This is a genomic window from Vibrio kagoshimensis, from assembly GCF_050337535.1.
GTDB lineage: Bacteria > Pseudomonadota > Gammaproteobacteria > Enterobacterales > Vibrionaceae > Vibrio > Vibrio gallaecicus.
Genome location: NZ_JAKJSZ010000021.1, coordinates 1 through 57,671 on the forward strand (window position 1 = coordinate 1; position 57,671 = coordinate 57,671).

49 protein-coding genes and 1 tRNA gene (1 of these 50 running past the window's edge) are annotated in these 57,671 nt (G+C 41.4%); 13 read left to right on the forward strand and 37 right to left on the reverse strand.

Annotation, left to right across the window (positions count from 1 at the left end; all coding sequences use genetic code 11):
• The 4 genes from L4C37_RS18040 to fabB all read right to left on the reverse strand — a co-directional run.
• On the reverse strand, window positions 1-2,862 hold a 2,862-nt coding region (locus tag L4C37_RS18040), incomplete at its 3' end, for a FimV/HubP family polar landmark protein (RefSeq protein ID WP_429769366.1).
• Window positions 2,863-3,068: 206 nt separating this feature from the next.
• Window positions 3,069-4,082: an aspartate-semialdehyde dehydrogenase gene (locus L4C37_RS18045; RefSeq protein WP_429769367.1), complete on the reverse strand. Its 1,014-nt coding sequence runs from the start codon at window positions 4,080-4,082 to the stop codon at window positions 3,069-3,071.
• A 12-nt stretch (window positions 4,083-4,094) separates the two neighbouring features.
• Window positions 4,095-5,228 (reverse strand): 4-phosphoerythronate dehydrogenase, encoded by a 1,134-nt coding sequence (locus L4C37_RS18050; protein ID WP_429769368.1) that lies wholly within the window; start codon window positions 5,226-5,228, stop codon window positions 4,095-4,097.
• A gap of 424 nt (window positions 5,229-5,652) precedes the next feature.
• Window positions 5,653-6,864, reverse strand: coding sequence for a beta-ketoacyl-ACP synthase I (gene fabB, locus L4C37_RS18055; RefSeq protein ID WP_137374708.1), 1,212 nt, complete (start codon window positions 6,862-6,864; stop codon window positions 5,653-5,655).
• Between the two features lie 56 nt (window positions 6,865-6,920).
• On the opposite strand from fabB, the gene mnmC reads away from it, so the two are divergent.
• A complete protein-coding gene (gene mnmC / locus L4C37_RS18060) occupies window positions 6,921-9,050 on the forward strand; it encodes a bifunctional tRNA (5-methylaminomethyl-2-thiouridine)(34)-methyltransferase MnmC2/FAD-dependent 5-carboxymethylaminomethyl-2-thiouridine(34) oxidoreductase MnmC1 (RefSeq protein WP_429769369.1) in 2,130 nt (709 codons plus the stop codon).
• 216 nt (window positions 9,051-9,266) lie between these two features.
• Here mnmC and L4C37_RS18065 read toward each other — a convergent pair whose 3' ends face one another.
• From L4C37_RS18065 to L4C37_RS18075, 3 genes are all read right to left on the reverse strand, one after another.
• On the reverse strand, window positions 9,267-9,794 hold the full coding sequence (locus L4C37_RS18065) for an NADPH-dependent FMN reductase (RefSeq protein ID WP_372266019.1): 528 nt from the start codon (window positions 9,792-9,794) through the stop codon (window positions 9,267-9,269).
• Between the two features lie 169 nt (window positions 9,795-9,963).
• Window positions 9,964-10,227, reverse strand: a complete 264-nt coding sequence (locus tag L4C37_RS18070; RefSeq protein ID WP_137374711.1) for a YfcL family protein — start codon at window positions 10,225-10,227, stop codon at window positions 9,964-9,966.
• A 9-nt stretch (window positions 10,228-10,236) separates the two neighbouring features.
• The gene (locus L4C37_RS18075; RefSeq protein WP_429769370.1) at window positions 10,237-10,767 is read right to left on the reverse strand and encodes an elongation factor P hydroxylase; all 531 of its coding nucleotides are present in this window, start codon (window positions 10,765-10,767) and stop codon (window positions 10,237-10,239) included.
• A gap of 231 nt (window positions 10,768-10,998) precedes the next feature.
• Here L4C37_RS18075 and L4C37_RS18080 point away from each other — a divergent pair, with 231 nt between their 5' ends.
• Entirely contained in the window at window positions 10,999-11,622 is a 624-nt protein-coding gene (locus L4C37_RS18080; protein ID WP_137374713.1) for a trimeric intracellular cation channel family protein, read from the forward strand.
• A 103-nt stretch (window positions 11,623-11,725) separates the two neighbouring features.
• Here L4C37_RS18080 and aroC read toward each other — a convergent pair whose 3' ends face one another.
• From aroC to L4C37_RS18110, 6 genes are all read right to left on the reverse strand, one after another.
• A complete protein-coding gene (gene aroC / locus L4C37_RS18085; RefSeq protein ID WP_137374714.1) occupies window positions 11,726-12,811 on the reverse strand; it encodes a chorismate synthase in 1,086 nt (361 codons plus the stop codon).
• A gap of 220 nt (window positions 12,812-13,031) precedes the next feature.
• Window positions 13,032-15,251, reverse strand: a complete 2,220-nt coding sequence (locus L4C37_RS18090; RefSeq protein WP_137374715.1) for a hypothetical protein — start codon at window positions 15,249-15,251, stop codon at window positions 13,032-13,034.
• Between the two features lie 181 nt (window positions 15,252-15,432).
• Window positions 15,433-16,092 (reverse strand): ECF-type sigma factor, encoded by a 660-nt coding sequence (locus L4C37_RS18095; protein WP_429769371.1) that lies wholly within the window; start codon window positions 16,090-16,092, stop codon window positions 15,433-15,435.
• Window positions 16,089-17,561 (reverse strand): serine/threonine-protein kinase, encoded by a 1,473-nt coding sequence (locus L4C37_RS18100; RefSeq protein WP_429769372.1) that lies wholly within the window; start codon window positions 17,559-17,561, stop codon window positions 16,089-16,091. Before L4C37_RS18100 ends, L4C37_RS18095 begins: the two co-directional genes overlap by 4 nt.
• Window positions 17,562-17,772: 211 nt before the next feature.
• Window positions 17,773-19,539, reverse strand: coding sequence for a hypothetical protein (locus L4C37_RS18105; RefSeq protein ID WP_137374718.1), 1,767 nt, complete (start codon window positions 19,537-19,539; stop codon window positions 17,773-17,775).
• 323 nt (window positions 19,540-19,862) lie between these two features.
• Window positions 19,863-19,939: transfer RNA gene (locus L4C37_RS18110), tRNA-Arg, on the reverse strand.
• Between the two features lie 210 nt (window positions 19,940-20,149).
• Between L4C37_RS18110 and folD the strand changes: the two genes are divergently transcribed.
• Window positions 20,150-21,007 (forward strand): bifunctional methylenetetrahydrofolate dehydrogenase/methenyltetrahydrofolate cyclohydrolase FolD, encoded by an 858-nt coding sequence (gene folD / locus L4C37_RS18115; RefSeq protein ID WP_137374719.1) that lies wholly within the window; start codon window positions 20,150-20,152, stop codon window positions 21,005-21,007.
• A gap of 121 nt (window positions 21,008-21,128) precedes the next feature.
• Here the strand turns inward: folD and L4C37_RS18120 are convergent, their stop codons facing one another.
• Together L4C37_RS18120 and L4C37_RS18125 are read right to left on the reverse strand one after the other, a co-directional pair.
• A complete protein-coding gene (locus tag L4C37_RS18120; RefSeq protein ID WP_273296297.1) occupies window positions 21,129-22,127 on the reverse strand; it encodes a lytic murein transglycosylase in 999 nt (332 codons plus the stop codon).
• Window positions 22,128-22,151: 24 nt separating this feature from the next.
• Window positions 22,152-22,436, reverse strand: a complete 285-nt coding sequence (locus L4C37_RS18125) for a YcgL domain-containing protein (protein WP_137374720.1) — start codon at window positions 22,434-22,436, stop codon at window positions 22,152-22,154.
• A 220-nt stretch (window positions 22,437-22,656) separates the two neighbouring features.
• On the opposite strand from L4C37_RS18125, the gene minC reads away from it, so the two are divergent.
• The 3 genes from minC to minE are packed head-to-tail and all read left to right on the forward strand — an operon-like array spanning window position 22,657 to window position 24,423.
• Window positions 22,657-23,319 carry a septum site-determining protein MinC gene (gene minC / locus L4C37_RS18130; protein WP_273296295.1) on the forward strand — a complete coding sequence of 221 codons (663 nt, stop codon included), beginning with the start codon at window positions 22,657-22,659 and terminating at the stop codon, window positions 23,317-23,319.
• A 21-nt stretch (window positions 23,320-23,340) separates the two neighbouring features.
• A complete protein-coding gene (gene minD, locus L4C37_RS18135; RefSeq protein ID WP_137374722.1) occupies window positions 23,341-24,153 on the forward strand; it encodes a septum site-determining protein MinD in 813 nt (270 codons plus the stop codon).
• Between the two features lie 6 nt (window positions 24,154-24,159).
• Window positions 24,160-24,423, forward strand: coding sequence for a cell division topological specificity factor MinE (minE, locus tag L4C37_RS18140; RefSeq protein ID WP_137374723.1), 264 nt, complete (start codon window positions 24,160-24,162; stop codon window positions 24,421-24,423).
• A 108-nt stretch (window positions 24,424-24,531) separates the two neighbouring features.
• On the opposite strand, the gene rnd is transcribed toward minE, so the two are convergent.
• From rnd to L4C37_RS18180, 8 genes are all read right to left on the reverse strand, one after another.
• A complete protein-coding gene (gene rnd, locus L4C37_RS18145) occupies window positions 24,532-25,650 on the reverse strand; it encodes a ribonuclease D (protein ID WP_273294594.1) in 1,119 nt (372 codons plus the stop codon).
• Between the two features lie 99 nt (window positions 25,651-25,749).
• Complete coding sequence (fadD, locus tag L4C37_RS18150; RefSeq protein WP_137374725.1) at window positions 25,750-27,444, reverse strand: long-chain-fatty-acid--CoA ligase FadD; 1,695 nt, start codon at window positions 27,442-27,444, stop codon at window positions 25,750-25,752.
• A 108-nt stretch (window positions 27,445-27,552) separates the two neighbouring features.
• The gene (locus tag L4C37_RS18155) at window positions 27,553-28,404 is read right to left on the reverse strand and encodes an alpha/beta fold hydrolase (protein ID WP_429769373.1); all 852 of its coding nucleotides are present in this window, start codon (window positions 28,402-28,404) and stop codon (window positions 27,553-27,555) included.
• Between the two features lie 37 nt (window positions 28,405-28,441).
• Complete coding sequence (locus tag L4C37_RS18160; RefSeq protein ID WP_137374727.1) at window positions 28,442-29,002, reverse strand: Slp family lipoprotein; 561 nt, start codon at window positions 29,000-29,002, stop codon at window positions 28,442-28,444.
• A gap of 39 nt (window positions 29,003-29,041) precedes the next feature.
• The gene (locus tag L4C37_RS18165; RefSeq protein WP_137374728.1) at window positions 29,042-29,347 is read right to left on the reverse strand and encodes a chromosome partitioning protein ParA; all 306 of its coding nucleotides are present in this window, start codon (window positions 29,345-29,347) and stop codon (window positions 29,042-29,044) included.
• A 145-nt stretch (window positions 29,348-29,492) separates the two neighbouring features.
• Window positions 29,493-30,194: a tRNA (adenosine(37)-N6)-threonylcarbamoyltransferase complex dimerization subunit type 1 TsaB gene (gene tsaB, locus L4C37_RS18170; RefSeq protein WP_429769374.1), complete on the reverse strand. Its 702-nt coding sequence runs from the start codon at window positions 30,192-30,194 to the stop codon at window positions 29,493-29,495.
• A 58-nt stretch (window positions 30,195-30,252) separates the two neighbouring features.
• Window positions 30,253-32,181 carry a DNA repair helicase YoaA gene (gene yoaA, locus L4C37_RS18175; protein WP_273294600.1) on the reverse strand — a complete coding sequence of 643 codons (1,929 nt, stop codon included), beginning with the start codon at window positions 32,179-32,181 and terminating at the stop codon, window positions 30,253-30,255.
• A 119-nt stretch (window positions 32,182-32,300) separates the two neighbouring features.
• Complete coding sequence (locus tag L4C37_RS18180; RefSeq protein ID WP_137374731.1) at window positions 32,301-32,501, reverse strand: hypothetical protein; 201 nt, start codon at window positions 32,499-32,501, stop codon at window positions 32,301-32,303.
• A 216-nt stretch (window positions 32,502-32,717) separates the two neighbouring features.
• On the opposite strand from L4C37_RS18180, the gene purU reads away from it, so the two are divergent.
• A complete protein-coding gene (gene purU, locus L4C37_RS18185; RefSeq protein WP_429769375.1) occupies window positions 32,718-33,551 on the forward strand; it encodes a formyltetrahydrofolate deformylase in 834 nt (277 codons plus the stop codon).
• 156 nt (window positions 33,552-33,707) lie between these two features.
• On the opposite strand, the gene L4C37_RS18190 is transcribed toward purU, so the two are convergent.
• Complete coding sequence (locus L4C37_RS18190) at window positions 33,708-34,301, reverse strand: VOC family protein (protein ID WP_429769398.1); 594 nt, start codon at window positions 34,299-34,301, stop codon at window positions 33,708-33,710.
• Window positions 34,302-34,617: 316 nt separating this feature from the next.
• Between L4C37_RS18190 and argS the strand changes: the two genes are divergently transcribed.
• Entirely contained in the window at window positions 34,618-36,351 is a 1,734-nt protein-coding gene (gene argS / locus L4C37_RS18195; RefSeq protein WP_429769376.1) for an arginine--tRNA ligase, read from the forward strand.
• A gap of 105 nt (window positions 36,352-36,456) precedes the next feature.
• A complete protein-coding gene (locus L4C37_RS18200) occupies window positions 36,457-36,885 on the forward strand; it encodes an HIT family protein (protein ID WP_273294603.1) in 429 nt (142 codons plus the stop codon).
• A gap of 145 nt (window positions 36,886-37,030) precedes the next feature.
• On the opposite strand, the gene L4C37_RS18205 is transcribed toward L4C37_RS18200, so the two are convergent.
• The 3 genes from L4C37_RS18205 to L4C37_RS18215 are packed head-to-tail and all read right to left on the reverse strand — an operon-like array spanning window position 37,031 to window position 39,755.
• The gene (locus L4C37_RS18205) at window positions 37,031-37,261 is read right to left on the reverse strand and encodes a FeoC-like transcriptional regulator (RefSeq protein WP_137374735.1); all 231 of its coding nucleotides are present in this window, start codon (window positions 37,259-37,261) and stop codon (window positions 37,031-37,033) included.
• Complete coding sequence (feoB, locus tag L4C37_RS18210) at window positions 37,258-39,531, reverse strand: Fe(2+) transporter permease subunit FeoB (protein WP_429769377.1); 2,274 nt, start codon at window positions 39,529-39,531, stop codon at window positions 37,258-37,260. Before feoB ends, L4C37_RS18205 begins: the two co-directional genes overlap by 4 nt.
• Window positions 39,532-39,533: 2 nt before the next feature.
• Window positions 39,534-39,755: a FeoA family protein gene (locus L4C37_RS18215; protein ID WP_273294608.1), complete on the reverse strand. Its 222-nt coding sequence runs from the start codon at window positions 39,753-39,755 to the stop codon at window positions 39,534-39,536.
• Between the two features lie 276 nt (window positions 39,756-40,031).
• On the opposite strand from L4C37_RS18215, the gene L4C37_RS18220 reads away from it, so the two are divergent.
• Window positions 40,032-40,199, forward strand: coding sequence for a hypothetical protein (locus L4C37_RS18220; RefSeq protein WP_429769378.1), 168 nt, complete (start codon window positions 40,032-40,034; stop codon window positions 40,197-40,199).
• A gap of 153 nt (window positions 40,200-40,352) precedes the next feature.
• Here L4C37_RS18220 and L4C37_RS18225 read toward each other — a convergent pair whose 3' ends face one another.
• Both L4C37_RS18225 and znuA read right to left on the reverse strand, forming a co-directional pair.
• Window positions 40,353-43,700, reverse strand: coding sequence for an AraC family transcriptional regulator (locus tag L4C37_RS18225; RefSeq protein WP_429769399.1), 3,348 nt, complete (start codon window positions 43,698-43,700; stop codon window positions 40,353-40,355).
• A 227-nt stretch (window positions 43,701-43,927) separates the two neighbouring features.
• A complete protein-coding gene (znuA, locus tag L4C37_RS18230; RefSeq protein ID WP_429769379.1) occupies window positions 43,928-44,812 on the reverse strand; it encodes a zinc ABC transporter substrate-binding protein ZnuA in 885 nt (294 codons plus the stop codon).
• Between the two features lie 83 nt (window positions 44,813-44,895).
• Between znuA and znuC the strand changes: the two genes are divergently transcribed.
• Both znuC and znuB read left to right on the forward strand, forming a co-directional pair.
• Window positions 44,896-45,678 (forward strand): zinc ABC transporter ATP-binding protein ZnuC, encoded by a 783-nt coding sequence (gene znuC, locus L4C37_RS18235; protein ID WP_137374739.1) that lies wholly within the window; start codon window positions 44,896-44,898, stop codon window positions 45,676-45,678.
• A complete protein-coding gene (gene znuB / locus L4C37_RS18240; RefSeq protein WP_137374740.1) occupies window positions 45,678-46,463 on the forward strand; it encodes a zinc ABC transporter permease subunit ZnuB in 786 nt (261 codons plus the stop codon). Before znuC ends, znuB begins: the two co-directional genes overlap by 1 nt.
• A 103-nt stretch (window positions 46,464-46,566) precedes the next feature.
• Here znuB and sucD read toward each other — a convergent pair whose 3' ends face one another.
• The 8 genes from sucD to sdhC all read right to left on the reverse strand — a co-directional run bounded on the left by sucD (window position 46,567) and on the right by sdhC (window position 56,162).
• On the reverse strand, window positions 46,567-47,439 hold the full coding sequence (gene sucD / locus L4C37_RS18245; protein WP_137374741.1) for a succinate--CoA ligase subunit alpha: 873 nt from the start codon (window positions 47,437-47,439) through the stop codon (window positions 46,567-46,569).
• Complete coding sequence (gene sucC, locus L4C37_RS18250) at window positions 47,439-48,605, reverse strand: ADP-forming succinate--CoA ligase subunit beta (RefSeq protein ID WP_273294320.1); 1,167 nt, start codon at window positions 48,603-48,605, stop codon at window positions 47,439-47,441. Before sucC ends, sucD begins: the two co-directional genes overlap by 1 nt.
• A 185-nt stretch (window positions 48,606-48,790) precedes the next feature.
• Window positions 48,791-49,996, reverse strand: coding sequence for a 2-oxoglutarate dehydrogenase complex dihydrolipoyllysine-residue succinyltransferase (gene odhB, locus L4C37_RS18255; RefSeq protein WP_429769380.1), 1,206 nt, complete (start codon window positions 49,994-49,996; stop codon window positions 48,791-48,793).
• 21 nt (window positions 49,997-50,017) lie between these two features.
• A complete protein-coding gene (gene sucA / locus L4C37_RS18260) occupies window positions 50,018-52,837 on the reverse strand; it encodes a 2-oxoglutarate dehydrogenase E1 component (protein ID WP_137374744.1) in 2,820 nt (939 codons plus the stop codon).
• A 95-nt stretch (window positions 52,838-52,932) separates the two neighbouring features.
• A complete protein-coding gene (locus L4C37_RS18265; protein WP_137374745.1) occupies window positions 52,933-53,646 on the reverse strand; it encodes a succinate dehydrogenase iron-sulfur subunit in 714 nt (237 codons plus the stop codon).
• 15 nt (window positions 53,647-53,661) lie between these two features.
• Window positions 53,662-55,428, reverse strand: coding sequence for a succinate dehydrogenase flavoprotein subunit (gene sdhA, locus L4C37_RS18270; protein ID WP_137374746.1), 1,767 nt, complete (start codon window positions 55,426-55,428; stop codon window positions 53,662-53,664).
• The gene (gene sdhD, locus L4C37_RS18275) at window positions 55,429-55,776 is read right to left on the reverse strand and encodes a succinate dehydrogenase, hydrophobic membrane anchor protein (RefSeq protein WP_137374747.1); all 348 of its coding nucleotides are present in this window, start codon (window positions 55,774-55,776) and stop codon (window positions 55,429-55,431) included.
• Window positions 55,770-56,162 carry a succinate dehydrogenase cytochrome b556 subunit gene (sdhC, locus tag L4C37_RS18280; protein WP_137374748.1) on the reverse strand — a complete coding sequence of 131 codons (393 nt, stop codon included), beginning with the start codon at window positions 56,160-56,162 and terminating at the stop codon, window positions 55,770-55,772. The genes sdhD and sdhC overlap by 7 nt, the downstream gene beginning before the upstream one ends.
• A gap of 414 nt (window positions 56,163-56,576) precedes the next feature.
• Here sdhC and L4C37_RS18285 point away from each other — a divergent pair, with 414 nt between their 5' ends.
• Window positions 56,577-57,671, forward strand: the 5' portion of a protein-coding gene (locus L4C37_RS18285; RefSeq protein WP_137374749.1) for a citrate synthase. The gene runs 195 nt beyond the window's last position; the window shows 1,095 of its 1,290 coding nt (coding positions 1-1,095); it begins with the start codon at window positions 56,577-56,579; the stop codon falls past the right edge of the window.

Here is a 57,671-nt window from a genome sequence, read left to right on the forward strand (position 1 = left end):
TGGAGATTCTGGAGATTCTGGAGATTCTGGAGATTCTGGAGATTCTGGAGATTCTGGAGATTCTGGAGATTCTGGAGATTCTGGAGATTCTGGAGATTCTGGAGATTCTGGAGATTCTGGAGATTCTGGAGATTCTGGAGATTCTGGAGATTCTAAATCTGCCCCGTCCAAATCAAGGTCGTCAATAGAATTAATGTCATTAGTTAACGTTTCGCTAGACGGCTCAATAGTGTCGTCAAGCAGTGGATCAGCTTGAGGGGCAACCTCAAATAAATCATCGATAAACTCTTCACTATTGAACTCAATATCATCTTCCGAATCATCATCTAAAGATAGCTCTTCTGATTTTAGAGTATCAGCCTCTAGCTCTTCTGGAAGTTCAAGCTCAGCACTCGATGATTCAGGTTGCTCCGTTGGCTTAGACTCTTCCTCTAAGTCAATATCAAGAGGCTCTGAGTCTTCGATATCGCTGCCAATAAGATCATCAAATGGGTCCAAACTTCCCGCATCTTCTGATCCATCGTCGGTTAAATCATCACCAAGAAGTTCATCTAAAGTCTCATCACTATCTAGAGAGATACTTGGGATATCGTCATCTGAACTTTCCGATAAGAAATCATCTAGAAGATCAGTACTGTCATCTTCGAGATTAAAATCATCAGTCTCATCAGAGTTTTCAGATAGTAATTCTTCTAACGTATCAGTGCTGTCTTCATCAATTGAAACTTCATCAACGGACTCTTCATCTGATAAACCGGATAGTTCTTCTAATTCCGCTAATGGATCATATTCATCGTCTTCAGAGGTAACTTCAGGCTCATTAAGTACATCATCAAGTAAATCTGTAGAATCCGACAAATCAAGATCATTGCCATCAAGTAACTCGTCAAGCAGTTCTGTATTCTCTAAGCCATAATCTGCTGCCGTTTCAGCAGAGCTAATCGGTACATCTTCAGCTTCATCTAGTGAAGACTCTTCCAAAACTGGTTCATTGAATTGAGAAAGAATACTATCAATATCGTCATCGGATGCGAGATCGGTAGCTCCAAGATCAAACTCGTCAGCAGCTGGTTTTGCGGCATTCGTTTCTGCTTCTACTTGAGCAAAAATATCATCGATATCATCTTCAGCACTTACTGCTGGAGCATCTTGTTGTTCTGATATTAATGCATCGATGTCAAAGTCATCACTAGCTAAATCATTAGAAGCCAAATCATCAGAGTCTAGGCGCTCGCTAGCCGCACCTTCAGGTACAGTAGCATCGCTTTGCTGCTCTGCAAGTAATGCATCAATATCAAAATCGTCGCTTGCTGTATCTTCAACAGGTGTAGTGTCCGTTTGTTGGTCTGAAATTAGTGCATCGATGTCAAAATCATCATCGTCGTCATCACCAGCGCCAGAAAGCAGGTCATCAAGCATAGATTGATCAAGCGAGTCAGAGCCTAAATCTTCAACAGGTGCTTCTTCAGAAAGGAGAGCCTCAATATCATCCATAGACATTGCACTATCATCTGAAAGGTCAAAGTCGCCTTCACTATCTTCAAGAGGATCAACAGGGTTCTCATCCAGAGAGCGCTCCATCTCTTCCAATCCAAGAGCTTTATCTTCACCATTAACACTAATGCCAGTTGCACTATCAAGATCATCAAACCCAGCGTCTAAATCGCCGTCGTCACCAATACCAGCAAACGGGTCATCGCCATCTTCACCATCAAGGTTGAAATCTAGATCGTCGTCGCTAAGACCGGCAAAAACATCATCTTCTTCATTTGAAGGTTCATCACTGAATAGCGCTTCAGCATCATCATCGTCACCGAATAATTCATCACTCAGGTCAAGATCATCATCAAGACTCTCCATATCATCGCCAGCTGAGATAGGAGCCATTTCATCTTGAATTTGAGGTTGTTGCTCAGCCTTCTGTTCAGGCTGTTGATCATCTTCTTTACTCGACTTACGACCAAGAAGTAATACAACAATTAATCCAATTAAAGCACCTGGAATGATGGCTAAAGCTGCGACAATCCACCCATTAGATAAAAAGTCATCCATTGGGCTTGGAGCCATTTTTTGAGTTTCTGCAATTTTTTGACGTTCTTCAGACAATAGTTTTTCAACTTCATTGCGAATTCTGTCTTCATCACTTAATTCATCTTTTAGTCCATCAACCTCTAATTGCACATTTGAAAGCATTAATCGTAGTTGATGGTTTTTTTCTTCGAGTGCTAAAAGTTCACTTTCTGATACTTCTAGCTGCTGCTCCAGTACGTTCATTTTCTTTGAGCCAGTAGACTGACTACGCGAAGGTGCTGTTTGAACTTTTGGTGTTGCTGATGATGTAACTGCAGGTGCTGTCGGAGATGTGACAGACTTAACTGGAGGAACTGGAACCGTGATAGGTGCAGGACTAGTTGCCGGTGTATTTAATTTAGCAAGATGAGAATCCATAATTCTGACAGCTTGCTGAGTCGAACTTGAGCGAACTTGCTCTAGAGAAGGCACTCGTAAGTTACTGCTCGGGAGCAAGCTATGGATGTTCTGATTCTCAAAAGCCTGCGGGTTTAGTTGGTAAATAGCGAGCAGGGTTTGTTGAACTGAAACTGAGTTAGCAGGGCGTAATTTTGATGCAATTGACCATAACGTTTCACTGCCATTAGTTGGGCCGTAAAAGCGCGATGGTTCACTCGCTTGATTGGAAGCGGCTGTTTGTTGTGTTCTCTGCACTGGTTCTGAAAACGTAGGAGCTGATTGTATTTGACCATTAGGTCCAACCACTCGAATGGTATCTGCATGAACAACGGAAATCTGAGTAGCAATAATCAATGCTAAAGGCATTAACCACTGCTTAAAAAATTGACACATAAAAGGCTCAGCTAGTGCTAGGTTCAAATAAAATGATGATCTATTAAATATATCGGATAAACGTGGCAAAACTATAGGAATGAAAACAAAAAATGTGTCACAGCCGCAATATTCGCAGTAATTTCACACAATTTAATTCACGATTGTTCTTGTTGATTAAAAAAGCCCCACTTTAATGTGAGGCTTTAATCGATAAGGCTTTGTGCTTAGAAATAATCGCGAATAAGCACTTCAGCAATTTGTACTGCGTTTGTCGCTGCGCCTTTACGGACATTATCCGCTACAACCCACATGTTCAGACCGCTGTGATGACTAATGTCATTACGGATACGACCAACCATTACGTGGTCTTTACCACCAGCATCACGAACCTGAGTTGGGAAGTCTAGTGCTTGGAAAACTTCAACACCTTCAGTGTTCTCTAAAAGCTGAACAGCCTGTTCTGCACCAATTGGTGAGCGAGTCTCGATGTGTAAAGATTCTGCGTGACCGTAGAATACAGGAACACGAACACAAGTCGGGTTGACGGTAATTGAAGAGTCAGCGAAGATTTTTTGAGTCTCCCAAACCATCTTCATTTCTTCACGTGTGTAGCCGTTTTCTGTGAATTCATCAATTTGTGGAATACAGTTGAAAGCAATTTGCTGAGAAAATGTTTCAGGTTCAGCTGGAGTGCCGTTCAGTAGCTTAGCCGTTTGACCCGCAAGCTCATCAATACCAGTCTTACCTGCACCAGAAACTGATTGGTAGGTTGATACGTTAATACGCTCAAGACCTACTTCATCATGAATTGGTTTAAGTGCAACTACCATCTGAATCGTAGAACAGTTTGGGTTAGCAATGATGTTTCGATTTCGGAATTCAGCAATAGCTTCTGAGTTCACTTCTGGCACAACCAGAGGAACATCGTATTCATAACGGAAACGTGATGTGTTATCGATAACCACAACACCTTCGTCAGCTGCAATTGGTGCCCATTTTTCAGAAAGTTCGCTGCCTGCAGAGAAAAACGCAATATGTACTTGAGACCAATCGAAGTCTTCTACATTTTGCACTTGTATTGTTTTGCCGTTAAAACGGGAAGTTTTGCCTTCACTACGTTCACTTGCTAGTAAGTGCAGTTCACCGACAGGGAATTTACGCTCTCCAAGTACTTCAAGGATGGTTTCACCAACCGCACCAGTCGCACCCAAAATAGCAATATTAAATTCTTGGCTCATTGTTTCTCTCTTTTATAAATTTGGCTTAACCATAAAACCGAGTTTAGCTAATGGCGATAAGTTACACGCTTCATCACCTATCAGCTCGATCGCACTGTACTCTCTTCTATCCCAATATTCTTTACGCATCTTGTCAAAAGATCCTGGGGTAGAAATGTTACGACGGAACAATGCATCGTCTTTGCGCACATCATAGACTAACTGAGTTAAATTGTGCAGTGTTGCTTCATCCCATGCTCTATCTAATTTCATCTGCGGCACTGGCGCTACTGGCAATAAATCACTGGCAGAAGATCTTAAATCATTACCTAAGAACTCACAGTAACTATTAAAGATCATCGTCGTACCGCGAGCTTTGCCTTCTAAGCCATAACCTGCGACATGTGGAGTAGCAAAAGCCAGTAGTGGCAAAAGCTCCATATCGACTTCAGGTTCAAACTCAAATACGTCTAATACCGCGGTAAAACCATCAGCCTTTTGAAGGCGAGCTTTTAACGCTTGGTTATCCACTATTGGACCACGAGCCGCGTTAATCAGTATTTGATCTGCTCTCAACTTGTTTAAGACTTTTTCATCAATTAAGTGATGAGTTGGGTGATCACCCGTTTTTGTAATTGGGGTATGTAAGGTAATCACATCTGACTGTTCAAGGAGCGTCGATAATTCAGTAAATTTGCGCGTATCCCCTTCCTCTTGCTTAGGAGGATCGCTTAGCAGCACTTTAATGCCAATGCCTTCTAAACATTTTGCCAAGTAGCTACCCACTTGACCGCAACCAATGATGCCAACCGTTTTATCGAAAACTGAAAAACCTTGCTGTTGAGATAGCACCATCATTGAGCTGAAAGCATATTCGACCACACCAACTTTATTGCACCCTGGCGCAGCTGTGAAGAAAATACCACGCTCTTTCATTAACTCTTGATCAACATGGTCCATACCTGCGGTGGCAGTCCCTACAAATTTTAATTTGTTGGCTTTTGCTAGTAGAGCTTCGTTTACTTTAGTAACAGAACGGATCATAAGTGCGTCTACATCAACAAGGTCATCGGCTGTTAATGTGCGACCAGATTTAAGCGTTACTTCCCCTAACTGGCTAAATAACTGCTCAGCATAAGGCATGTTTTCATCAATTAAGATTTTCATCGAGGTAAGTTCTTTGAAGTAAGTGAAAATGGAAAGGTTATGCAGAAAAGCTATCACAGTATCGAAAGGTAATATACCTGCAATTGATTCATCATAGGCTAAAGCCAGTAAGAGCTTTTATTCAGAAAGCGAGTTCCAAATAAAGTCTCTAATCTATTCGTCGCCCTATTAGTACAAGTACTTAAATATAAAAGCTAGAACATGAAATAAACTGAGCATGTAGATATAAAAATGCCCGGCTGATAAACAACCGGGCAAATATCCAGAACAAAAGGATCCTGTCCCGCTCTCCGTGGGACAAAGTCTGCGTCTGTTCAGTCAGCCGTTAAAAACGAGCACTGACCAGCTCTGGAAACTGTGCTTAACCTTTTATTGAAACTAAAGGGTAAGTTATAAAACTAAAATTCAGTTATAAAGCTAAAGATTAAGCTTGGTACTTTTTAATAACTAATGTTGCGTTAGTACCACCAAAGCCAAAGCTGTTAGACATTACTGTAGTCAGCTCTTGGTCACGAGCTTCCGTTACGATGTCTAGGCCTGCGCCTGCTTCATCTAGGTTTGCAACGTTAATGCTTGGAGCAATAAAGCCGTTGTCTAGCATTAGTGTTGAGTAAATTGCTTCGTGTACACCAGCTGCGCCTAGAGCGTGACCTGTCATCGCTTTAGTTGCTGAGATTGCAGGGCTGTTACCGCCAAAGACTTCTTGGATTGCGCCAAGTTCTTTAACATCGCCAACTGGAGTTGAAGTACCGTGAGTGTTCACGTAGTCAACGCCATCAACGTTTTGCATTGCCATCTTCATACAACGAACTGCGCCTTCACCAGAAGGAGCAACCATGTCGTAGCCATCTGAAGTCGCGCCGTAACCTACGATCTCGCCATAGATTTTTGCACCACGAGCAACTGCGTGCTCAAGCTCTTCGATAACTAGCATGCCGCCGCCGCCAGAGATTACGAAACCGTCACGGTCTGCATCATAGGTACGAGAAGCTAATTCTGGAGTGTCGTTGTATTTAGTAGAAAGTGCACCCATTGCGTCGAACATCATAGTCAAAGACCAATCCAGTTCTTCACCGCCACCAGCAAATACTACGTCTTGCTTACCAAGTTGGATAAGCTCCATTGCGTGACCAATACAGTGTGCAGATGTTGCACATGCAGAACTCATAGAGTAGTTCACACCACGGATTTTGAAAGGAGTTGCTAAACAAGCCGAAACCGTCGAAGCCATTGTACGTGGAACCATGTAAGGACCAACACGCTTAACGCCTTTCTCGCGAATGATGTCTACTGCATTAACTTGGTTTAAAGAAGAAGCACCGCCTGAACCCGCAACGATACCCGTGCGGTCATTAGATACTTGGTCTTCAGTTAAACCTGAATCTGCAATTGCTTGTTCCATTGAAAGATATGCGAATGCCGCTGCATCACCCATAAAGCGCATTTTTTTGCGATCGATATGGTCAGCAGGGTTCATTTTTAGGTTACCCCAAACTTGAGAGCGAAGACCGTTTTCCTTAAACTGCTCTGAAGCTGTGATACCAGATTTACCCTCTTTTAAAGATGCTAAAACTTCTTCGACGTTGTTACCGATACTTGAAACAATACCCATACCGGTGATTACGACTCGTTTCATGTGACATTCCTATAATTCAAAATTCAACTAGATGATAACTAAGAAGCATAACAAAAGTGGTCAGCTTTCCTAGAAATTCGTACAATCCCCTCCAACATATCGCTTCAAATCACAAAATGACAGGTTTTATGACTTCAATTACTAATGCAGAGCTGGAATGGAACGAAGCTGGTACCCCAGTTTCAGACCAATTTGACGACGTTTACTTCTCTAATGTAAATGGATTAGAAGAAACTCGCTATGTCTTCTTAAAACAAAACCACCTACCAGAGCGTTGGATTGAACATCAACAACGCCGTTTTGTGATTGCCGAAACAGGCTTTGGTACAGGCTTAAACTTCCTAGCCGTTTGGCACTGGTTCGAAGCCTTTCTTAAAGATAACCCTGAAGCTATTACTAAAGAATTACACTTTGTCAGTTTCGAAAAATACCCGCTTAATAAAGCAGATTTAATTAAAGCACATCAAGCTTGGCCCGAACTTGCAAAATATGCAGAGCAATTACAGGCTCACTACCCAATCGCGCTTCCTGAATGTCACCGAATAGTGCTTGCTGATGGAGCAATTACGCTCGACTTATGGTTTGGCGATATTAAAGATTGTATGCCAAACGTGCCTACCCCGTGTGAAGGTTTAGTTGATGCTTGGTTCTTAGACGGTTTTGCGCCAAGCAAGAATCCAGAAATGTGGAATCAGAACCTATTCAACGGCATGGCAAAACTGGCTAAACAAGATTGCACATGCGCGACATTCACCGCTGCTGGTTTTGTTCGAAGAGGACTGATTGAAGCTGGCTTTGATATGAAAAAAGTCAAAGGCTTTGGTACTAAACGTGAAATGATTGCTGGCGCACTAAGAGACAAAACGCCTTATACCAATATCAAACCTTGGTTTGCACTATCTAAGCCCGCATCCACTGATGACATTGCTATTGTAGGCGGCGGCATTGCGAGTGCATCTCTAGCTAAAACGATTTCACGCCGAGGAAAAAGTATCACCTTGTACTGCGAACATCAGCAAGCCGCAGGAAATGCCTCAGGTAATAATCAAGGTGCTATTTATCCATTACTAAGTGAAGCAAAAGCCAATGTTTCTCGAGTATTTGGGCCGGGGCTTTTGTTTGCTCGTCAATTTATCAACCAAGCAGCGGAAAGCATTCAATTTGACCATGATTGGTGCGGCGTCAATATTTTAATGTGGGATGAAAGCTCTAAGAAAAAGCTCAATCGCATGTTGGAAGGTAACTTCCATACAGACCTGATTCAACGCCTAACACCCGAGCAAGCAAATGAAAAGATCGGTTTACCTGTTGATAAAGAAAGTGTCTACTTCCCTCTTGGAGGCTGGTTAAGCCCATTACAACTCACACAAGGTTTGATCAAGAAATTAGACGCTGGAGACAATTTTCATGTTCATTATGAGCACGAAGTAAAAAACCTTGAATGGCAACCAGCAACGCAACAGTGGCAGCTTACAATTTCAACACCAAATGGAATTAAAACCACGACCCATTCACAAGTTGTGATTGCTAATGGGCACAAGTTCACTCAGTTTGAGCAGTCACAGCGTATACCTTTAACTCCAGTTAAAGGGCAAGTCAGCCATATCCCAACCACAGACAATTTAAGTAAGCTCAACACTGTGCTTTGTTTTGATGGTTATTTAACCCCACAAAATACGAATAATGGTCATCACTGCATCGGGGCTAACTATGATAAAAGCAATATAGACCAAGCATTTGATGTGGAAGTGCAAAAGCATAATGGCGAAAGGCTAGCGGGCAGCTTGCCCGAACAAGCTTGGGCTAACGATATCGATACTAGCGCGAATTTATCAAGACAAGGGATTCGTAGTGTTAGCCGTGATCACTTGCCGTTTGTTGGGAACATTGGTGATTTTGAGAAAATTACTGATGAGTATAAAAACTTGCATACGACAAAAGAATCAGAGGCAACTCCTGTTGCAAGCTATCCTAACCTCTATAGCTTTATTGGCTTAGGCTCCCGCGGCTTAAGCTCGGCGCCTTTACTAGCTGAAGTGTTAGCATCTCAAATTTGTGGGGACCCTTTACCCTTACCTGCTGATGTGCTCGAAGCCATTCATCCAAGTAGAATGTGGGTAAGAAGATTACGTAAAGGCAAGGAACTCACTGCTGGCTGGGTTGCAGACAAAAATGCAAATTCATAGCTGATACCTATATAAGTGCAACTAAGATCATTTAAAACATACACATATATAACCAAGCAAGCAGATGAGTAACTAAATAACTAAGCCTATCTTTGTAGGTAAAACAATCAAAAAAAGCCTGACCAATAGAATTGTAGTCAGGCTTTTTTATAATCTTTTTTTCTAGCTTTCAATTTTTAACAGAAAGCTTAAAAAGTGATAAGCGACTTACAGCTGTTACTCAGCTAACTTAGCAACAGCATCTTTAAGCTGTGCAGAAATGTCATCATTGCTTACTGAGCCAGTTGCAAAATCAAAGTTGTCGTAGAAACTTGGAACAGAAAGTGATGCTTTCACATTGCCACCAAAGTAAGGAGCTGAACCAACTGCTGCGCCAAGTACTGTTTGAGCGCCGCCAGGACCAGGTGAAGTTGCTAGGTAAACAGCTGGTTTTTCGCCAAATACAGAACGCTCAATACGTGTTGCCCAATCAAACAAGTTTTTGTATGCCGCTGGGTAGTGACCGTTGTGCTCCGCAAACGAAATAACAAATGCATCAGCTTCTGCTAAATCACGCAAGAAAGCTTGAGCACCTTCTGCTTGACCAATTTCTTTTTCAGTATCTTCACTGAACATCGGAACGTTGTAATCTTTGATATCTAGAACTTTAACTTCAGCACCTTCAATCAAGTTTGCTGTGTAAGTTGCCAAAGCTTTGTTGATAGAAGTAGAGCTTGTGCTTGCACCAAATGCGATAACTTTCATGATAGATCCTTGTATATTTAATCTGATTGGATGAGATTTCATATTCTCGTTAAGTGCGTTTAGAATAACTTACTCAACAAATGGAACAATCGGAATAATTGTACAGACTCATTCAAAAAATTCGAATGAGTCTAAAAATCACAAAATATACAAAGTGCAGAAGAGAGGGTTAAGCGAGGTTTTGTAATTCAACCCATAGATCATTCACGATAGTACGATCTGCAGGTGTTAGTTCTGAACGTGCTTCATCTAAGCTTTTTTCAATGCGCACTTTTACTTCTGCAACATCTTCAATGCCGTCGTCTTCACAAGTCGCAACCGAAAGAGAGATATGACCACGCAGATAGCCACCAGCAAATAATTCGTCATCAGATGCTGTTTCAATTCTTGCATCAATCAATTCCAGTAACTTTTCTTCAAACTCTATAATCATGGTCTTCTCTTATTTCACTATAAATTGGCTAGTACATAAGTTGGGGGTGTTGTAAAAGCTAACTAAAGCTTCTGAAAGCATTTTCACTCTTGGCGGTAAGCCACTTTCTAAAATACCCATCACTTCTTTATGTACTTTATGCATAAAAGCCAAACGATCTGGCTCAAAATCGCCGTGTAGATTGTCACAGCTTACCGTAAAAGGAAAGCCTGCGCTCATTGCTAAAATCCACTCATACGCTTGCGGGCGAATTTCAACCTTTTCAAACTCAGATTGAACAGCTTCAGTCCGCCCATCTGGCTCATACCAATAACCAAAATCTTCAAGCAAGCGACGTTCTGCACCTGCAACGCACCAATGCGCAATTTCATGTAATGCTGATGCGTAAAAGCCTCGAGCAAAGACTATTCGATGGTGAGATACCATCTTATCGGCAGGTAGGTAAATAGGCTCGTCTTTGCCTAGCTCTAACTTAGTATTAAAACTTTCAAAGAAAGTGTTATTGAAGATAGCAATAATGTCAGAATATTGATGATTCATAGTGTTCAATAAATGATGAATAACGGCTGCATTTTGCGGTTTTTTATTTATAAGGTAAAGCCTTATAGCTCGTATTGTTATAGCGATTACTATAGCTAATCTGAAAGCCCTGTTTAAAGTACAAATATTCATTCGTCATCAACCCATTTTGCCACTAAACTCTCGCTTCATTTTTATATCCTAGAGCTTATATTTCACCAATTTATAGGCTCAACTTATAGAGTTACAACAATGCTATTAAGTGTTTTATATATCATTGGCATCACGGCTGAAGCAATGACTGGCGCACTCAGCGCTGGAAAACAAAAAATGGATTGGTTTGGCGTTATGCTTGTGGCAAGTGCGACCGCAATTGGTGGTGGTACAGTACGAGATATTCTTCTTGGGCATTACCCTCTTGGTTGGGTGGAAAACCCTGAGTTTTTGGCGATTACTTGCGTAGCCGGTGTCATCACTACCGGTCTTGCTAAGTGGGTAATAAAGCTTAAAGGGCTGTTCATTCGTCTTGATGCGCTTGGTCTGATTGTTTTCAGCATCATTGGTACTAAGGTCGCGATTTCTATGGGTCTGCACCCTGGGATATGCATGGTTTCAGCATTGGTTACGGGCGTATTTGGTGGTTTATTACGTGATTTAATCTGCAGACAAACGCCACTCGTTTTACATGAAGAGCTCTATGCCTCTATCGCACTTATCGCATCAGGTTTATACCTAGGTTTGCTTGAACTTGGTATTAACGATGTGACAGCGACAATCGTTACTTTGGTCGTTGGATATTTGCTACGTATGGCTGCGGTTAGATTCAAATGGCGTTTACCTTCTTTCCAGCTAGACCCAGAAAGCTCTGTCCATTAAATACCATATTCCCAACTACGCAGAATATAAAAAGGGTTGCTTCATTACGAAGCAACCCTTTTTTTGTCTCTCTTAATTCGGTATTGAATGAAGATAAACTGAATTAGATTTTTGGTGTTTCTGTTGTTACACCAAAGTTTTGACCACGGTGACGCAATAAGTGATCAAGCAATACAATTGCCAGCATCGCTTCTGCAATCGGCACAGCACGAATGCCAACACATGGGTCATGACGACCTTTAGTAATTAACTGCGTTGCTTCGCCATCTTTAGTAATGGTATCACCTGGAACGGTAATGCTTGATGTTGGTTTAAGCGCAATGCTTGCCACAATATCTTGTCCAGTAGAAATACCACCTAAAATTCCACCAGCATGATTACTTGAGAAACCTTCAGGAGTCAGTGGGTCACGATGCTCACTACCCTTTTGGTTTACTACATCAAAACCATCACCAATTTCGACACCTTTCACCGCGTTGATGCTCATTAACGCATGAGCAATATCCGCATCTAAACGATCAAAGATTGGTTCACCTAAGCCTACAGGGACTTTGGTCGCAACCACTTGGATTTTAGCGCCGATCGAGTTGCCTTCTTTGAGAAGGTCACGGATAAGCTGATCAAATTCAGGGACTTTATCTGCATCAGGGCAGAAGAACGCGTTGTTCTCAATCTCGTTCCAATCCACTTTCTCAATCGAGATATCACCCATTTGAGAAAGATAAGCTTGGATTTCAACGCCAAATTCTTGCTTCAAATACTTCTTAGCAATAGCACCAGCGGCAACACGCATGGCGGTTTCACGGGCAGAAGAACGGCCACCACCACGGTAGTCACGCACACCATATTTTTGATGATAGGTGTAATCAGCATGACCTGGGCGGAATTTATCTTTTATTTCAGAATAGTCTTTAGAGCGCTGGTCAGTATTTTCAATTAACAGACCAATAGAAGTGCCTGTTGTTTGCCCTTCAAATACACCTGATAAGAATTTCACCTCATCAGCTTCGCGACGAGCAGTGGTATAACGAGAAGTGCCTGGGCGACGACGATCCAAATCCTTCTGAAGATCCTCTTCCGTAATTTTTAATCCTGGTGGGCATCCATCTACGATACATCCTAGTGCGATACCGTGACTTTCCCCGAATGTGGTCACGCGGAAATGTTGTCCGATACTGTTTCCTGCCATTACTTCCTCTAAATTAGCCATTATTCAAGAAATGGATAGAATCCTTCTATTTAACAGCTTTACTTGTCTATTCTTCGTAGATTCATAGTGGCTTTAATAACAAATGATGTAAACCCCAAAAAATACACAATTGACAGTTTATCGCCAAAATAAAAAAGGAAGCCCTTAGTTAGGCTTCCTTTCAATCTATAATCTACATATCAAGAATGATAAAAGTAAATTAGTAATTCTCACCTTTCCATGTCATGTTGAACTTAATTTCTTCTAGATATTCAAGTTCAGAAAACTGCATAACACCGATAAAACTATACACATTTCCAACTTTTAAATTTTCATTAATATCAAAGTCGATAGCCGCATAATTTACGCCATTTTCTTGATTATCGTAACACTCGAAGCCGCCGTCCCAGTCCCCACCTGAATATGAGTAGAAGCGCTCGCCTGACTCATCATAGCCACTTAAATAAAACTGACTGTAAAACTCTCTTAGGTCGTTACACGTAATGTCATGTCCTGGAGTATCAAAAAAGATATTCGCATCATACTGGCCTTGATCACCTGATTGAGGTAGCCCCATCGACATAGAAACATACCCCAGTTCATACTGACCATCCGCAGCTCCGGGTAGATACATCGGGAAATCATTGTCACCATCGTGAGTATCAGATTCAAGGTTGATACGAGCTTCAGCTAAAGACTTATTACTATACCAAGCAAGTCTTTGATGCTCTTCGTCTTCTTCAATAAATGACATCAACACCATTTTTGTGCCTGCGCCCATTGCATCGGCATCTTCAACAATTTTAAGGTGTATAATCTCTGATAGGATGCCGTCTTCTTCATCTTCCCAGCTCATTGTAAGTTCAACGATATTACCTTTGATAACATAAGAGCTCTCACTCTCTAAAGTATCCGCTTCACCACATGATTGCAGGTTATCTAAGCTGCGTTGATTAAAGTAAACTTTGCCATCACTCAAACGAATCGAATCACACCATACTCTGTCGACTTCATTAACACCGCTATCTGTACCATCATCTGAACCCCACTCAAGGAAATGCCAAGTTTGGTTTTCTAATGGGTGACCGTCTACAGGTGGAGTACCCGATTCATCGATAAGTGGGAAGCTTAAGGTGGTTGTAACCGATTCAAGATCGTTACCGTCATTGGCAATAACGGTTAGTGTTTCTTCACCGGCCGCTGCTGCTCTTGGTATAGCACCACTGAAAGTTACCTTACCTTCTGGGCTTACCAATGCATCAAAACCAGTGCGAGTCGCTGTTGAAAGCGTCGTTTCAACTTCATAGCTTAGTACATCGCCATCAGCATCTGTAAATAATGCGCTCACATCTAAACTTTGGCTCAGCGTTTCACCTTCGGTTATCGCCCAGCTATTCATTTCCGCTTGAAGTGCCGCTTTAACCGCTTCATCGACAACAGGTAATTGATTATCGCCTTCTACTAACACTTTCATTTCTAATGGGTATGAGCGTGCATTATGAGAATCGGTTGCGAAAATATGGTAAACGTACTCACCTTCAGTTCCAAACTCTCCACTGATAACTCCAGAATTACTATCAATCGAAAGATTATTATTACCTTCGTCACCGATGTAACTTAGGCTGAATGTCATTACATGATCTTCTGCATCTTCAAATTTTTCAGAAACATCAATCGGTACCCAAGAGTCTTCTGGATCTAGCTCGATGAGATCGATAGAACCTACAACTTTAGGTCGGGTGTTTGGGGTAACAATGATGTCACCACCGTTAGCTGGAATATCAACAATTGGAGAATAATCATCGAGTGTTTGGGTATCATCTTCGATGATTTTTTGCGTAGCTTCAGCAAGCACAGCAGCAAGCTTCAACTGATTATCAATTGATTCATCGGAATAATCGACGAGCACTTCGCCAATTAGGTTCAACGCTTCAGCTTGCTCTGACGAGTCAATAATATAATCACCAAAGATCAAGCTTTCAGATACCTCTAAACCTGAGCTCTCTGTTATCGATGCAACCACTTCCGCTTCTGCATCTTCAACCGTTAATGTTTCATCGTCCGCCATAAGCATTTTAACCATATTGGTCATTGGGTTAACAATAGGTCCCGACCCCATGCTCGCTAACGTGAAGTTATGTTGAACGAGACCACGATTACTATCAATTGTTTGACCTGCAACGGCGTCAACACACACTACAGCACCTTGATGCTCAACTGGAACGTTTACCTTCCCATCAATATCTGTTTGGCTACTCGCTCCTGTTAAAGCTGTATCACAAATACCATCTTGGGTCGTATCAACTGAAACATTCGCTTTAATCAAATACCCATCAATAGCGGTGATTGAAAACGTACTTGCGCCTCCGGAGCTGCTATCAGAACCACACCCCACAAGAACCATTGCAATTGACGTTGCCAGTAAACCTTTCTTTTTCATTGTTATTCCCTGTTAAGCCTAAGAAGAAAAAATAAGCATCGTCTGATGATTTATTTTTGTTTAGCTGTATTTTCAAGGAAGACGTGTACTTAGAACAAGACACAGGGAATAGTAAAAAACACGTAATATTTTTTATTAAGATTCTGTTTATTTTGGCGTTGATCACTTACAACTAACATCATCAGGCGCTCAAGCGAGTATGAAGCCAGCTCTTTGCAAATTTAATGTCTTTCTCTACCAAGCTAGAGCTGCATTCCAATAATTCACTAATCTCAGAGTGCTTAAGTCCAATATAATATTTTAGTTTGAGAACATTGGACTGCCGCGGGTATCTCTCGCTAAAAATAGTTAAAGACTGTTCCAGTATTGCTCTTTTTTCTAAAGGAAGTTGGTCAATAAATAAGGTGCTATCACACAAACAATTACCGGAAGTACTGTTACCGGCACTACTATTAGTCTCTTTTTTTCGCTTATTTGCTCTTAATGCCCAAGAACGATTGATCAAAATATGCTGCATCGCTTTGGCAGCCATTAAGTAAAACTCTCGTGACCGGCTCACTTGCAACCGATCTATCGATGATAACTTAAGGTAGCTTTCATGAATGAGCTCAGTAGTCGAACTGCCATCATCACATAGTTCATGTTGGGCTTCCTGGTGTATTTGCACACACCTAGAGCGCTTTGCTTTAGCTAACTTTTTCAGCCTAAAATAAGCAAATCGATACAATTTAGCTTCTGAAGATTTACAACCAACCTGCCACCCTTCAATTAATTGGGTCAGTTTATTTTCATCTTTTTGTACAACACTATGTTCCATGCTATTACTTCTTAAAATGTTCAAACTACAGAAAAATACCTACGAGTTGTACTTACCTCAAACTCAAGATCATACTCATGGCTTTGATGTTCTTTATTTAGAATTAAACTTTGAAAAGGGTGAAGTTTTTCTTCACTCAAATCCTCGTAATCAATATCGCTAATATTCACTTCAAAATATCGATTAGTCTCAAACGATTCTGTCATTCTAAAGTGAGGGTTAAAGTACGAATCCCAAAGTTGCTTATCACCAACTCCCTCCCTATGTTGTACATCCATATGAGAACTTTTTACTGGTTTATTTACATTCCTTTCTGCAAAGCGGTTATTCATTGGATAATTAAGAGCAGTAAGTTCATTCACAATCGAATCTAACTGGCTTTTTTTTGTTTGTAGGCTTTGGTAGGCGCTGATGTAAATCGACATGGCAGATATAAGACTCAGAGAGCAGGCTATTGCAACTGCCACTTTTACTGGGTGTCGTTGGATGATACTCAGCGCGACATGAGTTTTACTCTGTGTATGACAAGTAAGAGGGAAACGTGAGCGTACATTTTCGACATCTTTACGAAGTGCACCCACGGTTGAGTACCTTAAATGAATTTGATCATTCGAAGCATAATGAATAACCTCTTCAAGTTGTTTAGATCGCCCATTGCATGAAAACATCAAGTCTAAAATCTGCCCTAGAGCATAGACATCCGCCATTGTATTAATAGGCTTGCCCTTTATTTGCTCTGGACTCGCAAAATCAGAACTGGCAGCACGAACCACAAAATCGCTGGAGTTTTCCGCAAATAAGCCAGACAGAGCTTCATTCTGTTGGGTTAGGTTAAAATCTATTAACTTAGGCTTACCCTGAGCATCAATCAAGATGTTATCCGGCTTCAGATCTGCATGTAATATCTCAAAAGAATGTGCATGCTCTATCGCCAGACATATATCGCAAAACAACGTCAGTTTATCCATGTTCTTTAAGCTGGACTTATTGAGGTATTCAGATAAGGCAACGCCTTCAATATGCTCCATGACAATATAGACAGTGCCTTCATGTATCCCAGCATCATAAACTTTTGCAATAAATGGGTGGTTCAAGCTCGCCAACATTTGAGCTTCTCGAAAAAGTAATGAACTGCCGAATAGCTGAACAATTTCTTGCTTAAAAAACTTAATAGCAAAATTTTGTTCAAACACAGGGTCATTTCGAGAACAAAAATACACAACTCCAAATCCGCCTCGCCCTAACTCTTGTTCTACTCGATACCGATCAACCACTTCATTTTCGAAACATAGAGCTACGTTAGATGTTGATGATAAATGTTCATCAATAAGGGTCGTTAAAGGATAGCTAGGAGGGGAAGACAATAAAGCTTCTACACGAGAGACGAGTTCCGGCATTGTGCGGTCGATATCTGCAAGAATGGCATTTTGTTCATCCATATCACAGTCAATCAAACGATAAAACAATTCAGTGCTGCTTACATTCTTAGTCATTGAATTTAAATGGTTATGACGCAATTTATTTTATACATCAAGGAGTAACCATGATAAATAAAATAGAAACATTTGGACACACTAGGTATCAAATAGGCACATTTATAACATGGTTATATAGCCCAACTTTAACGGTTAAAGAATACCATGCAAGCAAATAAGCAACACTATGCACGCGCACTATTTCTGAATAGCATTTACGTCCGTATATCTACACCAACCCTTTGATTTTATGGCGGGGGAAAATATACGCGCAAGCGAGCTTTATCGATGTCCATCCGTGTTTCTGACTTCCACTGAATTTCACTCTTAGCCTGATCTTTTCGTCGCCACCAGCCCAAGACAGCGTATTCTGTATCAAAGATGGATTTTCTGGAAAAACTTCAACTTGAGGTATGGGAGCACCGTGTTCCAAAACTGCATATTTATTATCTACATAATAAACAATCACTACGAGCGCTTTGCCTAGCAGCGACTCCGTTCCTTTGATGAGTTGCTCTTGTTGGTCACTAAAAGCTTGAGCTAATTGCCTACCAATATTTTTTGAAATTGCCTCTAAAGCCCCTCGATGATCAACATCATCACTTGCAAATTTATCTCTTACGTCACCCAACACCGCATTAAGCTCATCTTGTGCTAATCCAAAATAAGTGGGACCGAGTATTTGCCCAATGCCTGGATTCTTACAGTTAATTTCATTAGAAGCTTTGGCTATCGCTTTGAGGGAAATAGGCTCAGACACATACTTATTATCGACTTTTAAAATTAATTCGATATCGGCAGTATCAAGACGGTTATCTAAGTAAGCGTCTGGGACAAGCTCTATCGAATCCATCGTATATTCACCATGCTTTCTTTTTAGAAATGCCATTAACCCATCTACCGCACCAACCGTGGTTTTGGTGATGCACTCACATTCGTTTTCAGTGATATTTGGGGAGTACTTTTTGAACATATCGACGAAGTTATTTTCATCAAGCTGCCGAACACTTGAGTTAACTTTCAGTATCTGTGAGTAAAAAATGGCTTCAGAACATTTACCAATCGCATTAGGGTTCGCTTGACTTCCTGCGGGCTTAAATCCCCCTGAAAGTGCTTCGTTAAACCGACTTAAAGCACGGAGGTTTCCTTTCACTATGGTTTGATCAGCTTTAGGCTTCGAATAACTCGTTGCCAGCTTTATCGAGGATACAGGGCTACTTTCGAACTTAAACCTAAGCAAGAGAGTGATATCGTCAGAAGTTATGCCCACGCTGTTCATTCCAACTTTAGAGATACTGACGTTTTTAGTCTCATGAACGTCCACTCGAAACTCATCAACACCTTTAAGTACATCACCGTCATAACGCGTAATCACGTTGAAGGAACTTGTCATAAATAAAGCATTGAAAGCCTGTTCAATAGCACCACTTGCTTGGTTATATTCTTTGATGAATAAGCCAAAACACTTTTCTCGAAGTTCATATAAAAACTTCGACCGAAACGCTTCGACTTCAGGAACAAACTTCGGACATACCTTTTTTAATTCATCTTTTAGCTCACGCTCTGTTGCATCTTTTTTAAAATTATCACTAAAAACGGCAGTCGTCTCAGACAAGAAATCTCGATAAGCACTTTCAAAGTAGGAATTGAATTCATCTTGCAAGTTAGGTGAATTAAAGTATTTTTCAATAAAACTTTTAGCCCCTAAGTTTTTGGGCTGTATCGTTTGTTTGTTCTTAATTTTGTACAAATTAACGCATACGGTTTCACCATCATTTTTACGTAATGTAAGATCAGGTGCTGTGTTTGAATTCTCCGCTTCAAACTTATTCGTCACTTCCACAATGTCACTATGCTTTTCTATGATAAAACGCGCGGTAGCAGAAGCTATTCCGTCAAATTCAGGTAACACTTTGCTATCTAAGTAGCTTCTTATTTGTGAGGTAACAGCCTGAACGTGGAGATCTCCACTTTTCCTTGGATTTGAACTTTGCATAAATGTTTTCACTGTGAAAATTCAGTTTGCGTTAATTTCTCCCCTACAGGTAGGAGTGAACGCATAAACTGAAACTAAGAAGTTTGAGGCTACTAATTTAAAGTAGCCAAATAGAATTTCATAGTAGTGGAATCAATAAATAGTCATCATGTCTTGTTTATATCGCTGATTAAAAAAGCATGCTGAGAGTGAGTGATTCACTCGTTTAAAGACATAAGAATCTAACTATGTGGGTATGTAAGAAAACAATTGAGTCAGATAAACATTATCGCCCAAACGCAAAAAACCCGACAACTCATTGAGTTATCGGGTTTCTTAAATAATGGCACGCCCTGAAGGATTCGAACCTTCGACCACCTCCTTAGAAGGGAGGTGCTCTATCCAGCTGAGCTAAGGGCGCGCTGCAGGAAAAGATTATACGAGATAGATTCTGTAAATCAACGGGTTTATGTAACATTCTGATCTAAGTGGGTAAAAAAAAGTCACTTACGTTATAAGTGAAGAAAAATAGACCAATGCAAACGTTTGCTTGATGGAAATCAAAAACGTTTTCTGAAATAATGCGCCAAAACATCAGCCACTAACTTGAATATCAATACTAAGGAAATTCATGACAGCTCAAAATATTGATGGAAAGCTAATTTCTCAAACCGTTCGCTCTGAAGTCGCAGCACGTGTTAAAGCTCGCACTGAGGCGGGTTTACGAGCTCCAGGATTAGCAGTTGTATTAGTGGGTGAAGACCCAGCATCTCAAGTTTATGTAGGAAGCAAGCGTAAAGCATGTGAAGAAGTCGGGTTTGTTTCAAAATCCTACGACCTAGATGCAACCGCAACTGAAGAAGAACTATTAAACTTAGTTGATCAGCTTAATGAAGATCCTGAGATTGATGGCATCTTAGTCCAACTACCTTTACCTGCTGGAATTGACAGCACTCATGTTTTAGAGCGCATTACTCCAGAAAAAGACGTAGATGGATTCCACCCATATAATGTGGGGCGCCTTGCTCAACGCATGCCAAAGCTTCGCTCTTGCACACCTAAAGGCATTATTACACTACTAGACAGATACAACATTGACTTACGTGGTAAACACGCCGTTGTTGTTGGTGCATCTAACATTGTTGGTCGCCCTATGACTTTAGAGCTTTTACTAGCGGGCTGTACTACAACAACTTGTCACCGCTTTACTAAAGATCTTGAAGGTCACGTTCGCCAAGCAGATGTGGTTGTGGTTGCGGTAGGTAAACCTAATTTCATCCCTGGCGCGTGGATTAAGAAAGGTGCAATCGTGGTCGATGTAGGTATTAACCGACTAGATTCGGGCAAGCTTGTCGGTGATGTTGAATACGATGTAGCAAAAGAGAACGCGAGCTTCATTACTCCGGTTCCTGGCGGTGTAGGTCCTATGACTGTTGCTAGCCTCATCGAAAATACGATGATCGCTTGTGAGCAGTTTCATTCAAAATAATCTGAGTTTATGCCCCCTAAATTAAGGGAAACATAAACTCATTCAAATTAAAAAGCCGCTGCGTTCATAACGCAGCGGCTTTTGTTTATTTTTCAAATGAGTAACCTTCCAGGTATCACTATCAGTTGAATTTAATTCTATCTGCTAAGTGACTCACCGCGAGTGCAAAGTAATACGAGCGATTCCACTTCATTAGTACGTTGTAGTTGTTATAAACCAAATACGAACGACCTGATTGATCATCGGGCATAATTAACCAAGCTTGAATGTCTTCATCCAGCTTAGGCAATGCACTGCCATCAAAACGCTTCACACCAAGTTCAGACCACTCTTGTAAAAACTTAGCTTTGTCTGCCGTTCTACCTTGCAGCTCAAGAGAAATATCAGAAGGAACAGAAACCTGTCGACCCCAAGTATATTGGTCATCCCAGCCTGACTGGCTTAGATAGTTAGCAGCAGAAGCAAACACATCTTCTTCAGTATTCCAGATGTCTTTTTTACCATCACCACTACCATCCGCAGCATAGGCTAGGAATGAGCTAGGCATAAATTGAGGTTGCCCCATTGCCCCAGCCCATGAACCTTTCATATCTTTAGGCTTGATATGACCTTCTTCAAGAATGGTTAATGCAGCCATTGCCTCTTTACTAAAAAAGGCTTCACGACGACCGTCATAAGCCATTGTCGTCAAAGCATCGATGACACTGTAGTTACCAGTAAACTTGCCGAAGTTACTTTCCACGCCCCATAGCGCAACAATAAACCTAGGTTGTACACCGTATTCCTTACCAATTCGATGAAGGGCTTCATAATGTTTTTTATACAAGGTTTGTGCTTGCTTCACCTTCCATGCTGGGACGGCTCTAGGAATGTATTCATCTAAGGTTAGCTTTTTTTCTGGCTGATTTTTATCGGCTTTGACGGCTCTTGGTTTGAAAGTGACACCATCAAACGCTTCTTCAAGAATAACTTCTGAAATACCGTGCTCACGACCTTGAGTTTTTAATTTCTCAACATACTGTTCAAAACTCAATTCATTAGCGAATGAGTTACTCGTCATCAGGCTACTCGCCAATAACAAGCCTGTTAAGCCAACTGTCGATTTACTTAATTTACTCAATGCTTCCTCCTTGAATTAATGTACTTAATCTTCATTATCCGCTTGTGCTTTACGCTCTTTATACAGTTCCAGCTCGTTCACTGGTGGCGGTGGCACTTGCAAAAAGAAGCCATCTTCAGCCATTGATACCTTCACTTTTTCAATATCAACTTGAGCCAAAGTTCTGCCTTCCATTTTGATGACCATAACAAAGCTAGGTTTACCAAACATTTGCATCAGTGCGTCAGGAACTTGTGAAAAATCATCCTTCTTAGGAATATAAAGGTATGTGCCTTCTTTCTTAGAGCTTTTATAAATAGAACACAGCATGACAAGCCTTTTTTATAGTTTATAACCACAAAACTCTAAGTTGAGAGTAATGTCGTTTATATAGATGAAATATTGGGAACAAAACGTTCATTTGACAACAAGATTACTTGCTGTGCTTGGTTTGGGAATATAACATGATAAACCTAGTTTCAGGCAATTCCCTTTATTGTAAAGATGAAAGAAATTGTAGCCATTCGTTATTGAGGTCCTGTAGTTTTCGATGTCTAGTAACCCAGATCTAAAAGGTAGCAGTTTTACTCTATCTGTATTGCATTTATCAGATGCCCAAGTCGAAAATGCGGTGGCTTTCCTCCAAGAGAAAGTAACGCAAGCACCTTCATTTTTTGAAGCGGCTCCGGTTGTGATCAATATCAGCCAAGTAGAAGGTGATATTGATTTTTCTCAACTGAAAAAAGGGATTTCTCTTGCAGGGATGATCCCTGTGGGTATTGCAGGCTGCAAGGATAAACGTATACAAAATTTAGCGAAGGAAGCCGGATTTGCGGTGATGACAGCAAGTAAGTCGCCTTCCCAAGCACCCGCAACAATAGCGCCTACTAAAGTTGTCAGAACCCCTATTCGTTCTGGGCAGCAGGTTTACGCTAAAGACTGTGATTTAGTGATCCTTAGCCATGTCAGCGCTGGAGCTGAAGTTATTGCTGATGGCAGCATCCATATTCATGGCACACTACGCGGCAGAGCTATCGCTGGTGCAAGTGGCCAAACGCAAGCCAAAGTCATTTGTAATGATTTACAAGCTGAGCTTGTTTCTATTGCTGGTAACTATTGGTTAAGCGACCAAATTGAAAGCGAATACTGGCAGAAGAAGATCATACTTAGTATGACTGATGATGTTCTGCACTTAGATGTACTCGCGATTTAGAAAGATAAAAAGGAAAAAACAATGGCACGCATTATTGTTGTAACGTCAGGTAAAGGTGGAGTTGGTAAAACGACATCAAGTGCGGCTATCGCCTCTGGCTTAGCGCTAAAAGGCAAAAAAACCGCCGTAATTGATTTCGATATCGGCTTACGTAATCTAGATTTAATCATGGGCTGTGAACGCCGAGTCGTCTATGACTTTGTTAACGTGATCAATGGTGAAGCAACACTAAACCAAGCAATGATCAAAGATAAGCGTACAGATAACCTATTTATTCTGCCCGCTTCTCAAACTCGCGATAAAGATGCCTTGACGAAAGATGGCGTAAAACGTGTATTTGCTGAATTAGATGAGATGGGCTTTGACTTCATCATCTGTGATTCACCAGCAGGTATCGAGCAAGGTGCTCTAATGGCACTTTACTTCGCAGACGAAGCCATTGTTACGACTAACCCAGAAGTTTCTTCAGTACGCGATTCAGACCGTATTCTAGGGATTTTAGACTCAAAATCACGACGTGCCGAAGATGGGCTAGAGCCAGTAAAACAGCACTTACTATTAACTCGTTACAACCCAGCACGTGTGACTCAAGGTGAAATGCTTAGCGTAGAAGATGTTGAAGATATTCTGCATATTTCACTATTAGGTGTTATCCCTGAGAGCCAAGCAGTCTTAAACGCTTCAAACAAAGGTGTACCCGTTATCTTTGATGACGCGACAGATGCAGGCATGGCATATAACGATACCGTAGAACGACTACTCGGTAACCAAGTTGATTTCCGTTTCTTAACGGAAGAGAAGAAGGGCATCTTCAAACGACTGTTCGGAGGCTAATATACGATGTCATTACTAGAGTTTTTTAGACCACAAAAGAAAACCACTGCAAATTTAGCAAAAGAGCGTTTACAAATTATTGTTGCTGAACGTCGCAGTCATGGTGATCCTTCACCTTCGTATTTACCACAGCTTAAAGAAGATATTCTTAAAGTGATTGCTAAGTATGTAGACGTTGATCCCTCAATGGTTGATCTTTCTTTCGAGCATAAAGATGATGACATTTCAGTACTCGAACTGAATGTAAAACTGCCAGACGACGAAAAGTAATCACTTACTTTCATCTTGCGTAATGCGAAAAAAAAGAGAGCCTCGGCTCTCTTTTTTATTTCTATCTAATCAGAAAAACAGTAATTAGTTTTCCCTCAGGCTATCAGGCTATTTAATTTTTTTGTCCAGATGAACACCAAGTAATTCTAAACGCCAGCCTTGCATAACATCTGGTAGCTTTTCAGGATTACGCTTGTGCTTCCAAACCCAGCTTAGCATTTGATTTAATTGCTTCTTAGACGCTAAAAACTCCGTTGCTAAACCACTCTTTTCAGACGCTAATTTAACTTCATCTTTCAATACTTTAAAGATTTGTTTGTAACCAGGGAAGTCCATCAAACGTTCCACAACCGCTGGGTACTCTTCTTCAGGCGTGTGCTCTGCAAGTTTCACAATAGAGCTTAGTTTTGCCCCGTGACGGCGAACCGAACGAATATCAAACCCTTCTTTTTCCATATCTTTCGGATTTTTAAGTGCAAACCGAGCCACAGCCCATAAGTCTTGCTCTTTAAATACGAAATTAAGCGCGAGATCTCGTTTGATCGCTTCTTTTAGTCGCCAAGTTGCTAATGGCTTAAGAATCGCCAGTTGATTTGGTTTAAGCTGCCATGCCCCTTTTATATCAAGGTATGCTTTTTCAGGCTCACTTGGACGAATACGCTTGGCTACTTGCAAAGCCGACTCTTGCTTGGCTGCATCCCACCAGCCCGCTTCTGTCACTTTATCTAACAGCTTGTTATACATCGGCAATAAGTAATGCACGTCTGCTGCTGCGTAATCTAGCTGCTTTTGGGAAAGTGGGCGCGCTAGCCAATCCGTTCGAGATTCACTTTTATCCAAATCAACACCGACAAACTCAGAAACTAATGCAGCAAAGCCAGTCGACAAACCATGCCCTAAGAAAGCCGCCATGATTTGTGTATCAACCATTGGCGTTGGTGTACAACCAAAAGCATTTTGGAACACTTCAAGGTCTTCACCACAGGCATGCAATACTTTCAATACCGAAGTGTCTTTCAATAAGTCGACAAACGGTGTCATTTCATCAAGTGCGACAGGGTCGATTAAAGATAATGTTTCACCATCAAATAACTGAATTAAACCTAACTGAGGATAATAGGTTCTTGTTCGCACGAATTCCGTATCGAGCATAACAACATCAGCTTCTCGTGCTTGAAGGCAGACTTGCTCAAGATCTTGCAATTGGGTAATGATTTGATAGTTCACAAAAACTCTCACTAGGTTTCAATAATTGTCGCATACAAAAATGCCGACATAACTGCCGGCATTCTAACACTTTTCACATGATTTTATTAGATTGTCTGCTTACGCACTTTCTAGCTCTGCTAACTTAGCTTCATTCTCTTCACGTAATACGCGGCGAAGAATTTTTCCTACGTTTGTTTTAGGTAACTCTTCTTTGAACTCAACAAGTTTAGGAACTTTATAGCCAGTTAAATGCTCACGACAATGGGTAATGATTTCATCTTTCGTTAGGCTAGGATCACGCTTCACTACGTAAATTTTAACAAGCTCACCAGACACATCATTATCCTGACCTATCGCAGCCACTTCTAACACTTTCCCATGAAGAGCAACCACATCTTCTACTTCATTCGGGTAAACATTAAAGCCTGAAACTAAAATCATATCTTTCTTACGGTCAACAATGTGTAATAAGCCTTCGTCATCAAACTTAACTATGTCACCTGTTGATAACCAACCTTCTTGATTGATCACTTCTTTTGTTGCTTCCGGTCGCTGCCAGTATCCTTGCATCACTTGAGGACCACGTACTTGCAATTCACCGACTTGATCATTCGATACTGGGTGACCTTCATCATCAATAATACGAACCTCTGTTGAAGGTACAGGCAAGCCAATAGCTCCCGTGTAATCTTTCAGATCGTATGGGTTTCCGGTTACTAGAGGTGCACATTCAGTTAAGCCATAGCCTTCCAGTAAATGAATACCTGTCGCTTTCTTCCACTGTTCCGCAACTGCACGTTGAACTGCCATACCGCCACCTACAGATAGGCGAAGGTTGCTAAAATCAAGTTCATGGAAGTCTTCATTATTGACCAGTGCATTAAACAGCGTATTTACACCTGTAATAGCGGTAAAGTCATGCTTTTGTAGTTCTTTTATGAACGCTGGAATATCTCTTGGGTTAGTAATCAATAAGTTTTGACCACCAATTTCAACGAATAATAGGCAGTTCACCGTAAGAGCAAACACGTGATAAAGCGGCAATGCCGTAACAACTAGCTCACGACCTTCTTCAAGTACAGGACCATAAGCCCCTTTCGCTTGAAGTACATTTGCAATCATATTTCTGTGAGTAAGAATCGCCCCTTTTGCTACACCCGTTGTACCACCAGTGTATTGAAGGAAAGCAATATCATCTCCCGACATAAACGGTTTAACATATTGAAGACGTCGACCTTTGTGCAGTGCTTTTCTAAAAGAGATTGCGCCTGGAAGATCATACTTTGGCACCATGCCTTTCACGTATTTGACAACGAAGTCGACAATCGTGCCTTTCGCACGAGGTAGCATCTGACCTAGGCTAGTCAATACTACGTGTTTAACTGGTGTGTTATCGACGACTTTTTCTAGCGTGCTAGCAAAATTAGAAACGATAACGATAGCTTTAGCGCCAGAATCATTCAGCTGGTGCTCTAATTCACGAGGGGTATACAGAGGGTTCACGTTAACCGCGATCATACCTGCACGTAATACACCAAATAAGGCAATTGGGTATTGAAGCAAGTTAGGCATCATCAACGCAACTCGATCACCTTTTTTAAGCTTCAAGTCATTTTGCAAGTAAGCGGCAAAAGCACGACTGCGCTCTTCTAGCTTACGGAATGTCATGACTGAACCCATATTCATAAATGCAGGTTGGTCTGCATATTTCTGAACAGATTGCTCAAACATTTCAACAAGAGATGCGTATTGATCTGGGTTGATCGTTTCTGGTACGTCACTTGGGTAGCGTGAAAGCCAAGGTTTATCCACGATGTTACTCCTCGTAATAAGCTGACGACCATAACCGCCGCTATTTTTATATGCGGAGTATTACAGCACAGCTTTAGTGCTTGAGCACTAAAAGGCTCAAACACTTGTTTAAATTTTGTTAACTACACCAAAGATTAGTTCAGATACGGCTATAGGGTTCTCTAAATGGCAATGATGACCGCCGGGGATTCTCTCTATTCTTAGGTCACTATCGGCTAACTTGTAGCGATTGTGTTGTAAATGACGAAAACCGTCATTGCCTAATATAATTAGTTGCGGGCAAACAATAGATGCCATGATCGCATCCGAATGTTCTTGAGACATTCGGTAGAGAGAGTCACACTTTAAATTTGGGTCATATCGCCACTGCCATATACCTTCACAATTAACGATTCCTCTTACAACAATAGGAGCAATGAGTTCAGGTTTAATATGGTTAGTGATTGATCTTAGCTTTATTGCGTCCTCAATACTTGCCAAAGGACGTGAAGGTTTTCTGCGATGCCGCTGTCGGCTCAACACCCCATTTCTCAACCGAGAAACTGTTTGCTCAGGTGCTTCAGAAAGAGGTCCATGACCTTCAATTTGAACTAATCCTGATACATTTTCAGGAAAGGCGGCACTATAACAACTTGCGATTAATGCACCAAGCGAATGTCCTATCAGAACCAATCTGTTTGCTGAGATTTTAGACAATACTTGGTGTAAGTCATCGATGTAGTCATGAAAAGGGTAAAAAGCCTGAGGTTTATGAGAAGAGAGCCCATGACCCAAAAGATCAATTGCAACCAAGTGTCCTTCTGGGTATAAAGCTGATAATTCTTCCATTACGGTAGAAAAGCTTGAAGAGTTATCTAGCCAACCATGAATAAAAACGACCGTCACTACGGCCGTTTCAGGGTTTCCTAGCTCTTGTGCCGCAAGAGTCCCACTTGCGAGGGAATACGATTTTTCAATCATCGCTTAGATAAAGCCCTAATGTTAATTTGTATAATGTCTATTCAAGGTCCTTCACAACTCGACCTTGAGTTGGCATGGTTCTGAAATTTCGGCAATGTAAACTGCTGCAAGAGTAATAAGTTGGACCAAAATCGTTAACCACCACTCTCTCTGTAATTTGCCATAAACGATGATTGTAAATGTCCATGACGGGGAAGGTATAAGGGAACTCACCAATGTTGCCATCTTCTGTACCTGTTGATGTACCAACCAACGTAATTAGTCGCCCTTCAGCAAAACTTAAAGGTTCAAGATAACCGTCGATGTAACCGACAAAACGTCCACTAGGCTCAGCATTGATGTCTGGCTTTCCATCCTTTGATATTGGTAAATTTACCACTTCAATTCGAGTTTTATTCTCTAAGTTTGTGATTTTTGCAATCACACCACCTAATCGAATATCACTTGCTTCTGGTAGCTGATTAACCCACTCCTGATAATCTGTGATCACAGCTTCAGAGTTCGCCTCTAGTTCAGTTGGCAGCGTAGAGCATCCCATCACCAAAGCAGAAAATAGAATAAGAAAAATAAAACGAAACTTAGGAAATAGAGAAAACATGATGTGCATCCTTAAAGCAGGAGAAAAGAAAATTCAGCGTTAGATATAGATATCGACTCCGATAAGCTTGGCAAGTTCCTCTTTTTTAGCTTGATTCATCACATCCATATACTCTTCCATCGCTCGGCGAGCTCGTCCTTCTGGAAGATCATATTGAAGTTGGGCTTTATGAATATCAGACTCTTGGACATGACGAATAGAGTGAGAGACAGCATTAGCAACTTTTGTGGGTTGCCCTACAGACCCTTTATTATCACCCTTCTTGACTTCATTCTTCTTATTGGTTCGATTGGTCTTTTGAGTATTGCCTATCGAAGAAGGGGGTAATCCATTAATCGAAACCATGATAGCCTCCGAATTTGATGATTAACCTGAACACGTCATCAGGTTAATCATACTCTACGATAAATAAACATTTCATTAATGACTTAAGCTGCTAACGTAACTCACAACGGCTTAAACAGATTGTCATTAAGTTAGCCTGAAAGGTTTACTCACGACCTGGTAGTTTTTTCCAAGCAACTTTATCACGTAGATAAACTGGTGCAGATTGCTCAGCTTCTACCACTTTGCCTTCAGAAAAAGCAAATTGAGCAAGAAAAGCAATGTCTTGTGCTTCTGGGAATAACACATCGCTCTCTTTACTATTTAGATCAATGGTATCCATATGCTCAGCATACGCTTCCCATCCAGTTCCCACTTTAGACCATGTCTGCTCGTCTCGTTGAACTTGCTCAACTAAATCACTTGGCGCAATAACACATTCAGCATCAAAAGCTGCCCAGCTTCCGTCTTGCTCTCGGCTATAACGTCCCCAGTAAACCTCACTCATACGAGCATCAATGGCACTTGCTACATGAGTATCACCTTGCTTACGGTAACAACCTTGTGCCATTGCTGCTAAAGTAGAAATCCCTACCATTGGCAGTTCAGCTCCAAATGCTAAACCTTGAGCAATACCTATACCAATACGGACTCCAGTAAAGCTGCCTGGACCTTGACCGAAGGCAATCGCATCGAGTTCGTTTAATGTCATACCGGCTTCTTTCAGTACTTCATCAACCATAGGTAGTATTTTTTTTGTATGGTCACGAGGGGCTACTTCGCTGCGTGCAAACACTTGTTCGCCAACCATCAATGCTACTGAACAGTTTTCAGTAGCGGTATCTACTGCAAGAATTTTTGCGCTCATTAATGTCTCAAATAATCTTTGTTTGGTATTAAGTAATGGCTAAACCCGAATAACGTTTTTATTCATCCGTTACTGTTGAATGTTTAGCTAAGAAATCTTTTATGACCCCTAAGTCACGAGTACGAGGTATTGGCGGTAAGCTTGCCAAAAATATGCCTCCGTAATCTCGGGTAACTAAGCGGTTATCACAAATGATCAAAGCACCACGATCTCGTTTATCACGAATTAACCGCCCTACTCCTTGCTTCAATGTAATAACAGCGTCAGGCAACTGAACTTGCGCAAACGGGTCACCTCCCTTCAGTTTACAGTCCTCAATTCTAGCTTTTAACAAAGGGTCATCAGGAGCCGTAAAGGGTAGCTTATCAATGATAACACAGCTTAACGCGTCGCCCCTAACGTCGATCCCTTCCCAAAAAGCCCCTGTCGCCACCAGCAATGCGTTACCTAATTCCATAAATTCTGCCAACGTTTTTTGCTTACTTGTCTCACCTTGTAGTAACACTGGTACACTTAATGTTTCCCGAAAACGCTCGCCAAGTTCTTTCATCATACTGTGAGAAGTACACAAGAAAAAACAGCGGCCTTGGTTCTGTTCAATTACCGGGGTTAACATTCGCACCAGTTTATCTGCAAGCCCTGGGCTATTTGGTTCTGGTAAATAGCGAGGCACACATAACCGAGCTTGGCTTGGGAAATCAAACGGGCTTGGTAATGAAAACTGGGACTCAGGCTTTAAGCCCAAACGAGAGGTAAAATGATCGAAGTCATCGGAAACAGCTAAAGTAGCCGAAGTGAAAACCCACGCTCCTGGTTTCAGTTGAATTTGCTCATGGAATTTATCTGCTACTGATAGCGGAGTAATATGTAAGGCAAAATGTCTTGGTGTTGTATCGTACCAATAGGAATATCCAGTGATTGAAACGTCACAAACACGTTCAATCCTCGCTTTTATCATATTGGCACGCTCAAAGGCGGTATCTAGAAGTTGGCTGCGACCTAAAGCCAGTTTTAAAACATCGACTGCCAGTTGCAACGCATCCTGGAGACGCAAAAGCTCTCTAGCGATCGATTCAGATTTTAAGGCTTCACGCCAATTTCCACGAAAACCGGTATCACCTAAGACAATCCTCATATCCATTGCTGACTGAATTAATTTATCGCCCACTTTTTGTAACTGACGCATGTCTTTAGCTTCAGTGCGATAAGCAATTTCAATATCTTTTGCGAGTTCTTGTACTTGCCTGCTAGATACCGATTGACCAAAATACTGACTCGCAATGTCTGGCAGCTGATGCGCTTCATCAAAAATAAATACATCGGCTTCTGGGATCAACTCACCAAATCCCGTTTCTTTTATCGCTAAATCTGCTAGAAATAAGTGATGATTCACTACGACCACATCAGAATCCATGGCTCTTTTACGGGCTTTCAACACAAAGCAGTCCGTGTAACTAGGGCATTCTTTTCCTAAGCAATTATCATTGGTGGAAGTGATGGTTGGAATAATTACGCTGTCTTCAGCTATATCGTCACAATCCCCTAAATCACCAGTTTTTGTACTCGACGACCAAGAGCGAACTTTAACAAGTTGAGCAAGAAGTGTGGGATCAGAATGCATACCATGGCTTTCAACCATCTGCCGACTTAATCTATCTAAACACAGATAGTTCGATCGCCCTTTTAATAACGCCACCTGACCATAATAGCCAAGTGCATCAACCATTAACGGCAGGTCACGATGGTACAACTGCTCTTGAAGATTCTTAGAGCCGGTACTTATGATGATTTTTTTTCCGCTGAGTAATGCTGGCACAAGGTAAGCGAACGTTTTACCTGTTCCGGTCCCAGCTTCAACCACAAGTTGCCCTTCAGATTGAATGGCTTTTGAAACAGCTTCGGCCATATCCAATTGAGCTTGTCGCGGCTGAAACCCTGGAATTGCTTTGCCAAGCGCACCATTCGCAGAAAAGGTTTTAGAGATCATAAAGTACGATTTAGAGAGTAGAAAGAAGAGGAATTATGTCAGGTTTAGTGAGCCGGCGCGAATCAAGAATGACTTCGCACCGGGGTGTTCGGGATGTATTGCGGAAAACTTAATGCAAGTTATTTACGGTTAAGGTAACGAGATAACCAAGGAGCTGCGCCGAAACCGTCATCTGATGGCTGCATGGCTTTAGCTGCTTCTGTTGGTGAGGCTTTGCTTTCCCACATTTCAGCCAGAACATCATCGTCCATTTGCTCATCACCCAGTAGCGAGCTTACTCGTTCGCAATACAGTTTTTTTGCTAGTAACTCTTTATCCATAAATACCACCTTGGTTAACACTATAGCTAAGCAGCTATAAGTACAAATCGACCATCGAAGAAAATTTATTAATCTATAAAATACATGGTAGATTTTGTTGAAAGCAAAATAATGATAGATTAATTGTAGCTCTGATATTGCGGCTTAGCTCACCGTTCGGCGGGTCGATATTTAATTCAGAGAATAAAAAAAACATTTCATGGAAGTAGGATGCAAATGGAAAAGAAAACACTGCTAACACACTGTACCGATGCCCCAGGCCTAATCTCAAAAATAACGAATATTTGTTATAAGCATCAACTAAATATTATTCATAATAATGAATTTGTAGATAACACTAGCGGTCACTTTTTCATGCGTACAGAGCTAGAAGGGTACTTCAATGATGAAACCTTGCTGGCTGATTTAGACCAAGCTTTACCAAGTAATGCTAAACGCACACTTATCGGTTCTTCTCGTAAACGTGTTGTCGTTCTTGTGACAAAAGAAGCGCATTGTCTTGGTGATATTTTAATGAAAAATTTTGATGGCAGCTTAGATGTAGACATCGCTGCCGTTGTAGGTAACTACGATACGCTGCAAAGCCTAACTGAGCGTTTTGATATTCCTTATCATCATGTTTCTCACGAAGGCTTGAACCGAGAGGAACATGAGCAAAAGATGCTTGAAGTGATCGACACTTACGAAGCTGACTATTTAGTGCTCGCTAAATATATGCGAGTTCTCACTCCAGGCTTTGTTGAGAAGTACAATCACAAGATCATCAATATTCATCACAGCTTCTTACCTGCATTTATTGGCGCAAAGCCTTACCAACAGGCTTATGAACGTGGGGTGAAGATTATTGGTGCAACGGCTCACTTTGTAACAAACGACCTCGATGAAGGACCTATCATTAAGCAAGATGTCATCCCAGTGGATCATAACTTTAGCGCGAAAGATATGGCACAAGCTGGTCGAGATGTTGAAAAAAATGTTCTAAGTAAAGCACTGAATAAAGTGATTAACGATCACGTTTTTGTATACGGGAATAAAACCGTTATCTTATAAAAGCACATTGCGTTAAAGCGGTTTTCGTAAAAGCACATTACGTTTAAAAAAGCACATCACGAATGAAAACGTGTAATAGATAACACTTTAAAGGGTTGGCACAAACGCCAACTCTTTTGTTTTTCAGAAAAGAAAAATTGAGATGAATAGAACTCTCTAGCCTTCCTGCTCAGACTCAACTATTTTCTTCAATGAGTGTGGGTGCAATTTGATACAAATCCCCTGATACTTGAAAGCCACCGTAGGGTTGTTTAAGCGCTCGCCCTCACCTTTCGGGCTAGATAACTTAATCTTCACGCCTTCTTCAGAGATAGTCTGCATTTTCAACGCAAACATCGGGTAAGTGTCTTTTAAGTCAGCTAAATATTCATCTGCCGTTTGCGCGTGTGATGGGATGACAAACTCGACGTGCTCCCAATCTTGGTTTGGGTAAACTTTGCCTTCTGCTGGATATGGCAGCTCTAAGCATTCAATTTTCCAACCACGGCTTTGTAGTGGTTTATCAAACGCCAATACTACGATTGGACGACCATTGATCATCGCTTCTGAAATAGTAGAGCCATATTTAGACCATGCTTGATGAGCAGCTTTCGCTAATTCAGTTTCGTTAATACGTAGCGCAATATGGTCTGCTTGAGCAAAACTCAAATCCAATCCAAGCTTATTTCCTAAGTCTTCGATCTGCTCAATAAAATCGTCTAAACGTGCGATCATTTGGGTTGGCTCTAATGCCGCTTGCTGTAGGGTCATCATTTGTCTCATTGTTCTGCCATTAATCGGCGCATGTTATCAGCTCTGCGATTAGCAACAAGAGCCGCTCTCAAAATTCCACGCTTTTAATTATAAATAGCCAGTAACCAAACTGGCTTTAGAAAAAGTCATTTTTCTAGCAATTCGACCTATAAGAAGCTACACAAAATTGGTATGATTACCGCCATTTTTGTGAACTTAAACAGAGTCTGTTGTTAATTTCATCATTAAATCGTTAAGTGAGAACACTAATAGTCGATTCAATGACCACGAAATAACGGCCACTCTTATCATCCTTGAATTGAAGGAAACTCGTGTGAATATCCAAGCACTTATTAATGACAAAGTATCTCAGGCTCTAGAAGCCGCTGGCGCACCTGCAGGCTCTCCTGCTGCTGTTCGTCAATCTGCAAAAGCACAATTTGGTGACTACCAAGCAAACGGCGTAATGGGCGTTGCTAAACGACTAGGCGCTAACCCACGAGAATTTGCTCAAAAAGTATTGGACGTTCTAAACCTAGACGGTATCGCTTCTAAAGTTGAAATCGCGGGTCCCGGTTTCCTAAACATCTTCCTAGATGAAGCTTTCCTAGCACAACAAGCTGAAGCGGCTTTAGCCGACTCTCGCCTTGGTGTTGCGACTGCTGAATCACAAACGATTGTGACTGACTACTCTGCACCAAACGTTGCAAAAGAAATGGCTGTTCACCACATTCGTTCAACCGTTATTGGCGATGCGGTAACTCGCACTCTTGAGTTTTTAGGTCACAACGTTATCCGTGCTAACCACATTGGTGATTGGGGTACTCAATTCGGTATGCTTATCGCCAACCTTGAGCGCGTTCAGGCTGAATCAGGTCAAGTTTCAATGGAACTTTCAGACCTTGAAGCTTTCTACCGTGAATCTAAAAAGCTTTACGACGAAGACGAAGAATTTGCAGTTAAGGCTCGTAACTACGTGGTTAAGCTACAAAGTGGTGACGAGTACTGTGCTGAAATGTGGAAGAAGCTTGTCGATATCACAATGGTTCAAAACCAACGTAACTATGAGCGTTTAAACGTATCACTTTCATTGAATGATGTGATGGGTGAAAGCATGTATAACGACATGCTTCCTAAAGTCGTTGCTGATTTAAAAGAGCAAGGTCTTGCTAAAGAAGATGACGGCGCACAGGTTGTATTCCTAGACGAATACAAGAATAAAGATGGCGACCCAATGGGCGTTATCATCCAGAAACGTGACGGCGGTTTCCTTTACACAACAACAGACATTGCGTGTGCAAAATACCGTTATGAAGAGCTAGGCGCAGATCGCGTACTTTACTTCATCGACTCACGTCAGCACCAACACCTAATGCAAGCTTGGACTATCGTTCGTAAAGCTGGATTCATCCCTGAGTCTGTTTCTCTTGAGCACCACGCGTTCGGTATGATGCTAGGTAAAGATGGTAAGCCATTCAAAACTCGTGCAGGCGGTTCTGTAAAACTAACAGACCTACTAGACGAAGCTGAACAGCGCGCTGAAAAACTGATTGAGTCTAAAAACCCAGGCTTAGATTCAGAAGAAAAAACTAAGATTGCTAACACTGTTGCAATGGCGGCAGTTAAATACGCAGACCTTTCTAAGCACCGTACCACTGACTACGTGTTTGACTGGGACAACATGCTTGCATTCGAAGGTAACACAGCACCATACATGCAGTACGCATACACTCGTGTTGCTTCTGTATTTGCTAAAGCTGGTGTTTCTATGGACTCTCTTGAAGGTGACATCAAAATCACTGAAGAGAAAGAGAAAACACTTATCGCGAAACTTCTACAATTTGAAGAAGCGGTACAGTCTGTTGCTCGTGAAGGTCAGCCGCATATTATGTGTAGCTACCTGTTTGAACTTGCCGGTCAATTCTCTAGCTTCTATGAAGCGTGCCCTATCCTAGTAGCAGAAGACGAAACAGTTAAGCAGAGCCGCCTTAAGCTTGCTGCGCTAACAGCGAAGACAATTAAGCAAGGTCTATCGCTTCTAGGCATCGAAACACTAGAGCGTATGTAATTCCAACAGAGTTACTATGATTAAATACAAAGGTTGATGTGAGAGCATCAACCTTTTGTTTTATCTAGCGTATACTGAATTCAAGAAACTGAAATGGATAGTATAATGAGTTTTGAACTTCACCCACAATTAGCAAAAGACACAACACTGATTGGCGAATTTCCGCTGAGCTTAGCATTACTGCACAAAGACAGCGCAGTACCTTGGGTTATCTTGGTGCCTAAACGTGCCAACCTCAAAGAGCTGCATCATTTACCGATGAAAGAGCAGCAGCAATTCCTACATGAATCTCAAGCCGTTAGCCAAGCTCTTGAAGCGACATTCCAACCAGATAAATTAAACCTAGGTGCACTAGGCAACATGGTGCCACAACTGCACATTCACCATATTGCTCGCTTCAAAGATGACATTGCATGGCCAGGACCTGTTTGGGGGAATACCAAAGGTGAGCAACGTAGTGAAGAAGATCAACTTACCATTCTGACACGAATTCAAAATGTGTTATCACTGAGCTCAATCTTCAAAAAAGCATAATTTTATCTGCCTTGTTTGTCCTTATAAGGCGACTAGTAAGAAATATTGCTCAGAACGAATAACAAAAAGCCGCACACCTAATTAGATGAGCGGCTTTTTTAATAACCGTACTGTTTGTTAATTTACGATCATGTAAGGCTTTGGATTACATCATCACATTTAGCGACAAGCCATCTTGCTTACTAATGGTATAGCGAATACGTGTAGTGTTCCCATGTTGATTAGTATCCACTAATCGAGAGATTTTACCTTTCTTAACCCACACATTCAGCATTGCATCAACGCCATCTTCACTCATGCCAAATTTAGACGATAGCTCTTTTCGAGCTGCCACACCATGGCTATCAATATAATGATGAAGTTCAGTCAAAATCATACAACTTGCACCTCAAGCGTTTTCTGCTTATTACCAATAGTCTTAAATACACGATAGGTAAGTACAAAACCGCCAGCAATCGCCATCATCCAAATAGCACTACTCACAGGGTGCAGCGCAAAGTTAGCTGCTTGATAGTAAAAAGTCGCACCAAAGTAACCTAAAGCCATCGTCCACACGGCAATAAAACGTGCAAACATTTGACCAAATTCTTTTACATAGGCACCCATTGCGGCTACACATGGGGTATATAACAAGATAAGGATCAAGTAGGCAAAGGCAGCATGACCAGACACGAATTTATCTTTCAAGTTACCAAAAATTGAAGAATCGACCTCTTGATCTTCTGCAACCGCGCCAGAGTCAGTTAAATCACCCACTTCAATTCCAAGAGGGTCTGAGTAACTTAAACCAGCTAAATTTTCAGGTATAGACATAACAGCCTCTTCAAGGCTTGCCGCTAAGTCAAACTCAGCACCATCTTCATCACTAGGCGACGTGTAAAGGCTATTTAATGTACCTACTACGGCTTCTTTGGCGAAAATACCAGTGATGATACCAACCGTTGCAGGCCAGTTTTCTTCAGTGATACCAATTGGTGAAAATACAGGTGTTACAATTTGTGCTGCTCTTGAAAGTACTGAATTTTCACTATCTTCATTACCAAAGCTACCATCCATACCCAGTGAATTTAAAAAGCTCAAAATTGCTACGACCATTACGATGGTTTTACCGGCACCAAGAACAAAACGTTTAAGTTTCTGCCAAGTTTTAATCATGACATTTTGTACAGTTGGTAGTTCATAGTCTGGCATTTCCATGACTAAACTATCACTGCTACCCGGGTATAAAGTACTTTTCAAAAATAGGCCGGTAAACACTGCCGCGACGATACCTAGGATATATAACGCAAATACAACGTTTTGCCCCGCTCCTGGGAAAAAAGCTGCAGCAAATAATGCATATACAGGTAAACGAGCTCCACAAGACATAAAGGGTGCCATTGCCGCTGCTAGTTTACGTTCACGCTCTTGGTCTAGCGTTCTTGTTGCCATAATTGAAGGTACATTACAGCCAAAGCCTAAAACTAAAGGAACGAATGCTTTACCCGGTAAGCCAATTTTTTGCATCACTTTATCAAGAACAAAAGCTGCGCGTGCCATATAACCTGAACTTTCAAGCACTGCTAAGAATAGGTATAACGCAGCAATGACCGGAATAAATGTTGCAACGGTTTGGATACCGCCACCAATACCATCAGCTAAAACTGTCACCAACCAAACAGGTAAATGACCATCGAGAAGGTAATGCCCGCCATCCACTAACAAACTACCGACACCAATATCGAAGAAATCAATAAATGCGCCACCAATGTTGATAGAAAACATGAACATCAGATACATAACAACGAAGAAGAATGGAATACCCACCCACTTGTTTAGAATGAATTGATCTGCTTTCTCAGTAAAATTTCTGCTCAGCTTACCTTCACTGCGGCGAACACGTTTACAAAGATCATGTAAAAAAGTGTACTTAGCATCCGCAACGCACAAATCTATATCGCAGCCAGCACCCAAGCGTATTTCATCAACAAGTTCTCGCTCTTTCTGAGACAAACTATTTAGAACTAATAAATCATTTTCTAAAGATCGAATAGCCAAAGCACGGTGTGAAACATCAGCATCTGTAAATTGTGTTGAAACTTTTGTAATCAAAGCTTCCATATCACCGGAATACTGAATAGATAAAGGCTCTAAATTGACTTCTTGTACCAAGAGCTTATGTAGCTTTTCTTTGAATCGACCAGCTTGTGCTTTGTCATTAGCAGAAAGACTAAGCACAGGGCACCCGATTTCCTTTTCTAATGCCTTCAAATTGATGACTTGGCGCTCACGTTTTAACGCATCCATCTTATTCAAAACAACAATCATTGGGCGACCTAATTCGCGCAATTGAAGTGTCATGTATAAACTTCGCTCTAAACATGTAGCATCAACAACATTAATAATAACGTCAGCGGGGTGAGTTAAAACCGCACGTGAAGCAATGGATTCATCAATACTGTTACTGTCATTGCCGCTATCTAAAGCATAGATTCCCGGTAAGTCTGTTAGCTTAAACTGATCACCAGCATGGCTGTACTGACCAGTTTTCTTTTCAACTGTCACACCAACCCAATTACCAACATGTTGCTTTGCGCCAGTTAACGCATTAAACAAAGTTGTTTTACCACTGTTCGGATTACCTACCGTGAGTACTTGATATTCCATAATTACATTACCTCAATTGACTCAGCGATACTTTGGCGAATAGCGATGGACACACCTCTCACCTCAACTTGAAGAGGATCACCCATAGGCGCTCTGCGAATCAGTTTTATTTCTGTATTAGGGAGTAAACCCATTACCATCAGTTTTTTTCTGACGTCAGAAGTTAAATCCGCAAGGTTTACAACAGAAGCTGTTTTCCCTTGTTCTAGTTGTGAGAGTTTCATGATTGCTACTTACCATTGATAATGAGAAGGATTTTTATTAGCGATAATTTTACAGACATAAAACCTTGCTTTTACTGTGTGAAATCAAAGTTTCCAAAAATAAATACGTAACTTTCGTTAAAAAAACCTCGTCAAAAACGTTATTTTCAACACTAGCAATAAGCTAACTAACTAGTACAAAAATAAGAAATTTAAATTTAGCCATTTAAAAACAGCAAGTTAAAAGGTTGTCGTTTTTATCACTATCAATTGTCGTTAATTTTATAAGGAAATTAAGTGGACCAGCATATAGTTACTCCATCGAAGAGAAACTACTTCTCTTTAACATTAATTCCAGAAGTGATGGGCTTGCCTATCACTCCGGCAGCAAGCGAAGGTGTCATTGGCACCCGTGGCATAGTCCCCCCGGCTATGCCACGATATTTTTTTTCATTTCTCTCTTAACTCTCTTAACTCTCTTAACTCTCTTAACTCTCTTAACTCTCTTAACTCTCTTAACTCTCTTAACTCAGTATATCCATACCTGATTCGCAGTAAGCAATAAAAAACCCCAGCATTGGCTGAGGCTTATTTATGGGCTTAATTAGCGTTAGAAAACTAATCGGAATTTTCAGAGAACTTAGAGGGAGACACTCCAAAGTGATGTTTGAATTTCTGACTAAAATAAGAAGGGTCATTAAAGCCTGAATCGAAAGCGACTTCTGATATTTTTCCACCAGCTAATAACCTCTCGCATGCTTTTTCTAAACGTACCTCATTCAGATACTCATTAAATGTTCGCTGATAAGCAGACTTAAAACGTCGCTGAAGGCTTCTTTCTGACATGAATAAACTCTTAGCCGCGGCAGCTGTTCCAAATTCAGGATCAGAATAATGCTCACAAATAAGAAGATAGACTTTATGTTTCCATTCTTCTTCTGGACTCAATTTATCCACTTCAAGATCACTAGCATTAACGTTATCTCTGGTGACTTGCTCAAGAGTGCTTGCCACAACCTTCTGTAGAGTTGAAAAATCAATACCCCAAGAAAGCCTCACTTTATTTTGAGCTTCAGATGTGAACATCTCAAAATCCCCACCGCTTTGCTTTATTAAGAGCGGCAACTTTTCGATGTTGAGGTCAGGGATAGGGTTAGCCTCATTTTCTAGATGGCTATTTGAGAGCTTGGACAATGGAGAACCATTATCAATGATTGTAATGACTAACTTTTCATTTTCTTCTTCAATCCAAACTTTCATTGTTTGGGATTTGAAGCTGCGTTTTATTATGCTTGATATCAAACTATTGAAAAGTATATCAAGATTAAAATAGTGCAACTCAATGTGCCTATAGGTCGTGTCTACTTTTATATCTAGATTAATACCAGCCTTAAGTAAATCAGCTTGCCAAGCTTTCAGAACAGATTCAAAAATAAGGATAATGTCGCATCCAAACATTGAGCTGCTTGCTCTTTCAGGGCTATTTTTTAGCTGCTCTAAGCCATTTTTTAAATTAATAATAGGCGTTTGATTGGGGTTACCTTCCCAGCTAGGTAGTTGATGTACAACTTCATTAACCTGTGTCGATAGTGAGTCTGCAACACTTTCTACCAATACGTTCTTTACTTGCAGCTGCTTCTTAAGTTGCTGATTAGTTGCTAGTAATATTCGGCTTTGATGCCTTAACTGGTCTGTTTTCAAAGCTACCTGGGCTTTTAACTGTTTATTTGCATAAGTGACAAACCTAGAACGCCAAAAAACACAAATAGTAATAATACCAATAAATAGGAGTAAACTTGCAAAAGCAGCTAAACGCGTGAAATACCAAGGTTCAGATACGGAAAAAGACTGAATAATCGTATCAAAATGGTAATGAGAGTCCTCTATGGGGCGGACTTGTAAGGTATAACTACCTGGCAATAAGTGCTCTAAAGTCAGCAAACCTCCTTCGAATTCAGCCCAAGGCTCTTTCTCACTTAAACGATACTCTAAAGAGTGAATAAACGGTGTTGGAAGGACACCTAGTTTAAAGCTGATTGATGTACCATACGTGAATGGCTCTAATACCACCTGCTTCCCACCTATAGATACAGTTTCTTGATCAACACTTATGCGGCTTAAAAGAACACGACTTTGAGGGGGATTTGAAACCAGCAGCTCTGCCGATAAAGTTTTGATTACACCATGTTTTGAGCCTAATAATAGTGACATCGACTTTTGCCCCTCATCGTAAAATGAAGAGCAAGCTCCTACAGCAATCTCATTAGCGACTAAGCCAAAGGGGGCTCCTATATGCCTAAGGAGTTCACCATCTAAGTTGTAATAGCTCAGTCCTTTTGAAGACCCCAACCAAATACCGTTAGTGTCTGATATCAAACAGCGTGGATTAATGTTGTCTTCAACTAATGGCACACCTTCAAGGAAGGAACCTTCAAAAGGCATACGGTACAAACCATAGCTACTGGCAAACCACTGCGAACCATCAGCCGCATTTACAATGTCGACAATATTACCAAAACGTCCACTCGGTTTATTGAACTTTATAGATTCGTTAGAAAAAGTATAAAAACCATGATCGGTACCAATGTATACACTTTCGCTCTCACTGGCTGTTAATTCGGTAATTTTAGCAGGTAGGTATTTGTCCACTAACCAATCTGAACCGTAATTTTTTAATCGTCCGGTGACAAGGTTTAACGCATATAAATCTTGCCCCGATGTCATCCACACCGTCTTATCATGGCTAAAAGCAATATTCTGAATAGTTAAATGACGTAAGTTATTCGGCAACATAACACGTTCAAATGTTAGCTTATCAATTGAAACTAACCCCGAATCTGTCGCCAACCACATTTTATTTTTATTAAAGTAAAAGTCCGAAACATTGCCCGAATACACTAATTTAGGAGTGCTATTTTCTTCAATAAAGTAAACTCCAGAAGAAGAAGCGACCCAATAACTGGTTGGGGTTTCTACATGCAGTTTGTTCACGATAATATCGCTAGATTGCATTCCTTTCCCTTTCAAAGGAGTTCGGGAAAATGTTTTGCTAAACAGTGAGAAGTACCTAATTCCATTGTTGGTAGCAATCCACATTCCGCCATATGTATCGTTAATTAATGAATAGATTTTCTCTCCGGGTAACGCAAAATCTTCATTGGGTGACTTTTGAAATCGAGTAATATCTCCAGAAAAAAAGTCATAACTGAATAATCCATGCTCAGTTCCCACCCAATAAGCATCCGAAGTTTCAGCAAGCGAAAGAACGTGTGACCCACGAACCTTTTTAATTGGCTGATTCCCCTCCCCAACTTTTATTATGATGATACCTTTTAACGTTCCAATAACTAGCTCGCGCCGAGTACTAGAAAAATACAGCTTTTCGACATAATTCTTCCCCGAAGGCGATATATGATTAAATTCATCTTCATTTGATAAGTAAACACCAGAACTTGTTGCTAGCACCCACTTAGATAGCACTTTAATTGCATCATTGATTTGAATATCACTTCGCTTATTGTGCTGATATAAACTTAGGAGAGAGTAAGTTTCAAACCCTTCAGAATGAACACTGTATGTATAAAAGTTCGTATCATCCGTCACCCAAATATAACCATTTGAGGTGCCTATGTTAGTAATCACAGAGCCTGGACTCAAACTGAAGGCTAATGCACTTTCTTGCCCTGGAGTGTGACGATAGACTTCGTTGTCAAAAAAAGTCCAAAATTCACCTTTATGAAAGGCAATATTATCTGAAGAAAAAGGCAGTAAACTTCCTTTCCTTGGTAGTAAATTCACCCCATCATAAAACTGAACTTTGCCATGAACATCATGAATCCATAAGCCGCCGCCTTCACCTAAGTAAAGATTTTTAGCCGCAAGGAAGTTTCCTTGCACCTGAATCGGCAAAGGATAAAAAACAGTTGGAGAAGTATTTAACGCGAAAGCATTAAATGAAGTACTCAGTAATATGAATACTCGAATTAAATAATGGAACAACTTTAAACCCTAAACAGCAAGAAGAATCTATTATGCACTACAATTGATAGTAGACATTTTTTATACTAATAATTATCTAATCATTCTAGCTGAAAATGTTCTAGGAAAAAGCAGGTTTATGAATGCGGAAGTCTTTTTATCTAGGGGATCACGTAAATACCGCAACAAAGCGGTATTTACGACATTTAATATACTTATTTCTTACCTAAACAATCAGTATAGCTTTGAGTAAGTTGTTGAAGAAAATCAAAATAACTACCAGGTTTCACATCAATAGTTGAGCCTACAGGATCCAACTGACCTTCGGTCGCTTGGCTTCCTCGAGTCACTGATGCTATCACTGCTGGGGTAAATTGTGGTTCAGAGAAAACACATTGGACATTGTCTCGTTTAAGGGTATTTCTGATTGTAATTAGGGTTTTTGCTCCAGGTTTTCGTTCAGGACTGACAGTAAAGTAACCTAAATTATTCAAGCCAAAATCTTCTTCAAAATAGCCATACGCATCATGAAAAACATAATACCCAGTATCTTTTACAGGGTTCAACTGCTCAACAATAGATCGCTTTTTTTCATCTAAATTCGTAATAAACTGGCTTAGATTATCTTTGTATTGACTAGTATTCTCGGGATCAAGTTTAATTAACTCAGAAGAAATATATTGAGCAGCCACTTTCACTTGATCAATACCTAGCCAAAAATGAGGGTCATGGCTTCCATGATCATGCCCTTCGTGAGCATCATGATCTTCGCTTCCAAATTCCCTTAATTTTAAGTTAGGGATTTCACTAATGGTAAGAACATTACTTTTCCCTTCAAGTACCTTAACAAAAGATGTCTCTAAATCACGACCAAACCAAATAACCATATCAGCTTGCTGGATTTTTTTTACATCGGAAGGCTTCAAAGCATAATCATGTGGTGACGCGTTACTATTCATTAAAACATCAGGCTCACTCACCCCCAGTGTTAATTCTACTACGATCATTTGAATCGGCTTAAAACTAGTCAAGATGGTACTAGCATTCGCTACTGTGGGGAGTAAAAGTGAAGTAACTAAGAGTATAATTGAACGAAACATGGTGCCTCTATAATAGAAAAGTAGCGTAGGTAAGTTTCAAATGTTACATTATAACATTAGTTAATTGCAAATGAGTTCTATTCATGGATACCTTAATCCAATTAGATGCGGTAAGTGTGGAATTTGACGGCCGTAAAGTGCTGGACAATATCTCCCTAGATATCCAACGCGGGCGTATCACAACTTTAATTGGTCCCAATGGTGCTGGTAAATCTACCTTAGTAAAAGTACTACTCGGTCTTCAAAATAAATACCAAGGAAAGATGAGCCGTAAGAATAAGCTTAGAATTGGATATGTTCCTCAAAAGCTGAAACTTAACGATTCGCTACCGTTAAATGTAGAACGTTTTTTAAGATTAACAGGAAAATACAGCCCTCAAGAAATTCTAGAGGCGTTGAGACTCGTTGGCGCGGAGCATCTGCTTAAAAACAATATGCACCAGCTGTCTGGAGGTGAAAACCAACGAGTACTGATCGCTAAAGCATTACTAAAAAGACCTGACCTACTAGTGCTTGATGAACCAGCTCAAGGTGTTGATGTACAAGGGCAAATTGATTTATATGACCTAATAGATACTCTTCGACATCGCTTTGGGTGCGGGGTTTTTATGGTTTCCCACGATTTGCATTTGGTCATGGCTAAAACCGATGATGTAATCTGTTTACATCACCACATTTGTTGTTCAGGCGCACCTGCTGACATCAAACAGCACCCTTCATATATCGCTTTATTTGGTACAGCGGTTCAAGAGAGCTTGGCTTTCTACCACCACCAACATGAACACCATCACCACGACTTGGCAGGTCAACCTGTACCTGGAGATGTGCATGACTGCTCTAACCACAAACACGGACACCATCAATAATGCTTGAGTTTCTTTTACCTTCTATTCTTGCAGGCTTAGGCATCGCTCTTATTGCTGGTCCGCTGGGTTCGTTCGTAGTGTGGCGTAAAATGGCTTACTTCGGTGACACGCTTGCTCACGCGTCCTTGATGGGCCTAGCCCTTGGCTTTTTGTTCAATATTAATTTGTACTTTGCGCTTCTGATTTGCTGCTTAATGCTTGCAGTATTACTCGTAACCTTACAAAAACAAAAATTGGTCGCGACCGATACTTTACTTGGTATATTGGCACACAGCGCGCTTTCTTTGGGTCTTGTCGCAGTTAGCTTCTTAGATAACGTTCGCGTCGACCTAATGAGTTACTTATTTGGCGACTTGCTGGCAGTATCGCCAACGGACTTAGTCTTTATCTATACAGGTGTAGCAGTAATTAGCTTGGTGCTTTTTATATTTTGGCGACCACTATTATCAACGACTGTTAATGAAGATCTGGCTGCAGTTGATGGCATCAATATTGATTTGATGCGTCTTATTCTAATGCTACTTGTAGGTATTGTGATCGCTGTTGGTATGAAGTTTGTTGGTGCGTTGATCATGACATCATTACTGATTATTCCTGCAGCAACTGCAAGGAAGTTCTCGAGCACACCTGAGCAGATGGCATTTCTGGCATCAGTTATCGGTTCTATAGCTGTGTTTGGTGGGTTAAGCCTGTCTTGGTTCTATGACACTCCAGCGGGTCCTTCCGTGGTTATCAGCGCTGCTGCAATGTTTATTCTGTCGCAATTGGCTAAAAGCCGCGCTTAGCAATTCGAACTTGTTTCTTGGAAACATAAAAAAGGCCTGGTCAATGACCAAGCCTTTTTATATCGTTCAATTCACTTCTATCTACTCGATAAAAGCCAGCTGATTACCAACCGGTGATTTCACGTAGACCTTTGCCGATGTCAGCAAGAGATTTAACAGTCTTAACGCCTGCAGCTTCTAGTGCTGCAAATTTATCTTCAGCAGTACCTTTACCGCCAGAAATAATTGCACCAGCATGGCCCATACGTTTACCAGGAGGAGCAGTAACACCTGCAATGTAAGAAACAACTGGCTTAGTTACGTTCGCTTTAATGAACTCAGCAGCTTCTTCTTCCGCAGTACCACCGATCTCACCAATCATTACGATTGCTTCAGTTTCTGGATCTTCTTGGAAAAGTTTTAGGATATCAATGAAGTTTGAACCAGGAATAGGGTCACCACCGATACCAACACATGTAGACTGACCAAAGCCTTCATCTGTTGTTTGCTTAACTGCTTCGTAAGTCAGAGTACCTGAACGAGATACGATGCCTACTTTACCCTTCTTGTGGATATGACCAGGCATAATACCAATCTTACACTCATCAGGAGTGATAAGACCTGGACAGTTAGGACCGATCATGCGAACGCCAGTTTCTTCTAGCTTCACTTTAACGTCGATCATATCTGTTGTAGGAATACCTTCAGTAATCGTTACAATCAGCTCGATACCTGCGTCAATCGCTTCTAGGATTGCATCTTTACAGAACGGAGCTGGTACGTAGATAACTGTAGCTGTTGCGCCAGTTACTTCAACCGCTTCACGTACTGTGTTGAATACAGGAAGACCTAGGTGAGTTTGACCACCTTTACCAGGTGATACACCACCGACCATCTGCGTACCGTATGCGATAGCTTGCTCAGAGTGGAATGTACCTTGACCGCCAGTGAAACCCTGACAGATTACTTTAGTGTCTTTGTTAATTAATACAGACATTATTTAGCCTCCGCAGCAGCAACAACTTTCTGAGCAGCATCTGTTAGAGATTCAGCTGCAATGATATCAACGTCAGAATTAGCAAGTACTTCGCGACCTAGGTCTGCGTTTGTACCTTCAAGACGAACAACTACAGGAACTGTTACGCCTACTTCTTTAACCGCACCAATAATACCTTCAGCGATCATGTCACAACGAACAATACCACCGAAGATGTTAACTAGTACTGCTTTAACATTGTCATCAGAAAGGATGATCTTGAATGCTTCAGCTACACGCTCTTTCGTCGCGCCGCCGCCTACATCAAGGAAGTTTGCTGGCTTGCCGCCATGCAGGTTTACGATATCCATCGTACCCATTGCAAGACCTGCACCGTTAACCATACAGCCAACGTTGCCATCTAGTGCTACGTAGTTCAGTTCCCACTGCGCTGCGTGTGCTTCGCGCTCGTCTTCTTGTGAAGGATCATGCATTTCACGAAGCTTTGGCTGACGGTACATTGCGTTTGAGTCAATGTTGATTTTGCCATCAAGACAAAGAAGGTTACCTTCGCCAGTAATTACAAGCGGGTTGATTTCTAGTAGAGCTAAGTCGTACTGAGAGAACATTTCACCAAGACCCATAAAAATCTTAACGAACTGTTTAATTTGATCGCCAACTAGACCAAGTTTGAACGCAAGTTCACGACCTTGGTAAGCTTGAGGACCGACTAGAGGATCGATCGCTGATTGATGAATCAACTCAGGCGTTTCTTCAGCAATTTTCTCAATGTCCACACCGCCTTCAGTCGACGCCATGAATACAATTTTACGAGTAGCACGGTCAACAACAGCGCCTAGGTAAAGTTCATTAGCAATATTTGATGCTTCTTCAACTAGGATCTTTGTTACAGGTTGACCATTCGCGTCTGTTTGGTAAGTCACTAGGTTTTTACCTAGCCACTTTTGTGCAAACTCTTTAACGCCTTCTTTAGTATCATGCAATTCAACACCGCCCGCTTTACCGCGACCACCTGCGTGAACCTGACACTTAACGACTTTCTTAGCTGTGCTGATTCGACCCGCGGCTTCAAATGCTTCTTGAGCTGTGTCACATGCGAAGCCTTCTGGTACAGGCAAACCGAATTCTGCAAATAACTGCTTTGCTTGATATTCATGCAAATTCATTTTGTTATTCCATTTGTTTATCCCTGAAGGGATTTATTATTTCCATCAGACATCAGCTTAACTGCGTCTATTTCGTAGGGTGCTTCTAAAATGCTTATCAAAAATTGATGAGCAATAAATCAGGAGTGAGCTTCCCAATTTATAAAAATGAGAAGCTACAAGGCAGCTTCTCATTCAGTATTACTTTATACGTCTAATAGTAATCGAGCTGGATCTTCTAGAAGTTCTTTAATCGTTACCAAGAAGCCAACTGACTCACGACCATCAATCAAACGGTGGTCATAAGAAAGCGCAAGGTACATCATTGGTAGAATTTCAACTTGACCATTTACTGCCATTGGACGCTCTTGGATTTTGTGCATACCAAGAATTGCCGCTTGAGGCGGGTTAATGATTGGCGTAGACATCAATGAGCCGAAAACACCACCATTAGTGATAGTAAAGTTACCACCAATTAGCTCATCAACGGTTAACTTACCATCGCGGCCTTTAATTGCTAGCTCTTTAATACCTTTCTCGATATCAGCAAAACCAAGCGTGTCACAATCTTTCAGTACAGGAGTTACTAGACCACGAGGTGTAGAAACAGCCATGCTGATGTCGAAGTAGTTATGGTAAACAATGTCAGTTCCATCGATAGAAGCATTTACTTCTGGGAAACGTTTTAGAGCTTCAGTTACCGCTTTCACATAGAAAGACATAAAGCCTAAACGTGTACCGTGGCGTTCTTCAAACTGGTCTTTGTATTGCTTACGAAGATCCATGATTGGCTTCATGTTTACTTCGTTAAACGTTGTTAGCATAGCCGTGCTGTTTTTCGCTTCAAGCAGACGATTAGCTACCGTTTTACGAAGACGAGTCATTGGTACTCGTTTTTGGCTACGAGCTGTCGCTAGTGCTTGAATTGGCTCTTCTTTTGCTGCTGGTGCAGATTTCGCAGCAGCTAAGTGAGCATCAATATCTTCACGGGTAATACGACCGCCAACACCAGTACCTTTAACCTGTGACGCTTCAAGGTTATGTTCACCTAGAAGACGACGAACCGCTGGACTAAGCGCATCGTTACTTTCTTCAGTAAGTGCTGCTTTGTGGCGCTTATCAGGAGATGACTCAGTTTCTTCAGTTGTATCTTTAGTCGGCTCACCTGCAACAGCACCAGGCTTGATTTTAGCAATCAGCTGCTTAGAAAGAACCGTTGCGCCTTCTTCTTCAATAATAGCTTCTAGAACACCAGCTTCAGGCGCTGGTACTTCTAGAACTACTTTATCTGTTTCGATATCTACAATGACTTCATCACGAGCTACAGCTTCACCAGGTTTTTTATGCCAAGTTGCAACTGTCGCGTCAGCCACTGATTCAGGTAAATCTGGAACCAGAATTTCAATTGTCATATCTGTATCTTCCTTTTACTTCTAGTTCTTAAGTAGGGTCAGAGCGTCTTCAATTAACGCTTTTTGTTGTTTCAAGTGTACTGACATATAGCCAACAGCTGGCGATGCTGAAGCAGCACGACCTGCATACTTAAGATCAGCACCGGCTGGGATAGCAGCACGGAAGTTATGTTGGCTAGAGTACCAAGCACCTTGGTTCTGAGGCTCTTCTTGACACCAAACGTAGTCTTCTACATTTGTATATTGTGCAATTGCCGCTTCAACATCTTCTGTTGGGAACGGGTAAATTTGCTCAATACGTACAATGGCCACATCATCTTGCTCATTCTTACGACGTTGCTCTAGTAGGTCAAAATAAACCTTACCAGAACAGAACACTACGCGTTTCACATTCTCAGGAGCTAGGTCATCAACTTCAGCAATTGCTGGTTGGAAAGTGCCTTGCGCAAGATCTTCAAGTGAAGACGTACATAATGGATGACGTAGCAGAGATTTAGGAGACATCACAATCAATGGACGACGCATCGGTCTTACAACCTGACGGCGAATCATGTGATAAACCTGAGCCGGTGTAGATGGAACAACTACTTGCATGTTCTGTTCAGCACATAACTGCAAGTAACGCTCTAGCCGAGCTGAAGAGTGCTCTGGACCTTGACCTTCATAACCATGAGGAAGCAGCATAGTCAGACCACATAAACGTGCCCACTTCTGCTCACCTGATGAAATAAACTGGTCAATAACAACCTGAGCGCCGTTCGCAAAGTCACCAAACTGAGCTTCCCACAGGGTTAAACCACCTGGTTCGGCTGTTGCATAGCCGTATTCAAATGCTAATACCGCTTCTTCAGATAATACCGAGTCAAAGACTTGGAATGGACCTTGTTTATCATGAATATTAGCTAGTGGAACATAAGTGCTTGCATCTGTTTGGTTATGAAGAACAGAGTGACGGTGGAAGAACGTACCACGGCCTGAATCTTGGCCAGAAATACGGATACGTTTACCATCATCAACCAATGTTGCATACGCTAATGTTTCAGCCATACCCCAATCGATCTGCTTTTCACCATTGATCATTGCAGTTCGGTCGTTATAAAGCTTGTTAACACGGCTTTGCAGTTTATGGCTATCTGGATATTGGCATAGCTTAGTACCCAGCTCTTTTAGACGATCAATTGCAACTTCGTTATCCCATTCAATATTCCAGTCGTGTCCTAGGTAAGGAGACCAGTCAACAGAATGAAGAGCCATTGGGCGCCACTCTTTTACAACCACTTCACCGTGGTCAAGAGCATCACGATACTCATTAACTAATTGCGTTGCCGTTTCAATGTCAAACTCACCACGATCAATTAGCACATCAGCATAAAGCTTACGAGGCGTCGGGTGTTTTTTGATTTTTTGGTACATTAGAGGCTGAGTTGCATTCGGCTCATCAGCTTCATTGTGACCATGACGGCGGTAACAAACTAGGTCAATAACTACGTCACGTTTGAATGTATTACGGTAATCCAGTGCAATACGAGCCACAAAAGCAACCGCTTCTGGGTCATCAGCATTTACGTGGAAAATTGGAGCCTGTACCATCTTCGCGATATCAGTACAGTACATAGTAGAACGTGTATCACGAGGATTAGATGTAGTGAAACCAACTTGGTTATTCACGACGATACGAACTGTACCACCAACGCAGAAGCCACGTGCTTGAGACATGTTAAACGTCTCTTGAACAACGCCTTGCCCTGCAATTGCGGAATCACCATGAATTGTTATAGGAAGTACGCTGCTACCGTCTTTATCATCAAGGCGGTCTTGACGAGCACGAACTGAACCGATAACTACAGGGTTTACAATTTCTAAGTGAGACGGGTTAAATGCAAGCGCTAAGTGGACATTGCCACCTGGTGTTGCAAAGTCAGCAGAGAAGCCTTGGTGGTATTTAACATCACCAGTACCCCATGTGTCATCATGCTTCTTACCAGCAAACTCATCAAATAAGTCTTGTGGTTTTTTACCAAGCACGTTAACAAGCATGTTCAAACGACCACGGTGGGCCATTCCGACTACAACTTCACGCATACCTTGTCCACCAGCATGACGAATAATTTCTTTCGTCATTGGAACAAGCGCATCGCCACCTTCAAGAGAGAAACGTTTTGCACCTGGGAACTTAGCACCCAAATAGCGTTCAAGCCCTTCAGCAGCAGTTAGCTCTTCTAGGAATGCTTGTTTTTCTTCATGATTGAATGATGGTTGACCAGAAACAGACTCTAAACGTTGTTGAATCCAACGTTTTTGCTCTGTGTTAGTCATGTGCATGTATTCTGCACCGATTGAACCACAATACGTTTGCTTAAGAGCTTTATATAAGTCCTTTAGCACCATTGTCTCTTGCCCTATGGCAAAAGAACCAACGTTAAACGTTTCATTGAAGTCATCTTCGGTTAGGTTGTGGAATGCAGGGTCCAGTTCAGCAACTGTTCCTCGTTCCCATAAACCTAGCGGATCTAGATTTGCAGCTTGATGCCCTCGGAATCGATAAGCATTGATTAGTTGCAGTACTTTTACTTGTTTCGCATCGACATCAGGATCACTAACTTGGACGTTGTAATGCTTTGTTTCTTGAGCGAGTCGTCGGAAGTATTCGCGAACACGTGAATGCGGTTGTTCAACCACTTCAGAAGCTTGCACAGGCAAGTCTTCAAATACACGTTTCCACTCATCACTTACCAAGTCTGGGTCACTTAGATACAGTTCGTAGATTTCTTCTACATAAGTTGCATTGGCGCCAGCCAAGTGTGAAGACTCGAGCCATGCCTTCATCACGCCGTTGTGCATAATTTCCCTTAACCTGTAGTTTCACATTTGCATCGGTCAATGCCGAGCTATTAAAAGGCCGCCCCAAAACTTCAAGGGCGGCAATTTTTGTTATTTTAAACCGAACGATTTACAAGCATGGATTTTATATGACCAATTGCTTTCGTTGGATTTAGTCCCTTAGGACAAACACTTACACAGTTCATGATGCCATGGCAACGAAAAACGCTAAATGCATCATCAAGATCTGACAGACGTTCATCTGTTGCTGTATCGCGGCTATCAATTAACCAACGGTAAGCGGCAAGTAGACCAGCAGGACCTATAAATTTATCAGGGTTCCACCAGAACGATGGGCATGATGTAGTACAACATGCACACATGATACATTCATACAAACCATCTAAATGCGCACGCTCATCAGGGCTTTGTAAGTTTTCACGAGCAGGAGGTACACTACCTTCTGTCACTAAGAAAGGTTTCACTTTTTCATAGTTATCGTAGAACTGTGTCATGTCTACAATTAGGTCACGAACAACAGGTAAGCCTGGCAGCGGACGGATGACAATTTTATCTTGCCCCGTAAGCGCTGATAGCGAAGTAATACACGCCAAACCATTCTTACCATTCATGTTAAGACCATCTGAACCACAAACACCTTCACGGCAAGAACGTCTAAATGCAATCGATGGGTCTTGTTCTTTCAGAAGAATTAGCGCATCCAAAAGCATCATGTCAGAACCTTCTTCTACTTCAAGGATGTAATCCTTCATGTATGGTTTCTGATCAACATCTGGGTTGTAGCGGTATAAAGAGAAATTCAGTTTCATTTTAATGCCCTCTCCTTAGTACGTACGCGCTTTTGGCGGGAATGCTTCACGATGTACAGGTTCCATATTTACATTTCTCTTCGACATTTCTTCAGTCTCAGGGTTGTAAATTGAGTGGCATAACCACTGTGCATCGTCACGGTCTGGGAAGTCAAAACGAGCATGTGCGCCACGGCTTTCTGTACGGAAATTTGCTGCAACAGCTGTTGCAAAAGCAGTTTCCATCAAGTTTTCAAGCTCTAAACACTCAATACGCTGCGTATTAAACTCAGTAGATTTATCAGATAGATGAGCATTTTTTAGGCGCTCACGAATAACTTTAAGCTCTTCTAAACCTTTAGCCATAGCATCACCTTCACGGAATACCGAGAAGTTATTCTGCATACATTGCTGTAAATCTTTACGAATTTGAGCAGGGTCTTCACCACCAGTACTGTTTTCCCAACGGTTGTAACGCTCTAATGAACGTTCAATGTCTGCTTCCGTAGCTGGTTTAGCTTCTTCTTGTTTCTTCAGCGTCTCACCAAGATGTAGACCTGTTGCACGGCCAAATACCACTAAATCAAGTAACGAGTTACCACCTAAACGGTTAGCACCATGTACAGATACAGAGGCGATTTCACCACAAGCGAATAGACCTTGGATTTCAACATCAGCGCCAGCAGGATCTTGCTTAATAGCTTGACCTGAAACTTGAGTTGGTACGCCACCCATCATGTAGTGACAAGTAGGAATTACTGGAATTGGTTCTTTTACTGGATCAACGTGTGCGAATGTACGAGACAGCTCACATACACCAGGTAAGCGAGATTCAAGAGTCTCTTTACCAAGATGATCCAATTTAAGTTTGATATGTGGACCCCATGGACCATCGCAGCCACGACCTTCACGGATCTCGATCATCATTGAACGAGCAACAACATCACGACCTGCTAAATCTTTCGCATTAGGTGCATAACGCTCCATGAAACGTTCACCGTCTTTGTTAAGTAGATAACCACCTTCACCACGACAGCCTTCCGTTACTAGAACACCAGCTCCAGCGATACCCGTTGGGTGGAACTGCCACATTTCGATATCTTGCATTGGAACGCCAGCACGAATCGCCATACCAACACCGTCACCAGTGTTAATGTGAGCATTCGTTGTAGAAGCGTAAATACGACCAGCACCACCAGTCGCTAAAATTGTCGCTTTAGCTTTGAAGTAACATACTTCACCAGTTTCCATGCAAAGCGCAGTTGTACCTAAAATTGCGCCATCTTCGTTTTTAACAAGATCAAGAGCATACCACTCAGAGAAAACTGTAGTTTTATGCTTAATATTTTGCTGGTAAAGAGTATGCAAAAGCGCGTGACCAGTACGGTCAGCAGCAGCGGCGGTACGAGCAGCTTGCTCACCACCGAAGTTTTTAGATTGGCCACCAAATGGGCGTTGGTAAATAGTACCATTATCAAAACGAGAAAAAGGAAGACCCATCTTCTCTAATTCTATTACTGATTCAGGACCATTCTTACACATGTATTCGATTGCATCTTGGTCACCAATATAATCAGAACCTTTTACAGTATCGTACATGTGTTGTTCCCAGTGATCCTCGTGCGCATTACCAAGGGCAACTGTAATGCCACCTTGTGCAGAAACAGTATGGGAACGAGTTGGGAAAACTTTTGAAAGCAATGCACAAGATAGGCCTTGCTCTGAAATTTGTAGCGCAGCACGCATGCCAGCACCACCAGCGCCAATTACAACGGCATCAAACTCACGAACAGGAATAGTCACTTACGCACCCCACAAAATAAACAGACCAGAGAAGAAATATCCAATAAGAACAGCAACAACACCCAATTGAAGACCACCACGCAACATTGCACATTTAATGTAGTCAGTCAGGACTTGCCATAAGCCAATCCAAGCGTGAATTAACACTGAAGTCAGTGCTAGCATAGTGAAGACTTTAGTGAAGGTACCACCAAAGAATTGCGTCCAAGATACGTAAGAAATATCTCCCGAGAAAGCACAGAAGCTAACAAGGTAGACTGTGTAAAGCGTCATAATAATTGCGGTTGCACGAATTAATAAATAATCATGAACACCATTACGACCAAAAGTGGATATATTATTTACCATACTAAAACCCCCGCAAGTAGAGACAATACCGCTGTCGCTGCGAATGCAACCTGAGCGCTTTTCGCACCAGATTCCAGCTCTTCAAAATGACCTAGATCCATTAACAAGTGACGAATGCCACCAGCAATGTGATAAGCCAAAGCGGTTAAAATGCCCCACAAAATAAACTTAACAAAAAAGCCATCGACAATGTCGCTTGCTTCCATGAAGCCTACAGGGGAGGAGAGGGAAATGGATAGTAACCAAAGCAGAATTCCGATCGCAACAAATGTAATCACCCCAGACACACGGTGTAGGATGGATGCAATTGCAGTGATAGGAAAGTGGATGGTCTGTAAATCTAAATTAACAGGTCTTGTCTTTCTTTCTTTCACGGGCTTGCTCACTCAGCTCCATCGAGCTTTTATGGTCATTAAATAACCTTAGATATTGTTATGGACAAATTTTGGTCGAAAACCGGTAAAACTTAACATTAAATTGACAATCGACGCGTATTAATCGCACTTTAATTGTAAAATAAATGTTAACAACAAGGTTACTAGAGACACCTCACAATTCTTTTTAGCCTTGAATTTAAAGGTCTGGACCAGAATTTTCACCGCCACTATACGACTCGCAACATTCTAATACAATTGATGTAACAAATAATGCTACATAGAACAGATTTTTAACGAATTTAATGCAAAAAACACTAACAAGTGCACACAAAAGTGCAGATTAATTGACTTTCGACGCCAAGAGCAGTAAAAAAATGGCACATAAACATCCTGGACGGATTAATAATAACAAAGGAGATTGTTATGGCGGATAAGAAAGCTACCCTTCATATTGAAGGTCAAGCGCCAATCGAATTGCCGATTTCAGAAGGTGTACTTGGTACGCCAGTTATCGACGTTCGTACACTAGGTTCTAATGGTTTTTTCACTTTTGATCCTGGTTTTCTTGCCACTGCATCTTGTGAATCGCAAATCACTTACATTGACGGTGGGAAAGGTATCCTTTTACACCGTGGTTATCCAATTGATCAACTGGCCAATAACGCTGATTACCTAGAAGTTTGTTATATTCTTCTTTACGGCGAAGCTCCATCTCGTGCTCAATACGAAGAATTTAAGACAACTGTGACACGTCACACCATGGTACATGAGCAAATTGCTAGCTTCTTCCATGGTTTCCGACGTGATGCTCACCCGATGGCAGTAATGTGTGGTGTTGTAGGCGCTCTCGCAGCGTTTTACCATGACTCACTCGATATCAACAACGACACACACCGTGAAATTGCTGCTTATCGTCTTATTTCAAAAATGCCGACACTGGCGGCAATGTGTTACAAATATTCGATTGGTCAACCATTCATCTACCCACGTAACGACCTAAGCTACGCTGAAAACTTCCTACACATGATGTATGCAAACCCATGTGAAGAGTATGAAGTAAACCCAGTTGTGGCTCGTGCGATGGATAAAATCTTTACTCTACACGCAGATCACGAACAAAACGCTTCTACTTCAACTGTTCGTTTAGCCGGTTCTTCAGGTGCAAACCCATTCGCTTGTATTGCAGCAGGTATTGCTTCTCTTTGGGGACCAGCACACGGTGGCGCAAACGAAGCTTGTTTGATGATGCTTGAAGAAATTGGCAGTGTAGAAAACATTGACGAATACGTTGCTAAAGCAAAAGACAAAGATGATCCATTCCGTCTTATGGGCTTTGGACACCGTGTTTACAAAAACTATGACCCACGTGCAACTGTAATGCGCGAAGCTTGTCATGAAGTATTGAAAGAGCTAAACATCAAAGATCCACTATTAGATGTAGCAATGGAACTTGAACGTATTGCGCTTTCAGATGAATACTTTGTTTCTAAGAAGCTATACCCGAACGTAGATTTCTAT

Coding starts and splice junctions, on each gene's coding strand:
- L4C37_RS18045 (WP_429769367.1), bottom strand. CDS start 4,082: ATGAGCCAAGAATTTAATATTGCTATTTTGGGTGCGACTGGTGCGGTT.
- L4C37_RS18050 (WP_429769368.1), bottom strand. CDS start 5,228: ATGAAAATCTTAATTGATGAAAACATGCCTTATGCTGAGCAGTTATTT.
- fabB (WP_137374708.1), bottom strand. CDS start 6,864: ATGAAACGAGTCGTAATCACCGGTATGGGTATTGTTTCAAGTATCGGT.
- L4C37_RS18065 (WP_372266019.1), bottom strand. CDS start 9,794: ATGAAAGTTATCGCATTTGGTGCAAGCACAAGCTCTACTTCTATCAAC.
- L4C37_RS18070 (WP_137374711.1), bottom strand. CDS start 10,227: ATGATTATAGAGTTTGAAGAAAAGTTACTGGAATTGATTGATGCAAGA.
- L4C37_RS18075 (WP_429769370.1), bottom strand. CDS start 10,767: ATGAATCATCAATATTCTGACATTATTGCTATCTTCAATAACACTTTC.
- L4C37_RS18080 (WP_137374713.1), top strand. CDS start 10,999: ATGCTATTAAGTGTTTTATATATCATTGGCATCACGGCTGAAGCAATG.
- aroC (WP_137374714.1), bottom strand. CDS start 12,811: ATGGCAGGAAACAGTATCGGACAACATTTCCGCGTGACCACATTCGGG.
- L4C37_RS18090 (WP_137374715.1), bottom strand. CDS start 15,251: ATGAAAAAGAAAGGTTTACTGGCAACGTCAATTGCAATGGTTCTTGTG.
- L4C37_RS18100 (WP_429769372.1), bottom strand. CDS start 17,561: ATGACTAAGAATGTAAGCAGCACTGAATTGTTTTATCGTTTGATTGAC.
- L4C37_RS18105 (WP_137374718.1), bottom strand. CDS start 19,539: ATGCAAAGTTCAAATCCAAGGAAAAGTGGAGATCTCCACGTTCAGGCT.
- folD (WP_137374719.1), top strand. CDS start 20,150: ATGACAGCTCAAAATATTGATGGAAAGCTAATTTCTCAAACCGTTCGC.
- L4C37_RS18125 (WP_137374720.1), bottom strand. CDS start 22,436: ATGCTGTGTTCTATTTATAAAAGCTCTAAGAAAGAAGGCACATACCTT.
- minC (WP_273296295.1), top strand. CDS start 22,657: ATGTCTAGTAACCCAGATCTAAAAGGTAGCAGTTTTACTCTATCTGTA.
- minD (WP_137374722.1), top strand. CDS start 23,341: ATGGCACGCATTATTGTTGTAACGTCAGGTAAAGGTGGAGTTGGTAAA.
- minE (WP_137374723.1), top strand. CDS start 24,160: ATGTCATTACTAGAGTTTTTTAGACCACAAAAGAAAACCACTGCAAAT.
- L4C37_RS18155 (WP_429769373.1), bottom strand. CDS start 28,404: ATGATTGAAAAATCGTATTCCCTCGCAAGTGGGACTCTTGCGGCACAA.
- L4C37_RS18160 (WP_137374727.1), bottom strand. CDS start 29,002: ATGTTTTCTCTATTTCCTAAGTTTCGTTTTATTTTTCTTATTCTATTT.
- L4C37_RS18165 (WP_137374728.1), bottom strand. CDS start 29,347: ATGGTTTCGATTAATGGATTACCCCCTTCTTCGATAGGCAATACTCAA.
- tsaB (WP_429769374.1), bottom strand. CDS start 30,194: ATGAGCGCAAAAATTCTTGCAGTAGATACCGCTACTGAAAACTGTTCA.
- yoaA (WP_273294600.1), bottom strand. CDS start 32,181: ATGATCTCTAAAACCTTTTCTGCGAATGGTGCGCTTGGCAAAGCAATT.
- L4C37_RS18180 (WP_137374731.1), bottom strand. CDS start 32,501: ATGGATAAAGAGTTACTAGCAAAAAAACTGTATTGCGAACGAGTAAGC.
- purU (WP_429769375.1), top strand. CDS start 32,718: ATGGAAAAGAAAACACTGCTAACACACTGTACCGATGCCCCAGGCCTA.
- L4C37_RS18190 (WP_429769398.1), bottom strand. CDS start 34,301: ATGACCCTACAGCAAGCGGCATTAGAGCCAACCCAAATGATCGCACGT.
- L4C37_RS18200 (WP_273294603.1), top strand. CDS start 36,457: ATGAGTTTTGAACTTCACCCACAATTAGCAAAAGACACAACACTGATT.
- L4C37_RS18205 (WP_137374735.1), bottom strand. CDS start 37,261: ATGATTTTGACTGAACTTCATCATTATATTGATAGCCATGGTGTGGCA.
- feoB (WP_429769377.1), bottom strand. CDS start 39,531: ATGGAATATCAAGTACTCACGGTAGGTAATCCGAACAGTGGTAAAACA.
- L4C37_RS18215 (WP_273294608.1), bottom strand. CDS start 39,755: ATGAAACTCTCACAACTAGAACAAGGGAAAACAGCTTCTGTTGTAAAC.
- znuA (WP_429769379.1), bottom strand. CDS start 44,812: ATGTTTCGTTCAATTATACTCTTAGTTACTTCACTTTTACTCCCCACA.
- znuC (WP_137374739.1), top strand. CDS start 44,896: ATGGATACCTTAATCCAATTAGATGCGGTAAGTGTGGAATTTGACGGC.
- znuB (WP_137374740.1), top strand. CDS start 45,678: ATGCTTGAGTTTCTTTTACCTTCTATTCTTGCAGGCTTAGGCATCGCT.
- sucD (WP_137374741.1), bottom strand. CDS start 47,439: ATGTCTGTATTAATTAACAAAGACACTAAAGTAATCTGTCAGGGTTTC.
- sucC (WP_273294320.1), bottom strand. CDS start 48,605: ATGAATTTGCATGAATATCAAGCAAAGCAGTTATTTGCAGAATTCGGT.
- odhB (WP_429769380.1), bottom strand. CDS start 49,996: ATGACAATTGAAATTCTGGTTCCAGATTTACCTGAATCAGTGGCTGAC.
- sucA (WP_137374744.1), bottom strand. CDS start 52,837: ATGCACAACGGCGTGATGAAGGCATGGCTCGAGTCTTCACACTTGGCT.
- L4C37_RS18265 (WP_137374745.1), bottom strand. CDS start 53,646: ATGAAACTGAATTTCTCTTTATACCGCTACAACCCAGATGTTGATCAG.
- sdhD (WP_137374747.1), bottom strand. CDS start 55,776: ATGGTAAATAATATATCCACTTTTGGTCGTAATGGTGTTCATGATTAT.